The 57,671-nt window shown below is 66.8% G+C and carries 42 protein-coding genes (2 of these 42 running past the window's edge); 10 read left to right on the top strand and 32 right to left on the bottom strand.

Annotated features, from left to right (window positions below; genetic code table 11):
* From ON32_RS03520 to ON32_RS03500, 5 genes are all read right to left on the bottom strand, one after another.
* Positions 1-2,215, bottom strand: partial view of a non-ribosomal peptide synthetase gene (locus tag ON32_RS03520; protein ID WP_040788632.1) — the start only. 2,321 nt of this gene lie to the left of the window's left edge; the window shows 2,215 of its 4,536 coding nt (coding positions 1-2,215); its start codon is at positions 2,213-2,215; its stop codon lies off the left edge, out of view.
* Positions 2,216-2,227: 12 nt separating this feature from the next.
* The gene (gene nbtC / locus ON32_RS03515; RefSeq protein ID WP_083873961.1) at positions 2,228-5,323 is read right to left on the bottom strand and encodes a nocobactin polyketide synthase NbtC; all 3,096 of its coding nucleotides are present in this window, start codon (positions 5,321-5,323) and stop codon (positions 2,228-2,230) included.
* On the bottom strand, positions 5,316-6,647 hold the full coding sequence (locus ON32_RS03510) for a beta-ketoacyl [acyl carrier protein] synthase domain-containing protein (protein ID WP_040788631.1): 1,332 nt from the start codon (positions 6,645-6,647) through the stop codon (positions 5,316-5,318). Before ON32_RS03510 ends, nbtC begins: the two co-directional genes overlap by 8 nt.
* A 39-nt stretch (positions 6,648-6,686) precedes the next feature.
* Positions 6,687-7,442 (bottom strand): thioesterase II family protein, encoded by a 756-nt coding sequence (locus ON32_RS03505; protein ID WP_040788630.1) that lies wholly within the window; start codon positions 7,440-7,442, stop codon positions 6,687-6,689.
* A 283-nt stretch (positions 7,443-7,725) separates the two neighbouring features.
* The gene (locus ON32_RS03500) at positions 7,726-9,018 is read right to left on the bottom strand and encodes a SidA/IucD/PvdA family monooxygenase (protein ID WP_040788629.1); all 1,293 of its coding nucleotides are present in this window, start codon (positions 9,016-9,018) and stop codon (positions 7,726-7,728) included.
* 144 nt (positions 9,019-9,162) lie between these two features.
* Here ON32_RS03500 and ON32_RS03495 point away from each other — a divergent pair, with 144 nt between their 5' ends.
* Together ON32_RS03495 and ON32_RS03490 are read left to right on the top strand one after the other, a co-directional pair.
* The gene (locus ON32_RS03495; RefSeq protein WP_083874006.1) at positions 9,163-9,633 is read left to right on the top strand and encodes an MTB12 C-terminal domain-containing protein; all 471 of its coding nucleotides are present in this window, start codon (positions 9,163-9,165) and stop codon (positions 9,631-9,633) included.
* Between the two features lie 107 nt (positions 9,634-9,740).
* Complete coding sequence (locus ON32_RS03490; RefSeq protein WP_040788628.1) at positions 9,741-10,448, top strand: siderophore-interacting protein; 708 nt, start codon at positions 9,741-9,743, stop codon at positions 10,446-10,448.
* A 127-nt stretch (positions 10,449-10,575) separates the two neighbouring features.
* Here ON32_RS03490 and ON32_RS03485 read toward each other — a convergent pair whose 3' ends face one another.
* From ON32_RS03485 to ON32_RS03475, 3 genes are all read right to left on the bottom strand, one after another.
* Positions 10,576-12,312 carry an ABC transporter ATP-binding protein gene (locus ON32_RS03485; RefSeq protein WP_040788627.1) on the bottom strand — a complete coding sequence of 579 codons (1,737 nt, stop codon included), beginning with the start codon at positions 12,310-12,312 and terminating at the stop codon, positions 10,576-10,578.
* Positions 12,309-14,162, bottom strand: a complete 1,854-nt coding sequence (locus ON32_RS03480; RefSeq protein WP_040788625.1) for an ABC transporter ATP-binding protein — start codon at positions 14,160-14,162, stop codon at positions 12,309-12,311. The genes ON32_RS03485 and ON32_RS03480 overlap by 4 nt, the downstream gene beginning before the upstream one ends.
* 143 nt (positions 14,163-14,305) lie before the next feature.
* A complete protein-coding gene (locus tag ON32_RS03475) occupies positions 14,306-15,361 on the bottom strand; it encodes an AMP-binding protein (RefSeq protein ID WP_040788624.1) in 1,056 nt (351 codons plus the stop codon).
* Between the two features lie 258 nt (positions 15,362-15,619).
* Here ON32_RS03475 and ON32_RS03470 point away from each other — a divergent pair, with 258 nt between their 5' ends.
* Positions 15,620-16,609: an RluA family pseudouridine synthase gene (locus ON32_RS03470; protein ID WP_083873959.1), complete on the top strand. Its 990-nt coding sequence runs from the start codon at positions 15,620-15,622 to the stop codon at positions 16,607-16,609.
* 13 nt (positions 16,610-16,622) lie between these two features.
* Here ON32_RS03470 and ON32_RS26820 read toward each other — a convergent pair whose 3' ends face one another.
* A complete protein-coding gene (locus ON32_RS26820; protein ID WP_051132809.1) occupies positions 16,623-16,979 on the bottom strand; it encodes a hypothetical protein in 357 nt (118 codons plus the stop codon).
* Positions 16,976-17,122, bottom strand: coding sequence for a hypothetical protein (locus ON32_RS28670; RefSeq protein WP_157224058.1), 147 nt, complete (start codon positions 17,120-17,122; stop codon positions 16,976-16,978). Before ON32_RS28670 ends, ON32_RS26820 begins: the two co-directional genes overlap by 4 nt.
* A 400-nt stretch (positions 17,123-17,522) precedes the next feature.
* Between ON32_RS28670 and ON32_RS03460 the strand changes: the two genes are divergently transcribed.
* A complete protein-coding gene (locus ON32_RS03460; protein ID WP_040788623.1) occupies positions 17,523-17,723 on the top strand; it encodes a hypothetical protein in 201 nt (66 codons plus the stop codon).
* A gap of 88 nt (positions 17,724-17,811) precedes the next feature.
* Here ON32_RS03460 and ON32_RS03455 read toward each other — a convergent pair whose 3' ends face one another.
* Complete coding sequence (locus ON32_RS03455) at positions 17,812-18,261, bottom strand: NUDIX domain-containing protein (protein ID WP_040788837.1); 450 nt, start codon at positions 18,259-18,261, stop codon at positions 17,812-17,814.
* A 249-nt stretch (positions 18,262-18,510) separates the two neighbouring features.
* The gene (locus ON32_RS03450) at positions 18,511-18,903 is read right to left on the bottom strand and encodes a hypothetical protein (protein WP_157224057.1); all 393 of its coding nucleotides are present in this window, start codon (positions 18,901-18,903) and stop codon (positions 18,511-18,513) included.
* 693 nt (positions 18,904-19,596) lie between these two features.
* Between ON32_RS03450 and ON32_RS28665 the strand changes: the two genes are divergently transcribed.
* Positions 19,597-20,103, top strand: a complete 507-nt coding sequence (locus ON32_RS28665) for an XRE family transcriptional regulator (RefSeq protein WP_157224056.1) — start codon at positions 19,597-19,599, stop codon at positions 20,101-20,103.
* Entirely contained in the window at positions 19,988-20,590 is a 603-nt protein-coding gene (locus tag ON32_RS03435) for an NUDIX hydrolase (RefSeq protein ID WP_306307646.1), read from the top strand. Before ON32_RS28665 ends, ON32_RS03435 begins: the two co-directional genes overlap by 116 nt.
* Before the next feature lie 150 nt (positions 20,591-20,740).
* On the opposite strand, the gene ON32_RS27535 is transcribed toward ON32_RS03435, so the two are convergent.
* From ON32_RS27535 to rpsJ, 12 genes are all read right to left on the bottom strand, one after another.
* Positions 20,741-21,016 carry an HD domain-containing protein gene (locus ON32_RS27535; protein WP_083873957.1) on the bottom strand — a complete coding sequence of 92 codons (276 nt, stop codon included), beginning with the start codon at positions 21,014-21,016 and terminating at the stop codon, positions 20,741-20,743.
* Positions 21,017-21,137: 121 nt separating this feature from the next.
* Entirely contained in the window at positions 21,138-21,413 is a 276-nt protein-coding gene (gene rpsQ, locus ON32_RS03430; RefSeq protein ID WP_040788617.1) for a 30S ribosomal protein S17, read from the bottom strand.
* On the bottom strand, positions 21,410-21,649 hold the full coding sequence (gene rpmC, locus ON32_RS03425; protein ID WP_039822435.1) for a 50S ribosomal protein L29: 240 nt from the start codon (positions 21,647-21,649) through the stop codon (positions 21,410-21,412). Before rpmC ends, rpsQ begins: the two co-directional genes overlap by 4 nt.
* Positions 21,649-22,065, bottom strand: coding sequence for a 50S ribosomal protein L16 (rplP, locus tag ON32_RS03420; RefSeq protein ID WP_040788616.1), 417 nt, complete (start codon positions 22,063-22,065; stop codon positions 21,649-21,651). Before rplP ends, rpmC begins: the two co-directional genes overlap by 1 nt.
* 3 nt (positions 22,066-22,068) lie before the next feature.
* Positions 22,069-22,866 (bottom strand): 30S ribosomal protein S3, encoded by a 798-nt coding sequence (gene rpsC / locus ON32_RS03415; RefSeq protein WP_040788615.1) that lies wholly within the window; start codon positions 22,864-22,866, stop codon positions 22,069-22,071.
* Positions 22,867-23,268, bottom strand: a complete 402-nt coding sequence (gene rplV, locus ON32_RS03410; protein ID WP_040788613.1) for a 50S ribosomal protein L22 — start codon at positions 23,266-23,268, stop codon at positions 22,867-22,869. It lies immediately after the preceding gene.
* Entirely contained in the window at positions 23,265-23,546 is a 282-nt protein-coding gene (rpsS, locus tag ON32_RS03405; RefSeq protein ID WP_040788612.1) for a 30S ribosomal protein S19, read from the bottom strand. Before rpsS ends, rplV begins: the two co-directional genes overlap by 4 nt.
* A gap of 14 nt (positions 23,547-23,560) precedes the next feature.
* Positions 23,561-24,397 carry a 50S ribosomal protein L2 gene (rplB, locus tag ON32_RS03400; RefSeq protein ID WP_040788610.1) on the bottom strand — a complete coding sequence of 279 codons (837 nt, stop codon included), beginning with the start codon at positions 24,395-24,397 and terminating at the stop codon, positions 23,561-23,563.
* A 33-nt stretch (positions 24,398-24,430) separates the two neighbouring features.
* Entirely contained in the window at positions 24,431-24,736 is a 306-nt protein-coding gene (gene rplW, locus ON32_RS03395; RefSeq protein ID WP_011207266.1) for a 50S ribosomal protein L23, read from the bottom strand.
* Positions 24,733-25,440 carry a 50S ribosomal protein L4 gene (gene rplD / locus ON32_RS03390; protein WP_040788609.1) on the bottom strand — a complete coding sequence of 236 codons (708 nt, stop codon included), beginning with the start codon at positions 25,438-25,440 and terminating at the stop codon, positions 24,733-24,735. Before rplD ends, rplW begins: the two co-directional genes overlap by 4 nt.
* The gene (gene rplC, locus ON32_RS03385; RefSeq protein ID WP_040788607.1) at positions 25,437-26,102 is read right to left on the bottom strand and encodes a 50S ribosomal protein L3; all 666 of its coding nucleotides are present in this window, start codon (positions 26,100-26,102) and stop codon (positions 25,437-25,439) included. The genes rplD and rplC overlap by 4 nt, the downstream gene beginning before the upstream one ends.
* 14 nt (positions 26,103-26,116) lie before the next feature.
* Positions 26,117-26,422 carry a 30S ribosomal protein S10 gene (rpsJ, locus tag ON32_RS03380; protein WP_040788606.1) on the bottom strand — a complete coding sequence of 102 codons (306 nt, stop codon included), beginning with the start codon at positions 26,420-26,422 and terminating at the stop codon, positions 26,117-26,119.
* A 474-nt stretch (positions 26,423-26,896) separates the two neighbouring features.
* Here rpsJ and ON32_RS03375 point away from each other — a divergent pair, with 474 nt between their 5' ends.
* Together ON32_RS03375 and ON32_RS03370 are read left to right on the top strand one after the other, a co-directional pair.
* Positions 26,897-27,403: a hotdog fold domain-containing protein gene (locus ON32_RS03375; RefSeq protein ID WP_051132807.1), complete on the top strand. Its 507-nt coding sequence runs from the start codon at positions 26,897-26,899 to the stop codon at positions 27,401-27,403.
* Between the two features lie 96 nt (positions 27,404-27,499).
* Entirely contained in the window at positions 27,500-28,729 is a 1,230-nt protein-coding gene (locus ON32_RS03370) for a lycopene cyclase family protein (protein ID WP_051132806.1), read from the top strand.
* A gap of 61 nt (positions 28,730-28,790) precedes the next feature.
* Here ON32_RS03370 and ON32_RS03365 read toward each other — a convergent pair whose 3' ends face one another.
* The 3 genes from ON32_RS03365 to ON32_RS03355 are packed head-to-tail and all read right to left on the bottom strand — an operon-like array spanning position 28,791 to position 31,626.
* A complete protein-coding gene (locus tag ON32_RS03365; RefSeq protein WP_245550793.1) occupies positions 28,791-29,597 on the bottom strand; it encodes an ABC transporter permease in 807 nt (268 codons plus the stop codon).
* A 59-nt stretch (positions 29,598-29,656) separates the two neighbouring features.
* Entirely contained in the window at positions 29,657-30,472 is an 816-nt protein-coding gene (locus ON32_RS03360) for an ABC transporter permease (protein ID WP_040788605.1), read from the bottom strand.
* Positions 30,469-31,626 carry an ATP-binding cassette domain-containing protein gene (locus ON32_RS03355; RefSeq protein WP_245550778.1) on the bottom strand — a complete coding sequence of 386 codons (1,158 nt, stop codon included), beginning with the start codon at positions 31,624-31,626 and terminating at the stop codon, positions 30,469-30,471. The genes ON32_RS03360 and ON32_RS03355 overlap by 4 nt, the downstream gene beginning before the upstream one ends.
* Before the next feature lie 275 nt (positions 31,627-31,901).
* On the opposite strand from ON32_RS03355, the gene ON32_RS03350 reads away from it, so the two are divergent.
* The gene (locus ON32_RS03350; protein ID WP_083873955.1) at positions 31,902-33,428 is read left to right on the top strand and encodes an aldehyde dehydrogenase family protein; all 1,527 of its coding nucleotides are present in this window, start codon (positions 31,902-31,904) and stop codon (positions 33,426-33,428) included.
* An 18-nt stretch (positions 33,429-33,446) separates the two neighbouring features.
* Here the strand turns inward: ON32_RS03350 and ON32_RS03345 are convergent, their stop codons facing one another.
* Positions 33,447-34,673, bottom strand: coding sequence for a TetR/AcrR family transcriptional regulator (locus ON32_RS03345; protein WP_040788603.1), 1,227 nt, complete (start codon positions 34,671-34,673; stop codon positions 33,447-33,449).
* Between the two features lie 134 nt (positions 34,674-34,807).
* On the opposite strand from ON32_RS03345, the gene ON32_RS03340 reads away from it, so the two are divergent.
* A complete protein-coding gene (locus ON32_RS03340) occupies positions 34,808-35,620 on the top strand; it encodes an enoyl-CoA hydratase-related protein (protein WP_051132805.1) in 813 nt (270 codons plus the stop codon).
* A gap of 126 nt (positions 35,621-35,746) precedes the next feature.
* On the opposite strand, the gene ON32_RS03335 is transcribed toward ON32_RS03340, so the two are convergent.
* From ON32_RS03335 to ON32_RS29510, 4 genes are all read right to left on the bottom strand, one after another.
* Complete coding sequence (locus ON32_RS03335; RefSeq protein ID WP_040788602.1) at positions 35,747-36,772, bottom strand: alpha/beta hydrolase; 1,026 nt, start codon at positions 36,770-36,772, stop codon at positions 35,747-35,749.
* A gap of 248 nt (positions 36,773-37,020) precedes the next feature.
* Entirely contained in the window at positions 37,021-43,557 is a 6,537-nt protein-coding gene (locus tag ON32_RS03330; protein ID WP_040788600.1) for an AMP-binding protein, read from the bottom strand.
* A 184-nt stretch (positions 43,558-43,741) separates the two neighbouring features.
* A complete protein-coding gene (locus ON32_RS03325) occupies positions 43,742-56,245 on the bottom strand; it encodes a non-ribosomal peptide synthetase (protein ID WP_083873953.1) in 12,504 nt (4,167 codons plus the stop codon).
* A gap of 282 nt (positions 56,246-56,527) precedes the next feature.
* On the bottom strand, positions 56,528-57,671 hold the final stretch of the coding sequence (locus ON32_RS29510; RefSeq protein ID WP_157224055.1) for a non-ribosomal peptide synthetase. It continues 8,327 nt past the right edge of the window; the window shows 1,144 of its 9,471 coding nt (coding positions 8,328-9,471); its start codon lies off the right edge, out of view; the stop codon is at positions 56,528-56,530.

The raw sequence follows: 57,671 nt of genomic DNA, 5'->3' as shown, positions 1-57,671 counted from the left end.
CACACAGCCGCCGCCACAGCGCCGGACCGATGGCCTCACCACCGAGCGCCAGCACGGCCAACGGCGACCCCTGTTCATCGACCAGCCCCGCGGCGGCGAGCTGGGTGAACATCGAGGGTGTGGTGTCGATCATGTCCAGGCCGTGCCGAACGATGCCGTCCACCAATCGATGCGCGTCACGCATCTCCTCTTCGTCGAAGAGGTGGATCGTATGTCCGTCGAGCAGACCGACCATGGGCTGCCAGGAGGCATCGAAACCCAGCGACCATGCGTGAGCGATCCGCAGCCGGCGACCCAACCGGGCCACCGCGGGCCGATACACCCGCTCTCGATGGTCGGCGAAATAGCCGGTCAGCGCGGTGTGGGTGCCCATGACACCCTTGGGTTCACCGGTGGATCCGGAGGTGAAGATCAGGTACGCGCACCCGTCCGGCGCGACGGGTACGGGCTCGGCGAGCGACCCGTTCCCACTCACCTCGTTCAGCGCGAGCCGGGGCGGTGGATCGGCGAGGTCGTCGAGTCCGGGGGTGTGCGCGGTCTCGGCCACCAGCAACCGAGGGCGGGCTCGGCGAACGATCGACTCGATCCGCGCGACGGGCATCGCGGGATCGATCGGAACATAGGCGGCACCCGCCCACAGCACAGCGAACAATGCCACGATCGACCGAGCCGAACGGGGTAGGGCCAGTGCGACAACGTCTTCGGGTCCGATACCGTGCGCCGCGAACACCGCGGCCAGCCGTTGCACCTCGTCGGCGAATTCCCGATAGGTGTAGCGCTCGTTCTCGGTGGTGAGCGCGACGGCATCGGGCGTCGCGGCGACCTGCGCGGCGAGCAGTTCGGGCACCGTGACACCGCGTGCATCGTCGGGGGTGGGTTCCGGAGGGACCGGATGTTCTCCGGGTAACAGGATGTTCAGGTCATCGCTCGACCGACCATCCGAATCGGGCAGCTGCCGCAGGATATCGACCAACCGTGTCCCGATATCCGCTCCGGACAGTTCGCCCAGTGCCGACTGCACCGCCTCGATCGTCACGATCAGATCCCCCTCGAACAGGAAGGAGGTGACGGCGAGCGGGTAATGGGTGAGGCTCTGGGAGAAAACGGGTCGGAAACCGGTTCCGTCGGCGGCGGTCGTGGGACGCAGAACATCGTTCATCGGCGCGTTCTCGAACACCGACAGGGTGTCGAACAATGCTCCGGTGCCCGCGGCGCGTTGGATCGCCGACAGACTCGCGTATCCCACCTCACGCATGGCGGCGCATTCCCGCTGCCAACGCAACAGACCGTCGATCCCCGCGGAGACGGTGTCGAGATCGATCCGGACGGGAACGGTGTTGATGAACAACCCCATCATGGTCTCCACACCGGACAGCTCGTCCGGTCGACCCGAAACCGTGGTGCCGAATACGATATCGCGCCGGTCGGTGATCCGGCCGAGCAACAGCGCCCAGGCATACTGGACCACGGTGTTCATCGTCAATCCGTGCCCGCGGGCCCAGGCGATGAGGCGAGCGGTGTCCTCTCGTCCCACGGCATGGTTGAAAACTTGCGGAACCACCGTGTTCACCGTCTCATCGGACGATTCGGCGACCACGAGCGGTTCGACGCCCTCGAGGTAACGCGTCCATTGCCGCAGATCGGCGTCGGTGTCCCGGGCGCCCAACCAGCCGATGTAATCCCGGTACGGTCGCGGGCTCGGCAGGACATCGATGGCCGCGTCCGCGTCGTAGAGGGCGAACAGTTCGTGGAAGAACACCCCGAGCGACCACCCGTCCAGGACGATGTGGTGCGCGGTGACGATGAGCCGGTGCGTCGCATCGGGCAGTCCGACCAAGGCGATCCGCAGCAACGGTCCCCGTTCCAGGTCGAACGAGGCGCGGGCCTCGGCGGTGACGATGCCGTCGAGTTCGTCGAACTCGGCCGAGCGCTGCGTCCACGGCAGCTGCGCGAACGTGGGGACGATCTGCACCGGTTTGGGCAGGTCCCGATCCCAGAAACTGGCCCGCAGGTTCGCGTGCCGGACCAGGATCGCCTCCGCGCTGCGGCGCAGTCGCGGCGCGTCGACCGGCCCGGTCACCTCCAACACGAATTGCAGGGAGTACAGATCGCCGCTGCCCGCGAGCCGCGCCAGGGTGAAAAAGCCCTCCTGTAATGGGCTGAGGGCGAGTACATCCTCGATATCGGGCGGGGGAGCCTGCGTATGTTCGGGCATGGTGCGGCCTCCTCAGGCTTGGTGGTTCGTCATGAGCCGCACGACGTCGTCGAGCGAAGCGCCGCTCAAGATCTCGGCCACCGGCACCTCACGGTCCAGCTCGGCCTTGACCCGGGTCCGGAGCTCGAGCGCCAGCAGCGAATCGAAACCGAGCGCCACCAAGGGCACCGAGCCGTCGAACTCGGTGGCGTCATCGGTGAGCATCACGCGGTCGATCTCGCGCCGTAGGATCTGCGCGAGATCGGCACCGGTATCCGCGCCGGTCGCGGCGCGGGTGGGCTCGGGTGTCCCGGCGGGCGCCGCCGCCTCCGGACGGTCCAGTGCCGGCGCGAAAACGGTGCCCAACCCGACCGCGGTCACCGTCTCCCGCAACCGCGGCCAATCGCACGAGAGCACCAGGTGGTTTTCCCGTCCACCGGCGAGGGCGGTGGAGATCGCCGCCGCCGGTGGCAGCGGTAACAGACCGGCGCCGGTGATACGCGCGTGCGCCGCCGGATCCGCATCGTCCGGCAGCTCCCACAGCCCCCACTGCACGGCGACACAATCATGGCCGGCGGCCCGCAGGCGCACCGCCAAGGCGTCGATCATGCGGTTCGCCCCCGCGTACAACTCCTGTCCGCGTCCCCCCAGCGTCGCCGCGAACGACGAGCACAGCATGATCACCGCGTCCGGGGCCAGTGGCAGCTCGCGCATCACCGCGGCGATACCGAGCACCTTCGATGCCGCCGCATCCCGGGCGGCCTGCGGGTTCAGTTCCGACCACACATAGTCGACCGCGGCGTGCACCACGATGTCCACGCCGTCCGGGCCGTCCGGGCCGTCCGGGCCGTCCGGGCCATAGCGGGCGGCCAGGGCGCCGACCGCCGCGTCATCGGTGATATCGCAGGCGAGGATCTCGATATCCGTATCGCCCAGGGCCCGAATGGCATCCAACCGATCGGCGACCCGCGCCGTCCGGCCCGTCCGGTTCACGAGGGTGACCCGCCGCGCCCCCGCGCGAACGAAGTATTCACAGAAATGCAGGCCGACCTGCCCGGTGCCCCCGAGAATCACCACCTCGTCCCGGTGGGGTCGAGGCGTCGCCGGCATTCGGGGAGCGAGACGCTTGGCATGCCATTTCCCCTCACGCACTGCCAACTCCGGTTCCGCCGCGGCCACGTGCACGGCCTCGAGAACGAGATCGGCCACCCGCTGCGGCTCCCACTCGCCCGCCTCGGCGGGCAGGTCCAGATGACGGAACGCGACACCGAAATGGTCGAGCGCGACCGAGCGAAACACCGCACTCGCCCCCGCGTGTCCCAGCGCCGGCAGATCTGTCGGCAGCACGGCCTCGGCGCCGGTGGTCACCAACCAACACTCGGCGCGGCCTGCCGGACCGGTCGGAAGCCTGCGCACCGTCTCGGCGAATTCGGCGAATTCGGTGACCGCCTCGGTATCGTCCGCACTCGGTGTCGTGGGCAACAGCACGACGAAGGTATCGGCCTGCGCCACTGCCTCCGGTGAATCCTCGAGCACCATGGCACCGTAACGGCGCGCCCGTGTCCGCAATGCCGCGTCCAGGTCGGCATCGATATCGCCGATCGGCAGCACGGTGCGTGGTTCGGCAAGGGTGCGTCCCGCCAACGGCGACCACTGTTCGGCGAGCAGAACGGGCTCCACCGCGCCGGCGACCGTCGGGGCCGGTTCGTCACGTGTATCGCGAGCGGGTCCGCTCTGCTCGTGCCCGAGGGGGTAGCCGGCCCACAATCGACGCGAATTCATCACAGTGGGTGGGAAATCCCGCAATATCGAGGCGGGCGGACCGTCCGTATCGGGCGTTCGAAGAGCGTCCCAGGAAAAATTCAGGTCCAACACCGCGAGTTCGGCGACGGCGCGGGTGAATTCCGACAGATTCGCCGCTTCACGCCGCGCCGTGCCCGCAATGTGGAATCCCCCGACGCCGGACTCCGTTTCGGCAAGGGTCTGCTGTATCGCCAATTGCAGGGTCGGGTGCTCGGAGATCTCGATGAACGTGTCCACCGTCTCCGCGGCGGCCATGACAGCCCGGTCGAAACGAACCCGGTTGCGCAGATTCCAGTACCAGTACCGGCTGTGGGGGCAGTCGGCCGGTACCCGTGCCCCGAGGGTGGCACCGAAACAGGGCAGCACTCCGGCGGTGAGACGGTCCGTCGTCAGCTCGACCTCGAGAATTTTTTCCAGCTCGGCTCGTATCTCCACGATGGCGGAGGTGTGAGCCGGATAGGACATACGGATCCGCTTGGCGAAACGCCCCTGTTCCGCGGCGGCGACCACCAGATCATCGATCGTCTCCGCCTCGCCGGAGACGGCCAGCAGGCGCGGCGAATTGATCACCGCCACCTCGGCCCAGCCCGAGTGACGGGCCAGCAGGGCCTCCCCTTCCTCACGGTCGGTGCCCAGCACCGCGACCGCATAACCACGGGAGGTGAACCGCTCCAACAATTCCGCGCGTCGGGCCGCGATGGTCGCCGCATCCCGCGCGATGGCCATTCCCGCGGTGACACAGGCCGCCAGTTCACCTTGACTGTGTCCGATCGTCGCCGCCGGACGGACACCGACGGCCTGCCACATGGCGGCCAAACCCAACATGTGGAACATACGTGCGGGGTGCAGGTCGAGCAGCGTCGGCTCGTGACCTTCCCGATCGCCGAGCAGATAGTGCACCGGGCCGCGATTGCCGTAACGCTCCTCGTGCAATGCGGCGTATTCGTCGACCACCGAACGGTATTCGGGCGAGTGGCGGTAGTACACGGCGCCCATTCCCGCCTGCTGGCTGCCCTGACCGGGAAATACGAATCCGATCGTGCGTGCGCTCGCCGGACGCCGGGAACGCACCACATCCGGATGTTCCTCGCCGTCGGCGATCGACCGCAGAGCCGCCGACAGTTCGTGGTCCTCGGCCATGATCAGTGCCCGGTGCGGACGCGCGATCCGGGTGCGAAACAGTGTGCGCGACAGGTCCTGCGGGGTGGTGTCCGGGTGCTCCCGCAGATATGTGAGGATCGCCCTGGCCTCGGCCCGCAGGCCCTCCGCGCTGTCGGAAGACAGCAAAACGGGAACGGAGCCGTCGGGCAAGCGGTGGTCAGACATCGAATTCCTCCTGATCGGCGGGGATCTCGACAATCGCGTGTACATTCGTGCCCGCGATGCCGAACGCCGAGACGACGCCGCGCCGAACCCCGTTCACCGGCTCCCACGGGGCGTATTTCGTGGACAGGCGCAGACTTGTCGCCGACCAGTCGACAGCTGTCGTCGGGTTGTCCGCCCAGAGGCTGGGCACCGTGTATCCGTGGGTGCCGCACAGCACCACCTTGATCAGGCCGAGAACACCCGCGGCGGCCTGAGTGTGCCCGGTATTGGATTTCACCGAGCCCAGTACCGCGCCGCCGTCGGCACGATCCGGTGCGCCGTACACCGCGATCAGCGCGGCGAGCTCCAACGGATCCCCCACCGCCGTGCCCGTTCCGTGCCCTTCGATCACCCCCACCGAGTCGGCGGATACCCCGGCGACGGCCAAGGTTTCCTCGAGCAGTCGCTGCTGGGCCGCGGCGCTGGGCACGGCCAATGGCGCGCCCTTGCCGTTGTGGTTCACCCGGGACCCGAGCAACCGCGCGTGGATCCGGTGGCCCAACCGGCGGGCCCGGGATTCACGTTCGAGCACGACCACACCGGCACCTTCACCCCACAGTGTTCCGGTGCTGTCGGCGGAATAGGGACGGCAGTGGCCGTCGGTGGACAGCGCGTTGTTCTTGGAGAACTCGACGAACATCCCCGGTGTGCCCATGACGCAGACACCGCCGGCCACCGCCCATTCGCATTCGTCCGCTCGAATCGCCGCCGCGGCCTGATGCACCGCCGTCAACGAGGAGGCGCATGAGGTGTCCACACTGATCGATGGCCCTCGCAGGCCCAGCGCATGCGAGACACGTCCGGCCACGGCACTCAGTGCCGAACCGGTCATCCGATATCCGCTGTATTCACTGACCTGCGCCATCAGCGGTCCGTATTCCAGTACCGAGACGCCCATCCAGCATCCGGCACCGTCGCCGTCGAGTGCGGCGGGATTGAGTCCGGCGTCCTCTACGGCCCGCCAGGCCGATCGCATCGCGACCCGCTGTTGCGGATCCATGGCCACGGCCTCGCGCGGGCTGATACCGAAGAATCCGGGGTCGAAATACGCTGCCGTGCCGAGAAACCCACCCGCATCGCGAACCGGCGACCAACCGGCATTGTGATGGAGGGTGAACAATTGGTCCAACGGCCAATCACGATCTCGCGGAAACGGCCCGATCAATTCCCGAGATTCCGCGAGTGCGGACCAGAATTCGGCAGGGGTTTCTATTCCGCCCGGCGCCTCCACCGCCATTCCGACGATAACGATCGGGTCGTCGTTTCCCGAATGTTTCTCTGCCATGGTGCACCTAACGGGGAGATAAAACGCTCGACGGCCGCGCTAATTCGCAAAAATCGCTGCGGCGGAGAGCAATTCGGCGACATCGTCGATATGGTTGTTCAGATAGAAATGCCCGCCCTCGAAGAGGGTTACGGTGGCCCCCTGCTCGCTGTGGGCACCCCAAGCGCGTAGCTGTTGGATCGTGACGAATTCGTCGTCGGCGCCACCCAGAACCCGGATCGGAGCCCGAACCCGCACATCGGGGCCGCACTCGTAGCGGTCGTACGCCCGGTAGTCCGCCTTCAACACCGGCAGGGCCAACCGCATGATCTCCCGGTTGGCCAGGACATCGGCATCGGTACCGTGCAGCGCGGTCAGCCGATCGAGCAGGTCGTCGTCATCGGTAGGATTGGGCGGTTCATCGACGACCAGGGCCGGAGCCACCGCGCTGGAGGCCACCAGCAGCCCCACCTCGACACCGGATGCTTCGGCCATCCGCGCGAATTCGAATGCGGCAATGGCCCCCACACTGTGACCGAAGACGGTGATCGGGACTCCTCGCGACCACGAGGATTCGGCGAATTCCGCGAAGGCTCCGGCGGCGAGTTCGGACATTTCGGTGGCCGGAGGCTCGGCAATACGATCCTGCCGGCCCGGATACTGCACCACGGCTACATCGAAATCAGCGCTGAGCCTTTTCGAAAAGGAACGGTAACCGGAAGCGCCGGAGCCTGCGTGCGGAAAGAGTATGAATGGCAGACGCGCTCCCGTTGTCGGTTTGTGGAAATTTCGAAGCCAACCGAGCGCATTCGGCATATCACATCTCCTACATCACCGCGCCGGACCGAAACAACCAATCCCAGCGCGTCGGTCCGCGCCAACCTCGTCGGCCGGCGCAAACCGCACCGCTCCGGAGAGATTAGCATAGGGTAACCTTACTATTACAGCCTGTGGGCGGGGATGAACTGTGACGAACCCGACCGCCGTACCGCGTCGGCCCATACGAGACCGGGCCCACACCTTTGCAACCGAGTGCACAATCTCTGCCACACGGACCATCGGCCCCACCACGTCACCGGCACCCGTGCTCCGGCGGGCCCTATCCGAATGCGGAAACCCCGATTTCCAGGCCGCGCACACCCGCCCGGACCGGCATCGGATCCGGATGCAGCACCCGATCGGAGAGCTCACCCAGACAACTGAGATTCGGAAAGCCCGGCCCCTGCGCCACACCGGCCAGATTGGGCAGGAACAGCTTCTGATCCATTCCGGATACCGCCAGGTCGTAGCCGATGGCGGTCTCGATCCGCGATTGCGTCAACCGACCGCCGACCGCCAGTTCCAATAGATCGGCGGCCTCCTGATCGAACAGGTCGAGGAACCACAGCGGCTGCCCGCCCGTGGCATCGACCACCAGATCGAACGTGTGAACCTGATCGCCGCGCATCTCGTTGCGCAATGTGAGGGCCACGCCGTCTCTATGATCGGCCACCCGCACCACGCGCCCCTGGAGATGATGAACGCGACTGTCGCCCAACAGGCTTTCCTGCACCCGCACCGAGAAGACCCCCCGATCGGTGCGTCGAATCACTTCACGACGCTCGTCGAGGGTGAGCCCGGCCCATTTGATGGGGTCACTGAACAGCGAGTTCTCGAAATAGCTTTCCCCGCGGGTATAGATCGTCGCCATAGGCGAGATCACCGAGATGGACAGCATTCCATGGTGCAGCAGTTCGTCGAGCGCCGATCCCGCCGTCTCACCCCCACCGATCACCGCCACCCGCGAGGACACGGGCAGCTCACGCCGACAGGCCAGATCCCAGAACCGGGCGATACTCAGAACACGGCTGTGCCTGGACATCGCTTTGTCGCTGCGACCGGGGCCGGTGATCATCAGTCCATCCACCGCGATTCGGGTGGTGCCCCCCGCGGCATCGGCCACGGTGACCAGCCAGCCGTCGCCATCGGTCGACACCTGCCGCACGGTGCCCAACACCAGATCCAGGTCGATCTTGCGCGCGGCCCACTGGAGATATTTGGCCCAGACATGGTGGGGCGGATTGGGCCGACCGCGGTCGACCCACTCGGCGTAGGTGCCCTGATCGATCAGGAAGGACGCCCAACCGAAAGCCGCCATCGCCTCATTGATCGCCTGGTTGCGACCGCGGGCCAGAGAGGAGCGATAGGGAAACCCCAGATCCTTTTCCGGGCTGGTACCGAGCCGGTGCTGCCCGTCGGTCCAGCCACCACTGGACAGCCAATTGCCGCCCACCGCGTCCTTCTCGACCACTATCACTCGCGGCGCGGCCAATCCCAGTCCCCGCAACACATGCGCCTTGACAGCCACGGCGAGGGCTTTCGGCCCCGCACCTACAACAAGAAGTGTTTCCACCGCTACTCACTCTCCAGCCGTCCGGGGTCGGGGCTACGGGTGGCCGAGACCAACTCCACCCCCATATTTGCATAGCCTTACCTTATATTGCATCCCGGGACCGCATTCGGCGTCGCCCGTGGCATACAGAGGATGGGAAACACCATGACCGACATCAAAAGCTCGCTACCGGTCCGGATCACCGCGGCAGTGATCGCATGTTCGGCGGCCGCATTCGGAACCACGCTGGTCGCCGCACCGTCGACCGCCGCCCCGATCGTGTCTCCATTGCACACCCAGGCACCCGCGGCCGGAGAACTGACCGCCAAGTTGGCCGTGGCCGTCGACCGCGGCGCGCCGGCGGCGGCACGTGCCGCCGAATTGGAATCGGGCGCAGCCGGTTTGCCCACAATGGACAAGATCGCCGACCTCCTCGCCGCCGCCCCCGGACTGAAGTATCAGGTGGTGAACCCGGTGGTCTCCGGCGACCGCATCGACGCTCAACTTCTCGTCACCACCCCGGGCTATCCCGATTTCACCTACAACGTCGCCTGGCGACAGATCGACGGCACCTGGAAACTGACCCGGGACTCGGAATGCGCCATAGCCAGTGAACTTCTCCTGACCTGCGGATAATCCGGCGATTCGCGTTCGGCCGTCGACCGCGCTGGACCGGCGGCCGAACACCCACCGACCACACGACGACCGAGACAACCAAGTGTTGTTAGGCTAACCTTATCGCCATGGGTAAGGGATTGAACGGCCTACTCGTCAAGGCATGGGGCGGCAACGACTACCGAATAACAGTCACCTCCAGCGAATACATCACCGACAAATTCTTGCGGTTGGGTTTCGCTGCGGGTGGACTGCTCGCCGATCACCCCGTACACCCCACCCAGTGGGTTCGCTGCTGGATACCGCTCGACGACGGATCCAAACTGCACCAGCGCGGCTACACACTGGTCGATCCGGACCCCGAACGCGACCACTTCTTCATCGACTTCGCCATTCACCACGGCCCCGCGGCGAACTGGGCCCAGCGGGCACAAGTGGGAGACGAACTCGAGGTCACCGTACTCGGCTCGGATTTCCAACTACCCACCACGAAGCCCAGCGAGTACATCATCTTCGGTGACACCGCCTCGATTCCGGCGATCAACTCGCTACTGGACACGATCGGGGACGCCCCCGCCCGACTCTGGCTGGAGTGGCAGTACGAATCGGACCGGCAAATTCCCCTGCGCACCAAACCCCATCACGAGGTCACCTGGCTGCAACGCATCGATGACGGCCGACTGATGCGGGAAGCCGCCCAGGAACTCACCTGCCCGCCCGACGCCTTCGCGTGGATCGCCTGCGACGGGCAGACCACCCGCTCGGTGGCCAAGAGCTTCAAGCAGATCCACGGTCTGCCCAAGAGCTCCATGAAATACCAGGCCTACTGGAAATAGTCCCGAGCACACTCTTGTCGACGGCACCGAAATCTCCGCTCGTACCGGGACGGCGGCGGATCGACGAATCCGCCACCGTCCCCACGGCGCGCTACCCGAGCACACTGCCGCGATACGACGATCGCATTCAGGCGGGGACGTGTTCCAATCGCCAACCACCGGCCCGGGAGCGTTCGTTCCAGAAATCGGCGTAACGGCCGCCGAGTTCGAGCAGTTCGGCATGCGTACCCTGCTCGACGACCCGTCCTCCATCGAGGAAGAGAATCTGATCGGCGTGCGCAATGGTGGCCAATCGATGCGCCACCACGATCACCGTCTTGTCCCGCGTCAGCTCCCGCACCCCCCGGACAACCACCTCCTCGCTGTGCGGGTCGAGAGCACTGGTCGCCTCGTCGAGCAGAACGATCGGCGCGTCCTTGAGCAATGCCCGCGCAATGGACACTCGCTGCCGCTCCCCACCCGACAGCGTCGCACCGCCCTCTCCGACCGCGGTGTCGTAACCATCGGACAGCCGCTGCACGATCTCGTCGACTCCGACGGCCTCGCCCGCTCGCCGGACCTCCTCGTCGGACGCCGAGGGCCGGCCCACCCGAATGTTCTCCGCGATCGAACGGTTGAACAGATAGACGTTCTGGAAAACCAGCGACAACTGACCGAGCAGGGTGCGCGACGGCTGCTGCCGCACATCGTGTCCCCCGACCCGGACCGACCCGGAGCCGACATCGTAGAAACGTGCCGCCAGCCGCAGCACCGTGGTCTTACCGGCACCGCTCGGCCCGACCAGCGCGGTCGTCGTCCCGGGCGGCACCCGGAAACTCAGCCCCGACAGCACTGGCTTACCGGGCCGGTACTCGAAGGACACATCCTCGAAGACCACCTCGGGCGGCCCCGGCCGCACCTCGGTAACGCTTTCGGGCAGCACCGGTTCGGCGAGTAGGGCGGTGACCCGATCCACGGCCGACCCGGCCGAACGCAATGCGGTCCCGAGCTGGGCGGCCTGGTTCAACGGTTCGACGAAACGCGAGGCCACCGCGATCAAGGCAATCGCCGCGACCACCGAGATATCCCCACCGGTCGCCCGACCGACCGCGATATAGGTGAGCACCAAGAACACCGCTTGCACGACGACGGCGAATGCGATCAGACCGGGCACCGCGGAGAACACCCCACCGACCAGTGCGGACTTCTGCCGCTCCAATGCGGTGTCGAGGGCGCGATTGGCGGAGCCCACCGCTCCGAAGGAACGTAATACCGGCTGGACCTGCGCGAATTCCACCACCCGGGCATCGACCTCGGTGGCGGCTTCGTGCATACGGGCATCCGCACGCAGATAGGAACGCTCGCCCAGGCGGTTCACCAGCAGCAGCATCAGAGCGGCGATCAACATCGTCGCCGAAATCCGCCAGTCGACGAACAACATGCCCACGGCGACACCCAAGGGCACCAGCACACTGGTCAACACCTTGGGGACGAGATAGGCCACCGCGCCCTGGATCTCACGCACATTCTCCACTGCTGTCCGCGAAAGCGGTGCGGCGGAACGGGTTTCGAACCATCCCAGGGGTAGCTCATTGAGATGATCACCCAGTCGTGTCTGCAATCCGCCCTGCATACCGACGGCGATACGCAGTCCGATGGTGGTCTGTAGATAGGTGAACACACCCATCGCGGCAACGGCGACCACCAGGGCCGCGATCCAACCCCATACCGCGGTGAGCTCGTCCTCGAACAAGGCCTCGAGCACGGGCACCAACAGTACGTAGGCCGCTGCCTGGCACAGTGCCTGCGCGAGAATCACGGCGAAGAACCGCGGAGTCAGGCGCGTGTACTCGGGAGGGACGAGTCCGAACAGTTTGCGAATCAACGATTCTCCTCCGCATCGACCAGAGAGACGACGTTCAACGCGGCCTCATTGGTCTCCCACAGTTTCTGATAGACGCCGCCCGCCGCACGCAGGGCTGCATGGGTTCCCCGCTCCACCAGTTCACCGTTGTTCAGCACCAGGATCTGGTCGACTTCGGTGATGGTGTGCAACCGGTGCGCGATGACGAGCACGGTTCGTTCCGCCACCAACGCGGCGAGGGCATCCTGCACGGCGGACTCGGATTCCGGGTCCGCGAAGGCGGTGGCCTCGTCCAGGACCAGGATCGGGGTATCGGCCAGTAGCGCGCGGGCAATGGACAACCGTTGCGCCTCACCGCCGGACAACACCGCGTCCACCCCGATCTCGGACTCGTAGCCGCGGGGCAGGGCCATGATCCGTTCATGGATCTGCGCGGCGCGCGTCGCCCGTTCCAGGGCGGCCGTATCCGCGTCGGGGCGGGCCAGCAGCAAATTGTCTCGGATACTGCCGCGTATCAACCGCACATCCTGGAACACGAAACCCACCGTGCGGTAGAGCTCGTCACCGGGGAAGTCTCGGATATCGCGTCCGCCGATGGTGATCCGTCCGGCGCCGACGTCGTAGAACCTGGGCAATAGCTTGGCCAGGGTGGATTTACCCGAACCGCTGGGACCCACGAGCGCGGTGATGGAACGCGGTGGAAGTTCCAGGTTGATGTCCCGGAGCACCTGGTGCCCGTCCCGATAGGAGAATCCGACGGACTCGAATCGCACGGTGCCGGCCGATACCGACTCGTCGACCGGCTCATCGGTGGACGTGCCCGGCTGTAGTTCCGGGGTCCGGCGTAGGTCGTACAGCCGCTGTGCCGCCGCGCCGGCCGCACGGATGGTCTGGCCGCTGTAGCCCAGGCCTAGCAGGGAACTCCCCAACCCCAGACCGACGAGGACGAAGGGCAACAGATCGACCGGCTCCCACCAGTGCGCGCCGACACCGGCAGCGCCGACGACGACTATCACCGCCATGACGAATACGGGACTCACGACGACATCGGAGATCGCTTGCAGGCGAATGAGCGGTTTCTTCCACCGTTCGAGGCTGCGTGTCTGGCCTTCGACCGCCTCCTGGAAGGCCTGATGCGCCTTACCTGCCTGTCCGAACGCACGAACGACCTGGATCCCGTCGGCGAATTCGATGATCGTCTCCTGCACCCGCCGCTCCCAGCGGTTGTAGACGGCCAAACGGTCGCGACTGTCCTGATCCATCATGCGGCTCATGGCAATGCCGTAGCCGAGCAGCGGTAGCAGCAGCACCAGTGTGAGCCGCCAGTCGACGGTGAACAGGTACACGAGTGTGACCAGAGGAACCATGATCGCGCCGACGAGTTCCAGCCGGGCATGGGCGATCAGGAAATGCAGCGATTCGACATCGTCCTGCAGATATTTCTTCACCTCGCCCGAGGTGCGGTCGCCGAACCAGCCCATCGGCACCTTGGTGAGTTTCTCGGCCAACAGCCGACGCACCGTCAGCTGGTAGCGCGCGTCGGTCAGATGCGACCAGGCCATTGCGATCGCCTGTAGCGCGACCCGCCCGAGGAAGACGAGCACCGCTGCCGTCACCAGGGTCCGCACGCGTTCGGTATCCATCGGCTCGTCGAGCAACTCTCGACACGCCTCGACAATGAGCACGAAAGGAACGACGGCGCAGATCGAGGCGAACGCCATAACGACCGAGGCCAGATTCATCGCCGTGCGTACCGGTGCCAGAATCTCGCGTCGCGCCCGCGCCTCGTCCTGCTTGCGCTGTTTCAGCACTGCCCGCGATGGCCGGTTTCCCGTTTCCGCCGCGGGCAGCGGAGCGACTTCCACCGCCATATGTCCTCGCTAAGTTGTGCTTTCGTTACCGGATGGGCCCGGTGAACCGGATCGGGTCCAATCTTCACACACAACAGAGCGGAAAGAAAGGTTAGCCTAAGTTATCTTTGCTCGTTCGAAGCCCGCCCCCAGACCCCTCGACTTCACGACTCGACGATCAGCCGCCCCTCCGAGGTCCACCACGCCCGGTGCCCGCTGCGGAACAACCGACCACCGGGCTCGAACGGATCGTCCAAGAACCGATGCCGATCACCGCCGTCGGCGAAACCCTCGGCCAGAGCACACCCACCCACATAGATCTGTCCGGCCACCCCCGGCGGCACCGGCCGCAGCTCGGGATCGAGAATCAGTGCCTTCGCACCGGGCACCGGCCTGGTCCACCCGGTGGCCGCAACGGCTCCACGGGTAACCGGACCGAGGTAGGCGGGCACGTGCAAAGCAAAGGTGGCCACCGCCTCCGGCGTCAATGTCCGCAGAGCCGCGGAAAGTTCCGCCCCACCGCGAATTCCGACAAGGTCCCAGCGTGCCACCGTGGGCAGACGCCCACTTCCCGCCGTCACGAGACGAATGGGCGTCTCGACCTCGGCCACCACCTGGGTCACCGCATACCGCTCGACGAGCCCGGCCAGCGCCAGGGGGTCTCGTCGCTGCGTCTCGGTCGGCACGATCACCGTGGCCCCCGCCGACCACGCGGCTATCAGGTCCACCGAATTCTGCGCCTCACCCCACGGGAGGGCGAGCAACCGCACATCGGCGGGCCGCAACGCGGGATCAATACGACACGGCCGACGATCGGCGGCCACACAGCGACGATCCGCCACCGCCACCGCCAGCGCGTCGAGGCCGAGCAACAGACCGCGATCACCGAAGCGGCCGCCACCTGCGCGCACCGCGGCGACGAATTCGGCGAGAAGCCCTACCAGCGCGTCCCCACAGGGGCCGATATCCGAGACCGGGGACCGTCGCCGATGGTCTTTCGCCCCGAACAGCTCGCCGTAGGTGAGCACCTCGTCCCCGACCCGCGCGGCAATCCGCGATCCGGGCACCGCGTGACCATGCCGGATCACCGTGGCCAGGGCGGGCACATCACACGGTTCGACACCGATGGACCACTCACCCAACACCCGTTCCCGATCCCGGGGTAACAGCTTGGGCTCGGCAATACGGCCGACGCTCCTGATATCGTCCACGACGGTCATCGGTCACCTCCTCGAACGGGTGGCGGGCCCGGTACCGACCTGGGAGGTTCGCTCACCACCGTTCCCGCTCTCCTCGTCCGACCGGCACCTTTCTCGCCGAGACCCACGGCGGCACCACGCCGGACACAGTCACGCTTCTGAGTGTAGGCTTACCTTACCCCCAAGGAAAAGAAATCATCCAACCCGACGCTGTTTCCCTTGTCACGACGACGCACCCGGAGTCGGCCGATCCACGAGACCGCCCCTAGAGTCGTTGCGATGAGAAGAAGGCAGCAGCCCCCGCTGCCCAAGCGGCACGGGCTGGACCCGGCACGGCTCCGTCTGCCCGAGGACGGTGACTGGGCCACCATCCGTGACCATCTGGTGCACCGACTCCCCCGGGTCTCCCCGGAGCGCATCGATGAGCTGCTCCGCGAGGGCGGAATCGTCGACCTGAACGGCCCTATCGCCCCCGACGCGCCCTATGTGCCGGGTGGCGCGATCTGGTTTCATCGCGACCTGCCCGAGGAAACACCCGTACCCTTCGACATCCCGATCGTGTACCGGGACGAGACCATCCTGGTCGCCGACAAACCACATTTCCTGGCCACCATCCCCCGTGGCCGGCACATCCTGCAGACCGCCCTCGTCCGACTGCGCCGCGAACTCGATCTACCCGATCTGGTTCCCGCCCACCGACTCGATCGGGCCACCGCCGGACTCGTCCTGTTCGTCGTCGACCCGGCACGACGCGGCGCCTACCAGACCATGTTCCATCGCCGTACCGTGCGCAAGGAGTACCAGGCCATCGCTCCGCACGATCCGAGCCTGGAACTACCGGTCACCGTACACAGCCGAATCATCAAGGAAAAGCACGTATACGCCGCTCAGGAGGTCCCGGGCGAACCCAACGCGCACACCCGGATCGAGCTACTCCAACACCGCGACGGCCTGGCACGCTACCGCCTCCACCCACTAACCGGCCGCACCCACCAACTCCGTCTGCACATGAACTCGTTGGGTATCCCGATCCTCGGCGACGATCTCTATCCGGTGCTCACCGACAAACCGATCGACGATTTCACCCGCCCGCTCCAACTGCTGGCCTCGGCCCTCGAATTCACCGATCCGGTCACCGGCACGCTCCGGCGCTTCGAGACCACTCGCACACTCCAGGCATGGGAGTCCTACCAGGACTGGGTCGGTCCGGCCGCACCCCGGCCGGACCGACACCGCGAGATCGATACGACAGACCACGACCAGCGCTGACCGCACTACCCCCTCACGGCCCGCTCTCCGGCGGCTCGTCACCGGAGAAAGCTCCTTCCAGGGGTAATGGCGGCCCGTACGTCTCCTCCGCGCTCACGATCACCTGAGTCCGGGCCGCCACCCGATCCAGGTCGTCACCCAGGTGACCGATATGCGGCACGAACACCGCTTCGGCCCGTTGGCGTTCGATCACCCCCAGCAGCTTCTCGATCGGCTCCTGGGTCGCGGCGGAGAACGCGATGGTCTTGCAGAGGTTGAAGCCGAGCCGTTTCGCCAGGCCACGCATCTGCGTTTCATCCCATTTCTGATGGACCCCGGAGATATCGGTGCGTAGATACCCGATGGCCGGCGGTCGCTCCGGCCATATCACCGCGCACCACCGATCGCCGCGGCGAAGAGAGTATCGACGCCGACCCCGATGATCCGCTCGTCTTCGGTCCGTAGCCCGTAATACGGTAGGCGGTAATACGGCGGGCCGAACTCTGCGTAACCATTGTCCCGATCCGTTCGCATGTCTTACCCCTCCTGCACGGATGTTCTATAGATCAGGATCGGTCCGATCGAGTGGCAGCGGAACTGCCGTGGTAGTACGTTATGCCGCCCTTTCACCGACCTTTCGCTCGGCGCATGTCCCCGTTAGCGCGAAAAGCGAAGGCCGACCGGATGAATTCCACCGGCTCACCGACCATAACCGATGATTCCGATACACCGGGCGAACACCCCGAAACCGAATGACGAGGCGAACGGGCAGCTCACACGTCACGTGACAATAGTTGCCAACAGTGGGAACAGGCAATCCGAAAATCGATTTTTGAAACAGTACTGTTTACGCCACCTCGGGTTTGGGCCCAACTCGGGGAACGAGTCGCCGAAGCCCTCGGCGACCGCTCCGCGATGAAACAAGGATTCGCCCATGAAGAAGTTCGCTGTGTACGGAATCGGCTGCGTCGCCACCGCAACCCTGATGCTGAGCGGCGCCGGCGTCGCCTCCGCCACCGACACCCCCGTCCCGAGCACCGGCTCGGCGTCGGGATCCTCCTCGCAGACCGTGCTCCAGCTGGTGAAAATCCTCTCGACCGGCAGCTTCGCGGGAGGCGGCGTGATCGGCCGATAGACCGGACGATCACAATCCAGAACCCACACGGTTCGAAAAGGCCCGTCTCCGCAGCCCGGAGACGGGCCGTCCGCTTTTCGCCATCCCCTCACGGTGCGGGTTCACCATGCTCGAGATAGCGAACACTGTTCTCGACATACGCGGTATGACCTTGCCGAATACGCCGAGCAAGCCGCGGAATCACCATCCCGTCGAGCCGTTCCACCGAAACCCATTCCCAGCGGTCCAGTTCCGACCGCTGCAATACGATCTCCCGTTCATCGCCGAGCTCCCCGCAGTCGAACAGGTACAAAACCTTGTCCCCCTCATTCGGATGCGGTGCCCAATCGTGCACCAGCAAACGCCGAGGCGGGCGATCCACACCGAGTTCCTCCCGAATCTCACGCCGACAGGCGGCAGCCGGCGCCTCACCGGGCTCGACATATCCACCCGGAACATCCCAGCCGTGACCGTACGTTTTGTGGACGAGCAGCACACGGTCACACCGCACGAACAATGCTCCCGCCGCCATGCGCGCCCGGGCGAAACCTTCCGTCATCTCTCCACTCTCGCCGCGACCACACCTTTCCGCCCACACCATGATGCTCGGACCCGCACATCTCTTCGATACGGCCCCGAAACCGATGCGGTCATTCCGAGTCCGAACAATTCGCGCACCCCAACCCTCCTGCCGGTTCGAAACAACCCCCGATTGCTACGTCAAAGCCGACATAAGGAAACGAATACGTCAGCAGATCAATGGGTTTCCAATGGGTTTCGGATCAAACGAAAGAACCGGATGCCTTCGTCAAGACGTCCACCGGCCACCCTCGACCGGGCGACCGAAGACCAAGTCGCCCAGCATGATCGCGATCGGAGACCATCGAGCGTAGGTCTCACCGTTCTGTTCTATTACATCGGCCTGCGCGACCACCCGCGTCAACTGCCCATCCAAATGGCCGACAGTCGGTACGAAAACCGCCTCGGCGCCGTACATCCTGATCCGTTCCGCCAGAAGCATCAACCGATGGACCTGGGCGGCATCAACCCGAATGAAGTCGCACAACTCGTATCCGAACCGGACAGACAACCGCTTCATCCTGTGCTCATCCAGCACCCGAGCGTCACCGCTGAGATCGGTTCGCAAGTAGGCGACGGCAAGTACTCGACCGGCCGCAGCTCGATAGGAAGATGCGGTCATATGCGTGAACCTCCGGCACGGGCGGCGCGCCATCGGGCGATAACGCCATCCACCTCGTCCTGTGGGCGGTACGAACGGTCGGTATCGAGATTGCGAAGAGCCGTGGCGATATGCTCGAAAGTGGCACGATCACGGCATTCGCTTTCCCGCCAAAGTCGATGTGCGGTCGCCGACGTCCGGGTTTTGATGGGCGTTCTGACCGGCAAGGCCGGTGCCTCGCCATCACACGGCATCATGGTGTCCGCGTCGGCTGCGGGCAGACCAGGAGAAATCTCTGTCATCGGAGACCTCGATAGGAGTTGTGGTCGAGTGTCGAGTTCCACGCCGGGCCGATCAGGTTTCCGAGCCCGAGCGGGAACCGAAGTTCTGCTACCTCGAGCGCATCAAGGATCTCGTGACGTATAGGGACGCCGTAATCGCCAATGTGGGACTTATAGGGACATTTTCGAGCAGTATGAAGGCATGCCGAATGAACGCCTCCGGACTGCAATGGCTGCCGCAAACCTCACGAAGTACGCCCTTGCAGATCGATTGGAAGTCAACGTGAAGACCGTGGAACGGTGGATAACCCAGGGCTGATGCCCTCATCCAAGGCTTCGGCTCGCAGCCGCTCACGCATTGGGTCGTGACGAAACCTATCTGTGGCCTGAACTTTTGGCCGGCAGTCGCGCTTCCGCGGCATCCCTGTCCGAAATGGTGCAGATCTGGCCGACTCGCCTCGAAGTGCCACATGATGTATGGCGCGCGCTCATGCGACAGGTCACAAATCGTATCGACGTTCTCGTCTACGCAGGCGGTTTCCTGGTGGAATCACTCGACTTCGTAGATGTCGTTCGTACCAAGGCAGCAGCCGGCGTCGTGATTCGAATCCTTCTGGGTGAATCGGATTCACCCGAGGTGATTGCTCGTTCTCGCGAAGAGGGCCTACCCTCGCTGCCTCAGCGCTGTCGGTCGACGCTTGAATACCTTTGGGAAACAACTTCTTCCCCCATGGTCGATATCCGTACCCATCGCACTCCGCTGTACAACAGCATCTACCGCTTCGACGACTCGATGCTCGTCAACACGCACAGCTATGGCACCTATGCAGCGAGGTCACCGGTCCAACATTTACAGCGGGTACCCGGCGGCCACCTGTTCGGCTACTACACGGAGTCATTCGAAGCCGTCTGGGCCACGGGTCGCCCGGCACTACTCTGAGTTCATGGGTCGCCGAATCGACTACCACCAAGATCCCAACGCGCCGACCGCCAATAGTGTGCGACCGAGCGCCGCCGCCTTCATCCACCGTGATGGCACGGTCCTACTGATATGTCGATCCGATAATGGAAATTGGTCCATGCCCGGTGGTGCACACGATCCGGGTGAATCGTTGACTCGAACCGCTGTCCGCGAGACCCGGGAAGAGGCCGGCATCGATATTGGTGTCACCGGGCTGGTCGGAACCTTCACCGACCCCACCCACGTCATCCACTACACGAGCAACGACGAGGTTCGGCAGGAGTTCACGGTGGTCTATCGAGCCGAGCCGATCGGCGGCACCCCGACGCCCAGCGACGAAAGCACACAAGTCGAGTGGGTTCCGGTCAACCGTATTCCCGAGCTACGGATGGACCCCAGTCAACGGAAGCGGATCGATTGGGCGCTCACCCACGATGAGCCCTATATCGATTCGGACCCACGCTGAACAGCCCCACGTAACCAGGGCTCCGCTCGCTTCATAGCGGTGTGAACGACACTTCCGGCCCCGTATCGGCTCAGAATTTCCGATAGGCGTTCGTCCACGGTGAATGCTTCTCCATGTAGACCGGTGGAAAGATCCGCCCACCACATGAAATCATCGGCAATGTCCAAGGCGGGAACACGCTTTCAGCGTAAACGGCTTGAAAATACTTCTGTCGAACCCGCGCACCTTTGCCTCGACCTCGGACGCGGTGTGAAACGCGACAATATGACACCCCACGGGCGAGTACCCGAGCGAACGCAGCAGCCGCGCCCCGTCGATCGGATGAAATCCGGTATCCGGATAGCCGTAGCCGACATCATGCAGGTACGCCGCCGTTACCGCATCCCTACGCAAGGGCGACGGCAGACGGTGCGCGATACTCTCCATCCGCCGGCACACCCATTACCGAGACAATCAACCCGCGACAACCGTATACGCCGAAGGCCCGCCCCCGACGAAACGGGAAGCGGGCCTTCGATATACGACTGTCAGTCGAAGTGGAGTAGGCCTACTTGGCCTTCTCCAGGATCTCCACCAGCCGCCACCGCTTGGTGGCCGACAGCGGGCGGGTCTCCATCAGCTGCACGCGGTCGCCCACACCGGCGATCTCGTTCTCGTCGTGCGCCTTCACCTTCGAGGTGGTGCGGATGATCTTGCCGTAGAGCGGGTGCTTCACCCGATCCTCCAGCTCCACCACGATGGTCTTGTTCATCTTGTCCGAGACCACGTAGCCGATCCGAACCTTACGGCGGCCCCGCTCCTCGGTCACCTTCTCCTCGCTCATGCCGCATCTCCCTTGTCAGCGGGTCCGGTGGCCAAACCGAGCTCACGCTCACGCATGACCGTGTAGATACGCGCGATTTCGTGACGCACCACACGCAGCCGGCGGTTGTTGGTCAACTGACCCGTCGCCATCTGGAAGCGCAGGTTGAACAGCTCTTCCTTCGATTCACGCAGGCGGGAGACGAGCTCCTCCTCGGTCAGCTCGCGGAGCTCTGCGGCCGGTGTTCCGGTAGCCATCAGAACTGCTCCTCCCTTGTCACGATCCGGCACTTCATCGGGAGCTTGTGCATCGCGCGGCGCAGCGCCTCGCGAGCGATCTCCTCGTTCGGGTAACTCATCTCGAACATCACCCGACCCGGCTTCACGTTCGCGACCCACCATTCCGGCGAACCCTTACCGGAACCCATACGGGTCTCGGCGGGCTTCTTGGTGAGCGGACGGTCCGGGTAGATGTTGATCCAGATCTTGCCGCCACGCTTGATGTGGCGGGTCATCGCGATACGCGCCGACTCGATCTGCCGGTTGGTGACATACGACGGTTCCAGCGCCTGGATACCGTATTCACCGAACGCCACCGAGGTGCCGCCCTTGGAGATACCGGTGCGCTTGGGGTGATGCTGCTTGCGGTGCTTGACCTTGCGCGGCATCAGCATGGGTCAGCCCTCCTGCTTTTCTGCCGGGGCGTCGGCCACCGCGGTGGCGGCGCGCCCGGCCTCGGTGCTGGTCGCGGTGGTGCCGGAGGAGCCGGAACGACGCGGGCGGCTCGGCCGCTCCCGACGCGGACGCTCGCCGGCCGGAGCGCTCGTGGCGGCCTGCTCACGGCGGCCACCCACGATATCGCCCTTGTAGATCCACACCTTCACACCGATGCGACCGAAGGTGGTCTTGGCCTCGTACAGGCCGTAATCGATATCGGCACGCAGCGTGTGCAGCGGCACCCGGCCTTCACGGTAGAACTCCGAGCGCGACATTTCGGCACCGCCCAGACGGCCCGAGCACTGCACGCGGATGCCCTTGACGTTCGGCGAACGCATGGCCGACTGGATGGCCTTGCGCATGGCGCGACGGAACGCCACACGGTTGGACAGCTGCTCGGCCACACCCTGGGCGACCAGCTGGGCATCGGTTTCGGGGTTCTTGACCTCGAGGATGTTCAGCTGCACCTGCTTGCTGGTGAGCTTCTCCAGCTCGGCCCGGATGCGGTCGGCCTCGGCGCCGCGGCGGCCGATGACGATGCCCGGACGCGCGGTGTGGATGTCGACGCGAACCCGGTCGCGAGTGCGTTCGATCTCCACCTTGGAGATGCCGGCACGCTCCATACCGGTGCTCAGCAGCCGGCGGATGGCGACGTCTTCCTTGACGTAGTCCGCATACTGCTTATCGGCGTACCAACGGGACTTCCATTCGGTGGTGATACCGAGACGGAAGCCGTGGGGGTTGATCTTCTGTCCCATTTACTTCGCCCCTCCCTTCCGGCGGCCACGAGTGCCACCTGCGGTGGGGACGCTCTCGACCTCGATCGTGATGTGGCTGGTGCGCTTGCGGATACGGAACGCCCGACCCTGGGCACGCGGCTGGAACCGCTTCATGGTCGCGCCCTCGTCGACGTAGGCCGTCGAGATGACCAGGGTGTCCGGGTTCAGGCCGAGGTTGTTCTCGGCGTTCGCCGCGGCGCTGGCAACAACCTTGGCGACGGGCTCGCTGGCGGCCTGCGGAGCGAACTTCAGCAGGGCCAGGGCCTCATCGACCCGCTTGCCGCGGACCATGTCCACAACGCGGCGAGCCTTCATCGGAGTCACGCGGACGAACCTGGCGGTCGCGCGTGCGGTCGGGTTCTGAGTCTCGGTCGTCGTCATCGCCGCTTGCTCTTCCGATCTTCCTTGACGTGGCTCTTGAACGTCCTGGTCGGCGCGAACTCACCGAGCTTGTGGCCGACCATGGCCTCCGAGACGAACACCGGCACATGCTTGCGGCCGTCGTGGACGGCGAAGGTGTGGCCGATGAAATCGGGGATGATGGTCGAGCGACGCGACCAGGTCTTGATGACCTGCTTGGTGCCCTTCTCGTTCTGCGCGTCCACCTTCGCGAGGAGGTGGTCGTCGACGAACGGGCCCTTCTTGAGGCTGCGTGGCATTTCTTACCTCCTCCTTAGCGCTTCTTGCCGGTACGACGGCGGCGGACGATGAGCTTGTCGCTCGGACGGTTGGGCTTACGGGTGCGGCCTTCCGGCTGACCCCACGGCGAGACCGGGTGGCGACCACCGGAAGTCTTGCCCTCACCACCACCGTGCGGGTGGTCGACGGGGTTCATGACCACACCACGAACAGTGGGACGGCGACCCTTCCAGCGCATACGGCCGGCCTTACCCCAGTTGATGTTCGACTGTTCGGCATTGCCGACCTCGCCGACGGTGGCGCGGCAGCGCACGTCGACGCGGCGCATTTCGCCGGAGGGCATACGCAGTGTGGCGTAGGGGCCTTCCTTACCCATCAGCTGGATGCTGGCGCCGGCCGAGCGGGCCAGTTTGGCGCCGCCGCCGGGACGCAGCTCCACCGCGTGGATGGTGGTACCGGTCGGGATGTTGCGCAGCGGCAGGTTGTTGCCGGGCTTGATGTCGGCGGTCGGCCCCGACTCGATGACGGTGCCCTGTGTCACGCCCTTGGGGGCGATGATGTAGCGCTTTTCGCCGTCCCTGTAGTGCAGCAGCGCGATGTTCGCGGTGCGGTTCGGGTCGTACTCGATGTGCGCGACCTTGGCGGGCACGCCGTCCTTGTCCAGCCGACGGAAGTCGATCAGCCGGTAGGCGCGCTTGTGGCCGCCACCGCGGTGCCGGGTGGTGATCCGGCCGTGCGCGTTGCGGCCGCCCGTGCTGTGCAGCGGACGGATCAGCGACTTCTCCGGGGTGGACCGGGTGATCTCGGCGAAGTCCGAGACGGACGAGCCACGGCGGCCCGGGGTTGTCGGCTTGTGCTTACGGATTGCCATGAGTTCTTCTCTGCTTTCTGGAATCCCCGTCGCTTACGCGACCGGGCCTCCGAAGATCTCGATGGGCTTGCTGTCGGCCGAGATGGTCACGAGCGCGCGCTTGGTGTTCTTGCGCTTGCCGTAACCGAAGCGGGTCCGCTTGCGCTTGCCCTGACGGTTGGCGGTGTTGACGCTGGTGACCTTCACCCCGAAGACCTTCTCGACCGCAATCTTGATCTGGGTCTTGTTGGAGTCCGGGTGCACCAGGAAGGTGTAGGTGCCTTCCTCGATCAGGCCGTAGGATTTCTCCGAGATGACCGGCGCCAGCAGAATGTCGCGCGGATCGGCGATGGTGGTCACTTGCTCTCCTCCTGTGCGGCCGCTGCGTCCTGCGCAGACTCCTCGGGACCGTGGACGAAGGCGTTCAGTGCCTCGACGCTGAAGACGACCTCGTCGCTGTCCAGCACGTCATAGGTGTTCAGCTGGTCCGGCGCGAGGATGTGCACGAACTCCAGGTTGCGCGCGCTCTTCCACGCGGTGACGTCTTCCCGGCCGACCACGAGCAGGAACTTCTTGCGATCCGACAGCTCGGACAGGAAGGTCTTGGCGGTCTTGGTGGACGGGGTCTGGCCCGCAACCAGCTCGCTGATCACGTGGATGCGCTCGTTGCGCGCCCGGTCCGACAGCGCGCCGCACAGCGCGGCCCGGATCATCTTCTTCGGGGTGCGCTGGCTGTAGTCGCGCGGCTTCGGGCCGTGCACGGTGCCACCACCGGTGAACTGCGGGGCGCGGGTCGAACCCTGACGGGCGCGGCCGGTGCCCTTCTGGCGGTACGGCTTCTTACCACCACCGCGGACCTCGCCGCGGGTCTTGGTGGAGTGCGTGCCCTGGCGAGCGGCGGCCCGCTGGGCCACGACCACCTGGTGCATCAGCGCGATGTTCGCGGTCACGTCGAAGATCTCCGCGGGGAGTTCGACGGTGCCGTTGGTCTTGCCACCGATCTCCTTGACCGGCAACGTGAGGTTCGCGGACTTCTTCTCCGTGCTTACTGCGGAGCTGGTCATGCGTGCGCACCACCCTTCACGGCGCTCTTGACGATCACGAGGCCGCCCTTACGACCCGGGATCGCACCCTTGATCAGCAGCAGGCCGTTCTCGGCGTCCACCTTGTGGACCGACAGATTCTGCGTGGTGACGCGGTCGTTACCCATCCGGCCGGCCATCCGCATGCCCTTGAACACGCGGCCGGGGGTGGCGCAACCACCGATGGAGCCCGGACGACGGTGCACGGCCTGCGCACCGTGGCTGGCGCCCTGGCCACGGAAACCGTGGCGCTTCATGGTGCCCGCGTAGCCCTTGCCCTTGCTGATGCCGGTGACGTCGACGTAGCTGCCCTCTTCGAACACGTCGGCGGACAGTTCCTGGCCGACCTCGAAGTTGGAGGCATCCGCGACGCGGATCTCCGCGACATGCCGCCGCGGGGTGACACCGGCCTTGGCGAACTGACCGGCGACCGGCTTGTTCACCTTGCGGGGGTCGATGGCGCCGTAGGCGAGCTGCACGGCGCTGTAGCCGTCCCGCTCGGCGGTGCGGATCTGAGTGACCACGTTGGGACCGGCCTTGACGACGGTCACCGGAACGACGCGGTTCTTCTCGTCGAACACCTGGGTCATGCCGAGCTTGGTGCCCAGGATGCCGGCCGCGGGCCGGTTCTTGTTGTCAGTCATATCTCGAGTCCCCGTCACTGAATGTTGACGTCGACGCTGGCCGGCAGGTCGATGCGCATGAGCGCGTCGACCGTCTTCGGCGTCGGGTCGAGGATGTCGATCAGCCGCTTGTGCGTACGCATCTCGAAGTGCTCGCGCGAGTCCTTGTACTTGTGCGGCGAACGGATGACGCAGTACACGTTCTTCTCGGTCGGCAACGGCACCGGCCCGACCACCTCGGCGCCCGTGCGGGTCACCGTCTCGACGATCTTGCGCGCAGACGCGTCGATCGCCTCGTGGTCATAGGCCTTGAGCCTGATGCGGATCTTCTGTCCCGCCACGCTAAGTGTCCTTTTCTCCGCTTTCGTTCGTGGTCCGGATGCCGGCCAGGCGCCCGTACCACCCTCCTTTGCACAGCCCGAACACACGATGACGTCTCAGTGGAGACCACGACCGGGGTCTCGCCCGATCCGCGCCGCTGTTCATCTGTCATGGTTCTCCGGTCCACGCGGTCGGGCGTGTCGCCCGTCCGATCATTCCTCGGCCCCGGATGAAATCCTGCTCGGGCTGTCGGAACCGTTGTCCCGGACGCACCCACACCGAAATCGGTGAGGTACTGGATGGCTACTGCTCGCCTCGCCCGGTTCGTGGCTCCAGGTCGACCGACGATGGCCGGTCGCGGACACGCCCCGCTGCAAGGCAACCCGAACAGTATGCACGACCCCGGTGAACCCATTCAAATCGGGGGTCCCGCGAGCCGTCCACCGACACCACAGTGGATATACCCTTATCTTACTCATGAGTAAGATAAGGGTATGGCGAACGAGACCGCGACCTATCGCAGTTGGCGCAAACTGCCGGACAACCGGTGGGGACATGCCCTGTTCTCACTGGGGATGGTCGCTCGAGTGCCCTATTTCGCCACGGTCCTACCGACCGTGGTGCGCCTGGAGCCCGGCCTGTGCGAAGTCACCGCACCGAAGTGGTTCGGCGTCCTCAATCACCTCGGCACCTTCCACGCCATTGCCGCGTGCAATCTCGCCGAGGTTGCCATGGGAATGCTCAGCGAGGCGACGGTGCCGACCACCCACCGCTGGATTCCCAAGGCGATGAAGGTCGAGTACCTGAGCAAGGCGGAGACCGGGTTGCGGGCCGTCGCCCGGCTGGACGAGATCCCCGACTACACCGCCATCACCGAGGGACGGGACGTGGTGGTGCCGGTCTCGATATACGACACCGCCGGCCGTGAGGTCGTGCGCGCCGAGATCACCACCTGGGTCACGGCCGTGCGCGCCGGCTCCGACGAAGCCGAACCCGCCTGATCCCGGAACCCACGCATCGTCGCGGGTGTCCGTGACGCATGGCACCGAACAGTGGGGGCGGTTGCCCCCGGGAAGTGGTGCGGCTTGAATGCCAGCATGGCTGTGGGCGCGGTTCGAGAATTCGATGTGTGTGTGGTGGGGCTGGGCCCCACCGGCCGGGCGCTGGCACACCGCGCCACGGTGGCCGGGCTTCGGGTCGCCGCGATCGATCCACGGCCGGACCGCTTGTGGCCGCCGACCTTTTCCTGCTGGGTCGACGAACTACCCGACTGGCTGCCCGCCGATGTCATCGCGAGCCGGATCGAAGCCCCCGTCGTCCACACCACCAGGGAACATCGAATCGAACGCCCATACTGTGTGCTGTCCAAGCCGAAACTGCGGGACGCACTGCCGATCGACGACGCCACGGTGTATGCCGGACGGGCAACCCGGGTCGAGGCACATACGGTCGAACTGGCCGACAGCACCACCGTGCGCGCGACCACCGTGGTCGACACCCGCGGTCTTCCCACGACCGGCGACCGCCGCGCCGCCAGCGCCCACGGCATCTTCGTGGACGCCGAGACCGCCGCGCCGATGATCACCGACGGCGAAGGTCTGCTGCTGGACTGGCGCCCGGAGAACGGCGCGGGTCCGGACGAGCCGCCGTCGTTCCTGTACGCGGTACCGCTGGGCGACGGCACGGTGATCTTCGAAGAAACCAGCCTCGGCCTACGCGGCGGCATGCCCCAGCACGAACTGCGCAGGCGGACGCTGAATCGCCTTGCCGCCCATGGCATCCGACTCACCGGCACGGAACCGAGCGAGGCTGCGCACTATCCCCTGGACCAGCCACCGCCGCGCCGCGGCACCGGGCGAGTGGTCCCCTTCGGTTCCCGCGGCGGCATGATGCACCCCTGCACCGGTTACAGCGTCGCCGACTCCTTCGCGTTGACCGATACCGCGGTCGACGCCATCCGACGCGGCACGGACCCGATTGCCGCGCTCTGGCCCTGGCGGGCCCGACTGGTCTACTGGATGCGGATGCGCGGCCTGTGGGGCCTGGGACGGTTGACGACGGCCCAGTCCATCGCCATGTTCGACTCGTTCTTCTCCGCCTCGCCACGCGGACAGCGCGCCCTGTTGTCGGCACACGACGACTACACCGCGCTCGGCGCCGTGCTGTTCAACACGGTCGCCCACACCTGGCCGTTTCACTGGCGCTACGACCTCGTCGGCTGGACCAATCGCAACCGCTGGGTCGGCCACGAGTTTCCCGCCCCGCATTCCGCCGGGACGACCGAGGGCGGCGACTCGGTCGAAATCGGCGGTCGCGAGCACGAATGAGAACGATGCGGCAAGATCCGGTCTCCCATCCGCACGGCATATCCCCGGGGCGCGCCGGGAATCAGCCGCTGGTTTCGGCGGCCCGGCGGTAACCGCGCACGGCCGGATAGCCGAAAACCGCGATGACCCCCACGACCCACAGCACGGTATCGATCAGCGGTTCGGCGACCGGACCGCCGTAGGACAGCCCCTTCATGGCCTCGATGGCGCAGCTCATCGGCTGGTTCGCCACCGCGGACTGCAACCAGGTGGGATAGGCCATGACGGGTACGAAACCGGAGTTGAAGAACATCAGCAGCGTTGTGACGATACTGATGGCGTTCACCAACAGCACACCCTCGGTCAGGGTGGCCAGCGCGGTGATGAAAACCGCGAACCCCATTCCGAACAACACCGGAATACCGATCAACGCCACGGCGGCGAGTGGCCCCTGATCGAAACGGAATCCGATGCAGTAGCCGACCGCGATCACGAACAGCGTGGTGATCAGCACCCGAATGGCCTCGGCCAGCAACCGACCGGTCAGCCCGGCGGCCCGGTGCACCGGCATGGTCCAGAATCGCCCGAGCAGCCCGGTGGTCTTCTCCGTCTTGAAGCCCAGGGCGGAGATCATCGCCCCGGTCATCGCCGCCACGAGGGTGATCATCGGGACGGTGCCGTAGACACTGGGTCTGCCGGTGACGGCGGTGATCGAGTCCCCCAGGACCACGCGGAACATCAACAGCGTCAGCGCCGGGTACACGAGGGCCTGGATGGTCGTCGTCGGATCCCGCATCCAGACCATCAACAGCCGCTTGCACTGGATCAGGCTGTGCGTCGCCCAGGCCCGCAGCGAGGATTCCGACCGGCCCTCGACCTTCGGCAGCATCGTGGCCGACCGCACCAACTCGTCCGCCGCTTCATCAACAGTGCTCAAACCCACCTCGCTCATGCCCGCCTCACACTCGCCCATACCGCGAAGGGGGTGAATACCACGGCCAATCCGACCAACCAGGTCAGCGGCACCCACAACACCTGCCAGGTCACTCCGTCGGCGGCCATATCGCGCAGCGCGAAGGAGAACTGCGAGATCGGCTGATTGCGGACGAAGGGCCGAATCCACTCCGGGAACCCGGTCTCGGGAACGAAACCGCACGACATCATGCCGAAGATCAGGGTCGGCAGGGTCAGCGCTTGACTCAACGACTCCGGACTCTTGGTCAACGAGCCGAGCCCGTCCGCGCCGATCGCCAGGATCGTGCCGACGGCCAAGGCGAAAACACAGAACAACACGGCCTGACCCCATCCGGCCGAGAACCGGAACCCGATGACATGGCCGAAGATCACCGCCGCGGTCAACGACACGACCGAGCGGACCATACCGGCGGCCAGGCGCGCGGTGAACGGAACCAGCGATCCGATGGGCATGGTCTGCAGCCGGGTGCTGAACCCGGTCAACGCCTCGAACGCCGCCAACTGCGCATTGGACATCATGGTGAAGGCCATGGTCTGCAGCACGATGATCGGCATGACGTACTGGGCGTAATCAATGCCCTGGACCTTCATCACGAAGCGCAGCGGCAGGTAGAACCCGACGGTGAACACCAACGGGGTGATCACCGCGACGACCAACTCGCCCTTGGTGGCCATGGTCCGGACGATGCGGGCGGTCAGCGCCCGCCACTGCGCCCATGAGGAGACCCGCGTCCGCGGCAGTTCCGTGAACAACCCCGGACCGGTGGTTCCGGTATCCGCGACGGTCACGCCGAATCACCCGACCGGCTGCCGGAATGACCGGTTATGGACAGGAACACATCGTCGAGCGAGGGCCGGCGCAAGGCGATATCGGCCAGATCCACCCCGGCCGTGTCCAGACGGCGCAGCGCCTCGGTCAGGGTCGCGGCACCGTCGGGGGCGGGGATGGACAGCCGGTCGGAGCCGGCGAGTTCGGCGCTCACCGCGGCGGGCACCAGATCCCCGAGCGCGGTGGCGGCCCGCTCCAGCGCGGAGGGGTCGAGGGGCACGACCTCGCAGTAGCTGCCGCCGGTCTTCTCCTTGAGTTCGTCGGCGGTTCCCTCGGCGATCACCGTGCCCTTGTCGATGACGATGATGTTGTCGCTGAGCACATCGGCTTCTTCGAGGTACTGGGTGGTGAGCAATACGGTGATGCCCTGTTCTTTCAGGGCGGTCACCAGATCCCAGACACCCTGCCGGCTGCGCGGGTCCAAACCAGTGGTCGGTTCGTCGAGAAACACCACCTCGGGTCGCACCACCAACCCGCAGGCGATATCGACCCGCCGCCGCATACCACCGGAATAGTGACGCACCGCACGACGTCCCGCGCCGACGAGATCGAACTCCTCCAGCAGGTCATCGGCGCGCTGCCGCGCCGCCTTCTTGCTCAAACCCATCAGCCGACCGAACAGCTCCAGGTTCTCCCGACCGGACAGATTTTCGTCCAGGGCGGCGTATTGCCCGGTCATCATGATCGACCGGCGCACCCCGGCCGGATCGGCACGCACATCGTGGCCCGCGACCACAGCGGTCCCCGCGTCGGGGCGCAGCAGGGTGGACAGGATCTTCACCGTGGTGGTCTTTCCCGCACCATTCGGACCCAGGATGCCGAGGACAGTGCCGCGCGCCGCGGTGAAACTGACTCCTTGGAGCGCGTGCACCGCGCCGAACGACTTGCGCACGTCCTCGACCCGCACGGCGACTTCGGCCGATTCGGAGCCGCGGTCCGCGCCGACGGGCTCGGTGTCCGCCGACGGGGGTGGCGCGGCGGCCCGGCGCGACGCGGGGGCGGGCGCGTCGGTGACGACCGCAGACCCCGCGGATGTCTCCTGGGTCGGTTCGGAGTGGTCCACCGACCGACCCGTGTCGTCGGCGGGTGGTTCGGCTTCGTTCGAACTCGGCATCAACTCTCCACTATCGGCCGGATGAGGCGACGGGTCGCCGGAGTGCTCGGATCGGCGCCCCGGTAGGTGATCCTCGACGCCGAGCGCGATGTTACCGACCGTGCTCAACGCGTCCGCCGCGCCGACCTTTACCCTGGCAATCCGAGCTTCAACTGTGTTTCTGATCACATTTCGGACTGTCGGTACGATTCGCAGCTGGTCGCTGTGCACAGAGGCAGCATCCGGGCAGTATCCGCGCCTTGTCGGCCCCCTACCCCGGCCATAATCTGAGCCTCATGGCCGATACCGCACAGCCAGAGGTGGCGGTGCGTTCGGGAGGATCCGGCCGACCGAGCGTGCTCATGTCCCACGACCCCCGCACCGGGGAAACCATCGGCAGCTACGCCATTCAGCAGGCCGACGATATCGATCGTGCCGTCCACGCGGCGCGCGTGGCCGAGAAATGGTGGGCCGCAATGAGTTTCGGCACGCGCAAACGGTGGTTGCTGGACTGGAAGCGGATAATCGCCCGGCGCGCGGGCGAATTGGTCGATCTGCTGCGCGAGGAGACCGGCAAACCCGAGGTGGACGCCGCGATCGAGGTGATGCTCGCGGTGGAGAACCTGGATTGGGCCGCCCGCAACGCCGGTCGCGCGCTCGGCCGGCGTTCTCTGGCGCCGAACTGGCTCACCCGCAATCAGCACGCCTCGGTGGGATACCTGCCCCTCGGCGTGGTGGGGGTGCTCGGCCCCTGGCACAACCCGGTGTTCACCCCGATGGGTTCCATCGCGTACGCGATGGCCGCGGGCAATGCGGTGGTGTTCAAACCCCACGAACTGACCACCGGTACCGGCGTGTGGTTGGCGCGGACCTGGCGGGAACTGGCACCGGAGCAGCCGGTGCTGCAAGCGATCACCGGGGACGAGTCGACCACGGCCGCACTGTGCGAGACCGGCGTGGACAAAATCGCCTATGCCGGCCCGGAAGCCGGTGGCCGCGAGGTGATCGCCCGATGCGCCCGCTCGATGACCCCCGTGGTGGTCGAACACAGCGGTAAGGGCGCCATGATCGTGCACGTCGACGCGAAGCTGGAAGAGGCCGCCGAGGCCGCCGTCTTCGGCGCCATGGCCAACGCCGGTCAGAACGCGACCGGCATCCAGCGCGCATATGTCGCCGCATCGGTGTACGACCAGTTCCTCGAGATGGTCGCCGAACGGGCCCGGGTGCTCCGGCCCGGCGCGGCACAGCGCTCCTCCTACGGCCCGATGATCCTGGAGGCGCAGGCCGAGGTGGTACGCCGCCAGGTGCGCGATGCGTTGGCCCGCGGCGGACGGGCCGTGGTCGGCGGATTGGACTCGATCCGGGACCCTTATATCGAGCCGATCGTGCTGGCCGAGGTGCCCGAGGATTCGCTGGCGGTGACCGGTGAGGGGATCGGACCGGTATTGATCGTCAACCGGGTGGCCGACCTCGACGATGCGGTGGAGCGGGTGAACAAAGCAGGTCGCGGTATCGCGGTATCGGTGTTCACCCGCGATATGGCCGAGGTGGAGAGCTTCGCCGAACGGCTGCGGGTGGGCGTGGTGACGGTCAATTCCGCCACCACCTATGCCGGGATCCCGGCGCTGCCGTTCGGCGGGGTGGGCGAGTACGGGCAGGGACACAGCCACGGCGAACTGGGGCTGCGCGAGTTCAGCCGAACCCTGTCCATCGCCCGCAAACGACCCGGCGGACCGCTGTATCTATCCACCTTCGACCGCAAACCGCGGCAGCTACGGCTGACCCGCGCGGTATTCCGCCTCCGGCACGGTATCTGGGGCTGAGCGCCGGCGCCCGGCCGGTCACCGGCCCAACAGCACCGCCATCATGAGCGCGTGCAGCCGGGCCATCTGTTCGGGGCGGGCGTCGAACCTGATCAACCGGCCCACGTCGATGACCTGCCCGATGGCCGAATGCACCCGGAAGCGGGCCTCGGTCGGGTCGGTGTCGAGCAGATTCGCCCACTCCAATACGTTCTGCCGTTGGATAGTGCGCAATTTGTGCTGCTCGGTCTGGGGCAGGTTGGAGAATTCGGCGTAGTAGACCGGCATGATCTCCGGCATGGCGAAGCTGAGCCGGACATAACGCTCGGCGATCCGGTGGGCGGCGTCGGCGCGGCTCGTCGCCTCGGCCAGGGCCTCGGAGATGGCGATGGCGAGCCGGTCACCGGTGCGATGGAAGGCAGCGGCGAGCAGATCGGATTTACTGCTGAAGTAGCGGTAGACACTCGAGGCGTTGATCCCGACGGCGGCGCCGATCTCCTCGATACTGGCCTCGTGGTAGCCCCGACGACCGAAGATCCGGATGGCCTCGGTGAGCAGCTGCTCCCGCTTCGATGTCACCGGTAGGCCGCGCTGTCGGGGGACCGGGTCGGTATCGAGCGGGGCGGGCGGAAGTTCGGTGCGCACGATCGCCCAGGACATATCCCGCAGCAACGACAGCAACCGGGAGCCGGCCAAGGAGGTGCGATGGGCGGAGATACTGCCGATCACGCTCAGCACCCCGGCCGCGAGCAGGGCGATATCGGCGGGGGATGCCTCGGGCCGCAGTTGGGCCACCGGCTCCCCGAAGGTGGCGTTGATATCGTCGTAGAGGGCCTTGACCCGGGCCCGGTCGGCCCGCTCCAGATACCGCCCCTCCCACCGGTACAGGCCCGCTTCCCGCCGGACCTCGATGGTGTGCTCGGCGACTGCGGTGATGAGCTTGTCGAGCCGCTCCTCCGGGTCCAGATCGGGTCGATCCGCGTCCCGGGCCGCGGCCAGCAGATGCCGCGCCCCCTCTTCGGCGGCAGCCACCAGCAGGGCGTACTTGTTCGCGAAGTGGCGGTACAACGCCGGTCCGGAGATTCCCACCTCGGCCGCGATCTCGTCCACCCCGACGGGGTAGTAGCCACGCTCGCTGAAGGCCCGAGCGGCCGCTCGTACGATCTGTACCTTGCGGTCCTTGGGCCGGCGACGCGCGGACTGACCATTGCGACGGTCCGCCGAGCGGTCGCGCACCAGGTCGATCCCGCTGCGTTCGGCGACCATGCACCTCTCCGTTCTGTCGACGACACTGTCGGTTGACAGCGCCCGACCAGTCAACCTAAGTTAACCACAATTCGCAAATGTTAACGATAATTCACGGCCGGGCTAAAGCCGACCCGCATCCTCAGGGAGCACACATGGTCAACACCGATTCCTCCTCAACCCAGTCGGCCGCGGGCTTCACCGTAGTGCGCGACGGTCGGGTGCTGCGGGTGACGATCACCAAACCCGCCCGTAAGAACGCCATAGATTACGACACCCTGGTCGCGCTGGGCGATACATTCCTTGCCGTCGCTGAAGACACCGCCGTTCGGGTCATCGTATTGACCGGCGCGGGCGGCGACTTCTCCACCGGCGCGGACCTGGCCGCCGGCGCCGCCGAAGGTGCCCGCGGTATCACCCCGGACATGGTGATGGACGCGGCGAATCGTCTGGTGCGAGCCATTGTCGACTGCCCTGTTCCGGTTGTCGCCCGCCTGCGCGGCGCGGTCGCCGGGGTCGGTGTGGGTATCGCGCTGGCCGCCGACCTGGTCTACGCCGAAGCCGATTCCTACCTGCTGCTGGCCTTCATCAATATCGGTCTGATGCCCGACGGCGGCGCGGCCGCGTTGGTGGCCGCGGCCGCCGGTCGCCCGCTGGCCGCGCGGCTGGCGCTGCTGGGTGAACGCCTGCCCGCCCCTGCCGCCCACGAGGCCGGTCTGTTCACCGCCGTACTGCCCAACGTCGACGAACTCGACGCCGCCGTGGAAGCCGCCGTCGACAAGATCGCCCACGGCCCCCGCCGCGCCCTGGAACTGACCAAGAAGGCGCTCAACCGCGCCACCCTGACCGCCCTGGACACCGCCTTGGCCGATGAGAAGACCGGACAGGTCGAACTGCTCCGGTCGCCCGACTTCTTCGAAGGCGCCGCCGCCATGCTCGGCAAGCGCAAAGCGGTCTTCGCCGAATAGACACCCCGCCCCCACAGACACCCGAAACGGCCGCCTCCGGTTCTCACCGGAGGCGGCCGTTTCACGTCCATCCGAAAACTTCCGGGCCGTAACCCCGCATCTGCGAGGCCGGCGCCGGCGCTACGACTACAACCCCAGACCGTGGGCCAGGATCGGCCACGACTCGCGGAACTCGTCGCGCCAGTAACCCCAGGAGTGGGTGCCGTTCTCGCGGAACTTGAAGGTGGCAGGAATACCCAGCTCGTCGAGCCGCCGCTGCAGATTGTGCGTGCAGTAGTTGGTGCCCGCCTCGATCACACCACCGACCAGGAGCTGGTTGGCCAGACCGGAGGCGCCGGGCAGGGTGTACGGGCCGTTGAGGGTGTCGTACCGGCCGGGCAGGCCGTTGCCGGTGGAGATGTAGAGATCCAGCCCGCGCAGCCCCTCGGCATTGACGTACGGGTCGTTCTTCACCCATTCCTCGGAGCCCTGCGGCCCCCACATGTTCATGGTGTCACCACCGCCCCAGACCTCCACGGTCAGTTTGACGAACTCCGAACCGACCGGGTCACTGGTCTGGGCGCAGCCGCTGTAGGCGGCGACGGCCTTGTAGAGACCTGGTTTGGCGATGGGCAACGCCAGCACGGTGGTGCCCGAGGTGGACAGTCCGGCGATGGCGTTCACACCGTTGGTGCCGAGCGCACCGTCGACGAGCGGGGGCAGTTCCTCGGTGAAGAAGGTCTTCCACTTGTTGCGGCCCAGCGCCGGATCGTCCTTGATCCAGTCGGTGTAGTAGCTCCAACTGCCACCGATGGGCTGGACGACATTGACGTTCTTGTCCGCGAGGAATGCCAGCGTATCGGTTTTGGCCTGCCAGGACGCGTCGTCCTCACCGCCGCCCGCGCCGTTGAGCAGATAGAGCGTGGGGCGCGGCACCGAGGCGTCGGCCGGGCGCTGCACATCGACGATGATGTCCTCGTCCATGGCCGCGGAGTACACATACAGCCGAATATTGCGATCGTCGCGGTATGTGGCCTTCACGATGCGTGACCCGTCGGGAGCGGTCGGGTCGGCGAGCAAGTGCTGGGACTCGATGATCGGGTCGGCCGCCGACGCCGTGGAAGCGCCGAGGCCGGAGACCAGTCCCATGAGTACCGCCGTTGCCGCGATCATCGCCGCGGCGCGCCTTTCGCCACGCCGGGTGAGTCGACGTATCAATTTCGCACCTTCGCTTCGTATCGAATATCCGTTCGGTCACCGCGCTCGGCACGGGATCCCGGGATTCGGTCGGGCACGGTCCACGCGCCCTCACTTTTCACGATCATGTAGTCGGCGCGACAGCGCATACCGTTACTCCGACGTTGCCCAATAATGCCCGATGCCACGAATCGGTCCCGAACGACCCGCCGGGTACCGACCGGTCACCACCCACGCCGCCGGGACTCGGCCGGGGTGCGGTGCGGCAGCTGGAGGACCATGGTCCGGTGGTCGTCGGCCGGTTGGTCGTGGGACTCACCGCCGGTGTCCGGGTCGGCTTCCGGTTGCGCCGGTCGCAATCCGTGTTCGGCGAGGCCACCCAGTGCCCAAACCCAATGCTCGGCAAAAGTTTTCACTTCTTCGGCGGCAAAGACCTCGGTTGCGTAGTCGAAGCGGGTGAGCAAACCGTTGTCGGTGACATCGACGGTCAGTGTGAGCAACAGACCGTCCGGTGGAGCATCGGTGTGCACCTCGGCCGGCCGCAGATCCCGATAGCGCAATGCGAAACGTCCCGGATCACCAGTGATCGGTTCCACATCCGCGTTCGGATTCGAGTAGCGGAGCAGGGCGTAGCCGATACCGGAGGCAGGCACCGAGCGATGCAGCTCCTTGATCTGGGTGATCGCCGCCCCGGCGGCCGGGCCGCCGATCAGCAGCTCGTCGGTGTCGATACCGTTCAGGCGTAGCGGCAGCGGGAACTCGGTGTGGAAACCGCCGACCACCGCGCCGACATCGGGGCGGGTGGCCGTTCGGCCGTCGGCCTCGAGCCGGACCACCGAGCCGAGCATCCGCGGCACGGCTTCCTGCGCGGCGGTGCGCAATGCCACGGCCACCGCCGTGAGCAACACCTCCGGCACCGTGGCCCCATAGAGCTCGGCGACACCCGCGACCGCCGCCGCGCCCTCGGTGGTGATGGTGAGCGAGACCCGACGGCGTGGCCGTAGATCCGTGGCCCCGAGCGGCAAAGTGGGTGCCGCGGTGGCCAGCAACCGACGCCACCACCGCGCCTCCTCGGCGATATGCGGCGAAAAAGCCCGATCGGCCAGATCCCGCAGCAATCCCACCACCCCGGTCTCGGTGGCGGCGGATACGGGAAGCCGGCCGGGATCCCAGGCGGCGGCGAGCCGGTCGACGATGATGCGCCAGGAATGATCGTCGACAACGAGCCCGTTGGCGACAACGACCAGCCGAGTCGCCTCGGATGTCCCGGAGGCCACGAAACGGATATTGCGGCCCACCGTCGGGTCCAGTTCGGCCGCAGCCGCACGCACCACCTCGTCGATGGGCACCGCACCTCCCCCGGGACCGGGCAGCGACCGGGAGAACGGGCTGTCATCCGTCACCTCGGGCAGAATGCGCAGCGCGCCGGTATCGGGGTCCATGTGCGCCCGCAGCATGGGGTGCTGTTCCAGAATTTCCCGGGCCGCCGTCTCGACGTGGACCAATGGGCACTCCCGGGGAATGTCCAGCGTGATGGCTCGGACCTCGATACCGGGGGTCGCGCCGCCGAGCAGCCGCAGCGCGGTGGGGGTGGCGGGCAGATCGACCGCGGTGATCCCGCCGGGTTCCGCCGACGCGTGCCGAGCGGCCGCGTGCCGCGACAGTGTCTCCTGCGCACCCGTCGAGGTATCCCGTGTCATCGCCCCACGACCGGACCGCGCTGCCTCGGTTCCGGTGATCGGCGCATAACGGGCCGTCGCCTCGTAATCGACCGGCGCATAACGGGCGGTCTTCTCGTAGTCGGCCGGAACGTAACGAGCGGCGGTCTCGTGCTCGGCCGGACGAGATTCGACCGGCGCGGGCCCGGCGGCCTCATCACCGGCACCTCCATACCGAGCGGCCGTACGACCGGCAACGTCGTGGCCGACCACCTCGTCATCGATACCCTCGCGTCCGATCGCACGCCCGGCAATGTCGTGGCCGGTCACCCCGTTACCGATACCCGCATGCCCGACAGCGTCGCTGCCGCCCACCTCGTTACCGGCGCTCTCCCGACCGGCGACATCGCTGTCGACCACCTCGTTGCCGACACTCACATGCCGGGCGGTATGGCCGGCAGTCCTGTATCCGGCCACTTCGTCACCGGCACCCGCATACCCGGCGGCATGCTCGGCAGCTTCATGGCCGGTTCCCTCACCACCAACGCCCCCGTACCGGGCTGCCGTACGACCGGCGGTCTCGTGATCGGGAACCGCGTGCCCGGAGCTTTCGAACCCGGCCGCATACCCAACGCCCTCATGATCGGGAATCGGGTGACCGATGCTCTCGTGGTCGGCCGCGTACCCGGCTGCCGTGGAACCGAGGCCGTCGTACCCGGTGGCCTCATACGCAGTGGCTGCGGGCCCGGCTGCCGCATGACCGACAGGTGCGTGGTATCCGGTCGGCTCGTATCCCGCGCCGGACTCGTATCGCGCGGCCAGTTCCGGACGGACCGAGGTCTCGAGCCGGACTTCTTCTTCCTGATGGGTGATCCGGCGGCCGATGTATTCCAGTGCACCGCCCCGCCAACGCACCACGTCGCCGGTGCGATGCAGTCGCTCCCCCACCGCATACGGATCGGCGACGAAACGGGCCGCGGTGGCACGGGCCCGATCGTGATAGCCGCGTGCCAGTTGCACACCGCCCAGGTACAGCTCGCCGACCACGCCTTCGGGGACCGGCCGCAGCCGATCGTCCAGGACCAGCGCCCGCATACCGCGAATCGGACCGCCGATGGTCAGCGGACCCCCGGGAACCAGCGGGTCTCCGGCGGTGGCCATGATCGTGGTCTCGGCCGGACCGTAACCGTTGTGCAGCGCACGTCCGGGCACCTTCGCCCAGTGGGCGGCCAGTTCGGCCGGGACCGGCTCCCCACCGGTGATGACCACACGCAGCCCGGCCACCGCCTCGGAGTCCAGGGAGGCCAGCACCGAGGGGGTGAGGTAGGCGTGTGTGATGTGCTCACCGCTGATCAGTTCGGCCAGTTCGGCACCGCCGGTGGACTCCGCGGGGGCGACCACCAGGGTGCCCGCCGCCCCCACCGCCAACAACAGCTCCAGCAGCGCGGCCTCGGATGAGGGCGATGCGAACGCCAGCGCCCGGGTTGCAGTGTCGAGCCCGTATCGATCCACCAGTTCGGCGCGCAGATTGGCCAGACCGCTGTGGGGCACCACCACGCCCTCGACCGCTCCGGGCGAACGGAACGGGTACACCACGTATCCGGCGGTGGCGGGGTGGATGGGGGCATGGCGGTCGCTATCGGTGATCGGCGCGGCGGACCGGCGCGTCACGTCCATGATCAGGGCGCGATCGTCCAGGGTGATCCACCCGCCGGGGAGGAGGGGCAGATCGGTGAGAACGACGCTCAGCGTGATACCGAGCGCGGCGCGGGAGTCGGCGAGCATATGTCCGACCCGCTCCGGCGGATAGGTCGGGTCGACCGATACCAGCATTGCTCCGGTCTTCACGACCGCCCACACGGCCAGCACCGACTCGAGGGAGCGACGCAATGCCACCGCCACCGGCACCCCCGGCCCGGCACCGCGATCGATGAGCACTCGGGCCAACTGAGTAGAGGCCGTATCGAGTTCGAAGTAGGTGAAGGAGCGGCCGCCCGCGACCACCGCGACACCATCCGGGTTCGCGGCCACCGCATCGGCCAGTAGGTCCGGCAGGACCCGCGCCGGGGCCGCCGGGCCGCCGGCGCGGTGGGTCAGTTCGGCGTATTCGGCCTCGTCGAGCAGCTCCAGATAACCGACCTCACGATCGGCGTCGCGCACCACCGCCGCCAGCAGCCGCTGGAATCGACGGCCGAACCGCTGCACGGTCGCCTCGTCGAACAGGTCGTGCGCACCGGTCAGCTCGGCCGCCAACTCCGGTTCGGCGCCGGCGGTCTCCCGCACCACCAGTCGCAGGTCGTAGGTGGTCGGCCCGAACTCGGGCGCCGAGGCCGTGAACGGCACACCCGGCAGTTCCAAACCGGTGACGGTCGGATCCTCGTAGGACAGCGCCACCTGGCACAGCGGATGCCGGCCCGCCGCCGGCTCCGGGTCCAACTCGGCCGCCAACCGCTCGAACGGGATATCGGCGCGGGCGAAGGCCCGTTGCGCGTTCTCCCGATGCGCCGCCAGCACCTCGACGAAGGTCGAACGCGGCTGTACCCGGGTACGCAGCACCACGGTATTGGCGAACGGCCCGATCACCTGCTCGAGTTCGGCGTCACCGCGCCGGGCGACCTGGGTGCCGATGACGATATCGCCGGCGCCGGAGATTCGGGCCAAAAACACCGCCAGCGCCGTGTGCAGCACCGTGAACAAGGTGACACCGTGGGCGCGCGCCAGTTCGGCCAGCCCGGCCCGGGTGGAGGCATCGATCACGAAATCGGCCGCCACCCCCGCGAACGACGGTGTCGTCGGCCGTGGGCGGTCGACCGGCAGGTTCAGCTCATGTGGCAGGTCGGCGAGTTCGGCCGCCCAATAGGCCAATTGCGCACCGGCCGGCGACTCGGGGTCGTACTCGTCGCCGAGTAGTTCTCGCTGCCGAATCGTGTATTCGATGTACTGGGGCCGCAGCGGCGGCCAGGTGGGCACGGCCCGGTTGCGGCGGGCCAGGAAGGCCTGTGCCAGATCCCGCAGGAACGGCCGGATCGATGCCCGGTCGGCGCAGATACGGTGCAGTACCACCGCCAGGGCGTGGTCGGTGGACCCGAGTTCGGCCAGGGCGAACCGGACCGGCACCTGCGCGGTGATGTCGAATTCGACGGCCGCGAGTCTGCGCAGCCAGTCGACCAACGCATCCTCGGCCACCGGTTCGGGCACCAGCTCGCACGCCACCCGATCCGGCGGCAGCACCTGCTGGTATCCGATACCGTCCACTTCCGGGTACACCGTGCGCAGCGACTCCTGCCGCTCCACCACATCACCGAGGGCCGAGCACAAGGCGGAGAGGTTCAACGTCCCCGGTAGGCGGACGACGAACGCGAGGTTTTCCCGCACCCCGTCCGGTTCGGACCGGTTCGACCACCACAGCCATTCCTGCGCCCCCGACAGCGGGGCCCGCTCCGCCCGGACCGGCACCAACTCGGACCGGTCGTCGGCCGGGATGAGTGAATCCAATCGAGCGGCCAGCTCGGTGACCACCGGCAATTCGAAGATCAACTGGGCGGACACCGTGATCCCGAGCAGTTCCCCGAGCCGCGCCGCCACCCGATTCGCGGTGTGGAAGTTACCGCCCACCTCGAAGAAATCGGTTTCGGCGGTCACCGGCTGCGCGGGAGCGAGAACCTCCGAATAGGCCATGGCCACGGCCGTGCGGGTATCGGTCGGCTCCAGGAATTCCGACTGCGGCGCGACGGGTTCGGCCGCGACGGACGAAACAGCGGGCTCGGGGGCGGGCTCGACCGCCGCGGGACGGGCGGGCTCGGCCGGGACATCCGCCGCCGGAACCGGGTCGATGTAGTCGGTGCGACCCAGATGTTCCAGTCCACCGTGGTCGGTCCAACGCACCAGGTCGCCCGTACGGTACAGCCGACCACCATCGCCGAACGGGTCCGCCACGAAACGGGAGGCGGTGTGCGCCGGTCGGCCGTAGTAGCCGCGCGCCACCTGTGGCCCGGTGATGTACAGCTCCCCCACCTCGCCGACCGGTACCCGAGCCAACCGCTCGTCGAGCACATACGCGGTCACTCCCCGGATCGGCGGACCGATCGTCACCGGTTCCTCCGGAACCAGGGGGGCGCTGATATTGGTCATGACGGTGGTTTCGGGGGCGCCGTAACCGTGGTAGAGCTCCCCCATCCCCTCGGGGATCGGCCGAACCCAGCGGCGCACCAGATCCGCCGATACCTCACCACCGGTCACCACGACCTGCAATTCGTCCAGGCCCGTCAGGTCGATCGCATCCAGGACCAGCGGCGGGAGCACGGCATGCGTCACACCTTCGCGGCGCAGCAGCGCGGTCAGTTCACCGCCGGTGGAGATGGTCGGCGCGGCCACGACCATATTCGCGGCGCCTCCGACTGCCAACAGCAGCTCCAATACCGCGGCGTCGAACGACGGCGACGCGAAATGCAATGTATTGGAATCGTCGGTCACCCGGTACCGCTCCCGCTGCTCGGCGCACAGGCCCGCCAAACCGGCCTGGGTCACCACCACACCATTCGGGTTGCCGCGCGCATCGGCGGTATAACTGAGGTAGGCCGGATGCTGAGCCCGCAACGGACGCACCCGATCGGCGTAGGTCACCGGATCGGGTGAGTAGTTGTCGAGGAGCCGCTCGGCTTCAGGGGTGTCCAGGCGCAGCCACTGCACCCGACCCGGCAGCGCGTCGGCGACGGCGACAACGGTCAGCCCGAACACCACATCGGCGTCGGCGATAACCTCGTTGATCCAGTCGACCGGATCGGCCGGGTCGAACGGGACGAAACCGGCGCCGGTCTTGGCCACCGCCCAGATGGCCACCACCGACTCCACCGATCGGGGAATACCGATCGCCACCCGGTCCTCCGGGCCGATACCTCGGGCGATGAGCGCCCGAGCCAACCGATTGGACCATGTGTCGAGCTCGGCATAGGTGAGCCGGTCCAGCGTTTCGGCGGCGTCGGCGAAGGTGAGCGCGATTCCATCGGGATTCATCTCGACCGCCGAGGAGATCAACTGCGGCAGGGTGGTGACCCGAGGTCCGCGCGGAGCCCGCGTCGGCCGGGACCGGAGCGAGCGCGTCATACCCGCATCGCTCCCCGGATCTGGTCGCCCCGCTGCTCGACTACCGAATCCATGTCCCTGCCTCGCCTAACGTCGTTACTCCGCCGGGCGCAGCGTACCCCCCCTACCGCCACGTCCGCGCTGCTTATCATCGCATCGGCCCGGGACGCGCGGGGCGTTGCCCGCCGACTCGAGCCGAGTCCACTCAGGTTCGGTCCGGCGCACCGTCCACCTCGGCGAGCCACTCGGCCAGCTTCGGACCGATTACGGCGAGCGCCTCGGGTGTGGTCATCTCCTCGTGCCGATGCGGCAGCGGATGGTCGACCACCGTCCCGTCCACGTAGCGTTCCCACGTGCCCGCCGCCATTGGGTGTTCTTCGGCGCTGAAGAAGTGCACTGTGCCACGGAACACTCCCGGCCGGTACTCGTTGATCAACCGGGTGGACCGCATCGCACTACGGTACATACACCGCAATCGCTCCAGATCGAGCGCCGCCATATCGGACGGGATCATCGACCGCAGGATCGACAGCGCCTCGTCGCCGAGATCATGGATGTCCTCACCGGCGAATTCCGTACCGGCGAATTCGTCCCCGATCGTGATACCGATCTCGGCGAGCGCATCGCGCACCGCGGACCGGAAATCGGTGTCGTCGATATCGGCGAGACTGTCCAGCATCACCAGCAACGAGACCTCTTCGCCCGCGTCCTGGAGTTCCGTGGCGATCGCGTGCGCGATGACGCCACCCAACGACCAACCGAGCAGGCGGTACGGACCGTGCGGTTGCACCGATCGGATCTCGGTGACATAGCGTCGCGCCATATCGATGAGCGCGTCGGGCAGATAGTCCTCGCTCAATGCGGGCGACTGCAGACCGTAGATCGGGTATTCGGCCGGAAGATAGCGCGCCACACCGGCATAGCTCCAGGCCATACCGAACATGGGGTGCACGCAGAACAGCGGAGCTGCCGGAGCGAGGCCCTCCGGCACCCGGGTCCGCAATGGCAGCAATACCGCCAAGGCCCTGTCGGCATCCGCGTCGTCGCGGCCGTCGAGGATGCGGGCCGCCAGTTCGGCCGGGGTGGAATCGGTGAAGAACCACTGCACCCGTACCTGTGCCCCGATGCGGGCGCGCAGCCTGTTCACCACACGGGTGGCGAGCAGGGAATTGCCACCGAGTTCGAAGAAATCGGTGTCCAAACCCACCCGCTCGACACCCAATACCTCGGCGAACACCTCGGTGATCGCGTATTCCAACGGCGTGTTCGGAGCCCGATAGGGCCGCTCGGTCGGTTCGGGCACCGGCAATGCCCGACGATCGAGTTTGCCACTGGCATTGAGCGGGAAGGCATCCAGGGCCACGATGGCGGAGGGAACCATATAGACGGGTAGGGCACCCCGCAGGTGCTCCGACAGTCGCCGCTCGTCGATACCGGCGACCGGATCGACGGGCACCACATAGGCGACCAACCGATCCCCGAGATCGCCACGCACCAGCGAGACCGCGGCGTGCCGCACCGAATCATGGTCCACCAGCACGGTTTCGATCTCGCCCAACTCGATGCGCTGGCCACGCAACTTCACCTGGAAATCGCTGCGCCCCAAGTATTCCAGAGCACCGTCACGCCATCGGACGATATCCCCGGTTCGATACAGACGGGCACCGTCGGTATGGGCGACGAACCGTTCCGCGGTGAGGGCGGGCGCGTACTGGTAGCCGCGCGCCAATTGCACACCCGCCACATACAATTCACCCGCCACGCCCGGCGGTACCGGACGCAACTGCCGATCCAGCACATACACCCGGGTATTGGCGACCGGACGCCCGATCGGCACCGCCGAACCGGTGCCACGCTGTGCGGCCGGCTGCGCCGTGACCACCGTCGCCTCGGCGGGACCGTACCAGTTGATCAACTCGACCCCCGGCAATGTGGCGGCGAAGATATCGGCCGTCTGCGCGGACAGCGCCTCACCGGCGGCGAAAACCCTTCGCAGCGAAGGATATCCGTCCGATCCGAAATCGTCGCCCGACGCCTCGTGACCGGCGGCGGCCGGGTCGAGGAATGCGTCGAGCATGGACGGTACGAAATGCACGGTGGTGACCGAGTATTCGCGGATCACCCGGGACAGATACGCCGGGTCACGGTGGCCGTCGGGTTCGGCGATCACGATGGAAGCGCCGGTCTGCAACGGCCAGAACAACTCCCAGGTGGAGATGTCGAATGTCGTCGGGGTCTTGTGCAGCACCACATCCGATCCGTCGTGTGGATAGGTGCGCTGCGCCCACCGGAATTGATTGACCATCTGGCGATGCGTGATCGCCACACCCTTCGGACGTCCTGTCGATCCCGAGGTGTAGATGACATAGGCAGTGTTGTCCGGCCGCACCGGGTCGTCCGGCCGCACCGGGTTGTCCGGCCGCACCGGGTCGTCCTCCCACACCCCGTCATCGGGCCGTCCCGATATACCCGCAACCGGGTCCACCGGCAGGTCCAGGGTGTCCACCGCCAGCACCGGGACCCCCGTCTCGGTGTGGAATCCGGTGTCGGTCGTGGTCAGCACACACAACGGTGCGGCGCCCGTCAGCACATACTCGCTGCGTTCGGCCGGGTGGTCCGGGTCGATGGGCACATACGCCCCACCGGCCCGCAGCACCGCGTACACCGTCACCACCAGCTCGACACCGCGCCGCATGGCCACCGCGACCAGGGTTTCCGCCCTCACACCCCGGCGACGCAGTTCGGCCGCCAGCGTCCGGGAACGGCGATCCAGTTCACCGTAGGTGAGTACGGTCTCGCCGTAACGCACCGCCACGGCCTCGGGGGTGCGCGCCACCTGCGCGTCGAACAGGACCGGCAGGGTTGCCTCGTCGAGCAGCTCCGGCACCGTGGTGTCGTTGTGGGCGGCCAGCTCGGCGCGTTCGGTGTCGAAGAGCACGTCGATCTCGGCGACCCGGGCCCGTGGGGTCTCGACGAACCTGGTGATGAGCATTTCCAATCGCCGCACCAGCGCCTCGGCCTGTTCATCGTCGAAGATATCGCGCAGGTACTGCAACGACACCTGCAGCCGGTCGCCGAGCACGACCATGACGGTCAGCGGGTAGTGGGTGCCGGTCACCGAGGCCACACCGTTGACGTTCATACCGCCCACCGAACCGGCGCGGGCGAGTCCTTCGGTGTCGATCGGGAAGGATTCGAACACCACCAACGAATCGAACAGATTCTCCACACCGATGGCGTGCTGGATATCGGCCAGGCCGAGCCAGTGGTGGTCCAGCAGTTCGGTCTGCTGGGTCTGCAATCGGGTCAGGACCTCGTCGAGGGTGTCACGGGCACCGAGCCGAACCCGTACCGGAAGGGTATTGACGAACAACCCCACCATCGACTCCACCCCCGGCAGCTCCGGCGGTCGGCCGGACACCGTGGCACCGAACACCACATCGTCACGATCCAGGCTGCGGCCGAGCAGCAGACCCCACGCCGCCTGCACCACCGTGTTCACGGTGACCCCGTGGCGGGCGGCCGTTCCGGCCAATGCCGCCGTGGCCTCGGGCGAGAGCGCGAAACCGGTTTCCCCGGTGCCGGCGGTGATCCTTCGGCCCGGGTCCACGGGCGCCACCAGGGTCGGTTCGGTCACCCCGTCCAGCGCGGCCCGCCACGCGGCCGGTGCCGTCCCGTTGTCATGGGCGACCAACCACGACAGGTAGGTGCGGTACGCCGGCGGCTCGGGCAGCTCCACCGCGGCCCCGTCGAGCGCATACAGCGTCAACAGGTCCCGCATGAGCAGCGGTATCGACCAACCGTCGACGAGAATGTGGTGGGTGGTGACCAGCAATCGGTAGTGGGATCCACCGTCCGCGGCAACGGTGTGCACCAGCGCGAACCGCAGCAGTGGAGCTGTTCGCATATCGAAGTGATCCGCCAGATCCTGCGCCCGCAGCCGTTCCAACTCCGCGGCCACCGCATCCGGGGAGATCGCATCCGGGGAGACATCGGACAGATCGATCCGACGCCACGGCACCTGCACCCCGTCCTGCACGATCTGCACCGGGTTACCCGCACCATCCTCGGCGAAGCAGACCCGCAGGTTCTCGTACCGGTCCAACACCCCCTGCGCGGCGGCCCGCAAGCGCTCCGGATCCACGTCCCCACCCAGATCCAGCATGTACTGGATGGTGTAGGCATCCATCGTGGTATCGGCCAACAAGGCGTGGAACAGCATGCCCTGCTGCAGCGGTGTCACCGGCCACACCTGCGACAGTTCCGGATATTCGCGCCGGAAACGCTCCATATCCGCTTCCGAGAGGTGGATCAGCGGCGTGTCGGACAACTCCTGCGCCACATCGACGGAGCGGGCGCGCCGAGCGATACCCGCCACCGTGCGTGCCTCGAACACATCGCGCGCGGAGAATGCGATCCCACGGGCCCGGGCCCGCGACACCACCTGGATCGAAACAATGCTGTCGCCGCCCAGTTCGAAGAAGTCGTCGTCCGCGCCGACCCGTTCCAGGCCCAGCACCTCGGCGTATACCTGCGCAATGGTCTCCTCCGTTTGCCCTGCGGGCGCACGGTATTCGCGCGGGGCGAATTCGGGATCGGGCAATGCCCTGCGATCGAGTTTGCCGTTGACGTTCAGCGGCAACGCATCCAACACCACGAAAGCGGACGGCACCATATAGGACGGCAGTGCCTTCTCCAGCGCCGAACGGACCCGCCCGATATCCAGGTCGGTTCCGTCCACCCGTGCATCGGCACCGGTATCCCGCGCGGACACCGGCACCAGATAGCCGACGAGACGATTGCCCGTACGCGAATCGGTATGCGCCACCACGGCGGTCTGCGCGATCTCGGGCAGGGCGAGTATCGCGGCCTCGATATCGCCGAGTTCGATACGGAACCCGCGGATCTTGACCTGGAAATCGGTGCGACCGCGGTAGTCCAGTTCCCCGTCGGCGGTCCAGGCGACCAGGTCGCCGGTGCGGTACAGCCGCTCCCCGGTACCGAACGGGTCGGCGACGAAACGTTCGGCGGTGAGATCGGGGCGGGCGAAATAGCCACGGGCCAATTGCGCACCGGCCAGATACAACTCGCCCGGCACTCCTACCGGGACCGGACGCAGTCGCGCGTCCAGAACGTAGACGCGGCTGTTCCACTCGGGTCGACCGATCGGCACCGTATTCGTATCGTTGCCGGTGACACGGTGACTGGTGATCGATACCGCGGCCTCGGTCGGACCGTACAGGTTGAACAGTTGCGCACCCGCCCCGTTCTCGGGGTCACTGCCGGGATCGACGGCGCGGAACCGCTGGGCCAGCGAACCCGGCAGTGCCTCGCCGATGGCCAATACCCGACGCAACGAGGTGGCGAGGCGCCCACCGGAGGCGGTGAGCACCGCGTCCAGCATCGACGGCACCGTATGCAGGGTGGTGACCGATTCCCGGGCGATGAGTTCGCCGAGGTACTCGGGGTCGCGGTGCCCCTCGGGGGTCGCGATCACCAATCGACCGCCGCAGACCACGGCCGACCAGAACTCCCACACCGACAGGTCGAAGGTCGCGGGGGTTTTCAACAGCACCGCGTCGTCGGGACCGAGATCGAATTCGGCCGTCTTCCACAGCAATTGGTTGACCACGGCGGCGTGCGGTACCGCAACCCCCTTGGGCCGTCCGGTGGAACCGGAGGTGAAGATCACATAGGCCGTGTGGTCGGTCCGCAGCACCGCGCCGCGTTCGGCGATACCGATGGGGGTGTCGTCGAACTGCGCGATCTCCTCGGAGTCCACCCGCAGCACGGGCGCCAGGTGGGTGTCGAAGCCGGTGGCGGCGTCGGTGAGAATGCACAGCGGTCGTGCCGTGTCGAGGATGTAACCGGTACGTTCGGCGGGCTGATCGGGGTCGATGGGGACATAGGCACCGCCCGCCCTGGTCACCGCGTACATGGCGACGACCAGGTTCACCGACCGCCGAATGGCCAATGCGACCGGCACCTCGGGTCGCACCCCCGCGGCGAGCAGTCGCCGGGCCAACCGATTGACCCGCCGGTCGAGTTCGGCGTAGTCGAGTTCGACCCGACCGCCCTCGGGCAGATCCGCGACCAGAGCCGGCGCGTAGGGGTGCGTGGCAACCGTGTGGTCGAGCAGGGACACCAGGGTGGTGCCGCGTGGCACCGTGGGGAAGGCGGTGTCGTTCCAGTCCGCGAGCACGGTACGCCGTTCGGCGGAATCGAGAATGTCGATATCGCCCACCGGGACGGAGCCATCGGCCGCGACGGCCGCGAGTATGCGGGTCAGCCGAGCGATGAACCCACCAACGGTGTCGGCGTCGAACAGATCCGTGGCATAGGTGATGAACCCACCGATACCGGTCGGCGCACCCGATTCGTCGTAGTTGTCGCCCACGATCAGGTGCAGATCGAACTGGGACACCTCCAGTTCCGCGTCTACCCCGCTCACCGACAGACCGGGCAGTTCCAGGGCGGTACGGGCCACGTTCTGGAACGACAGACCCACCTGGAACAGCGGATGGTGGGCGGTGGACCGCGGCGGGTTCAGCACCTCCACCAACCGCTCGAACGGGATATCGGCGTGCGCGAACGCCGCCAGATCGGTTTCCCGCTGACGGGCCAGCAATCGGTCGAAGGGCTCGTTGCCGTCGATCCGGGAACGGAACACCACCGTATTGACGAACATGCCGATCAGGTCGTCGAGTTCGCGTTCCCCGCGTCCGGCGACCGGGGTGCCGATGGCGATATCGTTCGCGCCGGACAACCGCGCCAACAGCACGGCGAATGCCGTGTGCACCACCATGAACAGGGTGGCGTTGTGGGCGCGTGCCACCTCCAGCAGCGCGGCATGGGTCTGCGCATCGATCACGACCGGCACCCGGCCACCCGCCATGGACGCGACGGCGGGCCGCGGCCGGTCGGTGGGCAGTTCCAGCACGTCCGGCAGATCGGCCAACTCCGCACGCCAGTAGGCGATCTGGCGGGCGGCAACCGAATCGGGGTCGCGTTCGTCGCCGAGTACGGCGCGCTGCCACAGCGCGTAGTCGGCGTATTGCACCGGCAGCGGCTCCCAGCCGGGCTCCGCTCCCGTCAACCGCGCCCCGTAGGCCACCATCACATCCCGCACCAGCGGTCCCATCGACGAGGCGTCACCGGCGATGTGGTGGACCACCACCGCCAACACGTATTCGGGAGCGGAACCGGCGGGTACATCGGTTATCTCGAGCAACCGCACCCGCACCGGCACCTGCTCGGTCACGTCGAACGACATCGCCGCCAAGGCGTACACCTCGCCGGCCACTTCGTCGGTGCGCACCCGCCGCGGCGCGGTATCGAGCCGGGCCTGTCCCACGGGCAGCACGACCTGCACCGGGCCGTCCGGTGTTTCCGGGTACACGGTGCGCAACACCTCGTGCCGCGCGAGCACATCCTCGAGCGCCGCACCCAATGCCGCGATATCGAGCTCACCCGAAAGCCGCAGCGCGAACGGCAGGTTGTAGGCGGCCGAGCCGGCGGCCGCGGCCGCGTCGTCGCCCTGATCGAACTGGTTCAAGAACCACATGCGTCGCTGGGCCAGCGACAACGGCAACTGCTCCGGACGCGGAATGCTGCCCAGCGGGATCCGCCGATCGGCGTGGGTTTCCGATTCGACGGCCGCCGCCAACGCGCCCACGGTGGGGGCCTCGAACAGTGTCCGCACCGGAATCCGCGCGCCGACGGCGGTGCCCAGTCGGGCCACGGCCCGGGTCGCGACGAGCGAATTACCGCCGAGGGCGAAGAAATCGTCGTCCACGCCGATACGGGATACGCCGAGCACTTCCGCGAAGACCTCGGCGACGATCTCCTCCACCGGGGTGGTGGGCGCCCGGAATTCCCGAGCGGTGAACGTGGGGGCGGGCAACGCCTTGCGGTCCAGTTTCCCGCTGGGGTTGAGCGGGAACGCGTCCAGCGTGACGATGGCCGCCGGAATCATGTACGGCGGAAGGGTTTTCCCGATCGCGGTGAGCAGTTCGTCCTGGTCGACGGTATGGCCGGGGGCGGGAACCACATAGGCCACCAGCTGATCGCCCAGCGAGGAGGCGGATACCAGCGCGACCGCCTGGCTCACCTCGGACTGCGCCAACAGCGCGGTCTCGATCTCCCCCAATTCGATGCGCTGACCGCGGAACTTCACCTGGAAGTCGGTGCGGCCCAGATAATCGAGCACCACGGTTCCGGTCTCACCGTCGGGTCGCCACACCACCAGGTCGCCGGTGCGGTACATCCGCTCACCCGAACCGAACGGATCGGCGACGAATCGGTCGGCGGTCAGATCCGGGCGGCGCACATAACCGCGGGCCAACTGATCTCCGGCCAGATACAGCTCACCCGGTACCCCGACCGGCACCGGACGCAACCGCGCGTCCAGGACGTACACCCGGGTGTTCCACTGCGGCAGACCGATCGGCACCGACCGCTGCTGCGACCCGGCCGGCCAGTAGGTGACCGAGACCGCGGCCTCGGTGGGGCCGTAGAGGTTGTGGATTCTCGCCTCGGACACCGCGCGCACGGCGGCGACGGTCTCCGGCGGCAGCGCCTCACCGATCACGAATACATCGCGCAGGGTGGGGATGCTGCCGGGCGCGGTATGAGCGGCGAAAACGGTCAGCATGGACGGGACGAAATCGGTGACCGTCACTCGGTGGGTGGCGATCATCTCGGCGATATAGCCGGGATCGCGATGCCCGTCGGGGGTGGCCAACACCAGTTTGGCGCCGGCCCGCAACGGCATGAAGTAGCCCCACAGCGACACGTCGAAGGTGGTCGCGGTCTTCTGCAGGTACACGTCGAGCTCGTCGAGCGGGTACTCGGCGAGCATCCATTCGATCTGGTTGTGGATGGCGGCATGCGAGACCGCCACCCCCTTGGGGCGACCGGTCGAACCGGACGTGAAGATCACATAGGCGGGATGCTCCGGCCGCAACGGACGCAACAGTTCATCGGGGCGAACGGGATCGGCGGGGATGCCGTCCGTGGCGAGGGCATCGATCGGCAGGATGGGGGTGCCCGCCGGCAGCGACTCCGCGTCGGCGGCGGTGGTGAGCACGCACACCGGTTCGGCGGTGTCGAGGATATGGGTGATGCGCTCGATCGGATGGTCCGGATCCAGCGGCACATACGCACCACCGGCCGCGATGATCGCGTACATACCGATCACCAGCTCCGGGGAACGCCGCAATGCCAAACCGACCAGCGACTCGGCGCCCACCCCACGCTCGATCAGCACCCGGGCCAACCGGTTGACGCGCTCGTCGAACTCCCGGTACGTCAGCTCGGTGCCCTCGTACACCACGGCCAGTGCGTCGGGCAGTCGGGCGGCGGTCCGGCGGTAACCGTCGAGCAGCAGTCCCGGCGCCACCGGATGGTCGGTGGCATTGCGATCCAACAGGATTCGTTCCCGCTCGGCGGGGTCGAGCAGATCGATGTCGCCGACGACCTCGGTGGGGGAGGCGATGACGGTATCCAATATCCGGATCAGCCGCTGCCCGAATTCTGCCACCGTGGCCTCGTCGAACAGATCGGTGGCGTAGGTGAACGAGGCGCTCAGTCCCGCCGGCGCGCCGTCGGCGAAGTTGCGCGGAACGATATTCAGCTGGAGATCGAATTTGGCGATGGCGGCGTCGAAGTCGAGCGGGGACGCCGACAGACCGGGCAGCTCCAACTGCGGCATATCCAGGTTCTGGAAGAACAGCGCCACCTGGAACAGCGGGTGATGTGCCTGCGAGCGCACCGGATCCAATACTTCCACCAGCCGCTCGAACGGCAGCTCCGCGTGGGCGAATGCCGCCAGGTCCGTTTCCTTCACCCGGCCCAGCAGATCGAGGAACGGTTCGGCGGGGTCGATGGGGGTGCGCAGCACGAGGGTGTTGACGAACATGCCGACCAGGTCGTCCAGTTCGCGTTCCCCGCGTCCGGCGATCGGGATACCGACGGTGACGTCGTCGGTGGCGGCCAATCGCGCCAGCAGCACCGCGAAGGCCGCGTGCACCACCATGAACTCCGAGACCCCGGTCCGATGCGCCAGCTCGGCGATACCGCGGTGCAATCGTTCGTCGATATCGAAACCGTGTATCCGTCCGGCGCCGCTCGACACCCCGGGCCGGGGCCGGTCGGCGGGCAGATCGATCCGATCCGGGAGACCCGCCAACTGCTGCCGCCAGAATTCCAGCTGTTTCGCGGCAACCGACCCCGGATCGTTCTCGTCGCCGAGCAATTCCCGCTGCCACAGTGTGTAATCGGCGTACTGCACCGGCAGCGGATCCCAGGACGGGGCCTGTCCGGCGTGCCGGGCCAGGTAGGCGGTCAGCAGATCCCGCAGGAACGGGGTGATGGAGGCGCCGTCGGCGGCGATATGGTGCACCACCATGGCGACGATGTGCTCATCGGGGCCGAGCTCGGCCAACCCGATCCGCAGCGGCACCTGATCGGCGACATCGAAACCGGTCAGCGCCAGGGCCGCCAACCATTCGGGCAACGCGCTCTCGGTGATCGGCTCGGAAACCACATCGGGCATCGCCTCGTCGGGCGCCAGGATCTTCTGATAGCCGATACCGTCCACCGCCGGGTACACGGTCCGCAGGGTCTCGTGACGGGTGATCACATCCCCGACCGCGGCCCGCAGGGCCGCCACGTCCAGTTCGCCGGACAGCCGGACCGCGAACGGAATATTGTTCACCGCCGACGCGGGGTCGAACTGATTGAGGAACCACATGCGCTGCTGGGCCAGCGACAGCGGAATCCGTTCCGGACGTTCCATTGCCGTCAGGGCCCGACGTTCGCCCGTGCCGGTGAGTTGTTCCAGTCGGGCCGCCAGACCGGCGACGGTGGGGGCCTCGAAGACGAGTCGTGCCGGGACGCGGGTGGCGACGATTTCACCGAGACGGGCGGCGGCGCGGGTGGCGATCAGGGAGTTGCCGCCGAGGGTGAAGAAGTCGTCGTCGGCGCCGACCGGGTCGGTGGGCGAGAGCAGATCGGTGAAAACCTCGGCGACCGCTTCCTGCAGCCGGCCCTGCGGCGCCCGATAGGCGGTGGTTTGCAGGGTCGGGGCAGGGAGGGCGGCGCGGTCGAGTTTGCCGACCGGGGTCAACGGGATGGTGTCGAGCACGGTGATGGTGGTGGGCACCATATGGCGGGGCAGCCGCTGTTCGGTGTGCTCGATCAGTGCCGCGGTGTCGACGGTGTGGCCGGGAGCGGGGTGGACGTAGGCGGCGAGGATGGTGGCCCCGGTGTCGAGAGTGTGGCCGATGGTGACGGCGAAATCCACGCTGTCGTGGGCGGCCAGCACCGCGTCGATCTCACCGAGTTCGATACGGAAACCACGGACCTTGACCTGGAAGTCGTTGCGTCCCACATATTCGAGAGCGCCGTCATCGGTCCAACGCACCAGGTCACCGGTGCGATACAGCCGCGACCCGTCGCCGGTGAACGGATTGGCGACGAACCGTTGGGCGGTCAGCCCGGGCCGGTCGTGATAGCCGCGGGCCAGTTGCGCGCCGGTCAGATACAGCTCCCCCACCACCCGGCTGGGCACCGGCACCAACCGTTCGTCGAGCACATACGCGGTGATCCCGCGGATGGGGGCGCCGATGGTCACCATGCGATCCGGCACCAGCGGATCGCTGATATTGGTCATGATGGTGGTCTCGGTGGGCCCGTATCCGTTGTAGAACTCCCGGGTTCCACCGGAGATCGGCTGCACTACGCGACGCACCAATTCCGGTGGGCAGGCCTCACCACCGGCGACCACCACCCGCAACTCGTCGAGCCCGGTCGGGTCCAGTGACGCCAATGCCGCCGGGGTGATGAACGCATGCGTGACCCGCTCGCGCCGCAACAGCGCGACCAGCTCGTCACCGCCGTAGACCAGCGGTGAGGCCACCACCAGGGTGCCCGCCCCACCGATCGCCAACAGCAACTCCAATACCGAGGCGTCGAACGACGGGGAGGCGAAATGCAGGGCCCGGGTCGTGGTGTCGAGCCGATACCGTTCCTTCTGTTCGGCGCAGAACCCGGCCAACCCGGCCTGGGTGACCACCACGCCCTTGGGTTTACCGGTGGACCCGGAGGTGTAGATGACATAGGCCGGATGCTCGGCCCGCAACGGCCGCACCCGGTCGGTGAACACCACCGGATCCGCCGAATACCCCTCCAGCAACCGTTCGGTGTCGGGGTCGTCGAGGGTGATCCAGCGCACCACGTCCGGTAGTCCGGCGGCCACCTCGGTCACCGTCAACCCCACCACCGCGTGGGAGTCGGTCACCATGTGCTCGACCCGCTCCAGCGGATAGTTCGGGTCCACCGGAACGAACCCCGCCCCGGTCTTGGCCACCGCCCAGACCGCCACCACCGACGACACCGAGCGCGGCACCCCCACCGCCACCAGATCCTCCGGGCCGATGCCCCGGTCGATCAGCAGCCGGGCCAACCGGTTCGACCGCGCATCCAACTGCGCATACGTCAATGCGCCCGACGAATCCACCGCGTCGGCGAACACCACCGCCGTCCCGTCGGGATTGGCTTCCACCGCCGTGGCCATCAATTGCGGCAGCGTCGTCACCCGCGGGCGACGCACCCGGGCGGGACGAGTGGGTCGGGATCGGGGCGAGCGCACCGCCTCCGTGCCGCTCTCCCGGTTCTGATCGCACGACTGCCCGACCCGCGAATCCATCTACCTGCCTCGTCCTACCAGTCTCACTCGTCGCGACATGCCACGGCGCTGCCGTCGCGCCCGTTCCCGTTCCTAGCATCGGTCCGGTGCACGCCGCTCGTTACCTGCCGGTACCGGCCTCGGCCCGCGGTACCCCGTCGGCTCCGAAGTATTGATTATCGCCCGACGCCGCCCGACACCACGCCGCCGAGGTAACCCCGGTCGTGGGGGCACCCCGGGACGCGGCCCGGACAACGGCCGATCCGCCCACGGTCGAACCGGTCGCGAACCGGCCCCGACGGCTCAACTCAACAGTTCGGGCAGGCTGCACACATGCGGCACCCGGGACCATCCACCGCCGGGCCGACCATCGGAGTCCAACACCAGCGCCTGCAGATCCTCCAGCGGCTCCGGGTCGATCCCACCGAGCCCGGATCGGTCGGCCCACAGGTGGGTGACCCATTCGTCGGCCAATGCCTCGGTGAGCTCGCCCGCTTCCGGCACCAGGATCATCGAGGCGCCCGCCGAACCTGCCGCCACCGCCTCGACCAGAGCCGCGAAGCTGTCCGTTCGACCGTACCGGAAGGTCCGGGACTCGTAGGTCAGCTCGGTGACCGTGCGCAGCCGGGAAACCACCGCCGCCAACTCGTCGTAGCCGATCACCTGGCCGTCGCCGGCCACGAATACGGTGTCGCCGCCGCGCAGCGCCCGGATTCGATGCGCATAGGTGACCGGACGTGGCGATTCCGCGGCGATCTCCGAGATGACCGGCATCTCGTCGAGTACCAGCCACTCCACCTCGGGCACCGCCGGCACTCCGCCCACCACGAGCCCCGCCTTGGCCACCAGACCGGCACCGGCGGCGGCCTCCAGGGCATCCACCGGCACCACGGCCGCGCCGGCCTTGAGCACCGCCCAGGTGGCGATCACAGCGGTCACCCCGCGTTCGAGCGCGACCACGACCCCGGTGCCGGGGCCGCATCCGCGACCGATGAGCACCCGCGCCAACTGCGACGAACGGGCGTCCAGATCCTGATAGGTCACCGCCTCTTCGCCCCACACCACCGCGGGGCCTTCCGGGTCCTCCTCGACGGCCGCGCCCAGGGCCTGCGCCAGCGCGGTGCCCGCGGTGGCCGTCGGCGCCACCTGCTCCACACTGCCGCTCATCCGTTCCCGCTCGGCGGCGTCGAGGATATCGATATCGCCGACCCGCACCTGCGGATGGTCGGCGACCGCGGCGAGAATACGTTCCAGCCGGCGACCGAACGCCTGCACCGTGGCCTCGTCGAACAGATCGGTGGCATAGCTCAGCACGGTGACCAGTTCGGCCGGAACACCGTGACCGTCGCGCCGCGGATCCACATTGACCTGCAGGTCGAACTTGGCGGCGATCGCGCCCTCGTCCAGCATCGTCACCCGCAGACCCGGCAGTTCCAGGGTGGCCTGT

Origin of the sequence: Nocardia paucivorans NBRC 100373, from assembly GCF_000308675.1 — a bacterium.
Taxonomy (GTDB): domain Bacteria; phylum Actinomycetota; class Actinomycetes; order Mycobacteriales; family Mycobacteriaceae; genus Nocardia; species Nocardia paucivorans.
This window is presented reverse-complemented; position numbering and strand designations above follow the sequence as displayed.

Coding starts and splice junctions, on each gene's coding strand:
- nbtC (WP_083873961.1), bottom strand. CDS start 5,323: ATGTCTGACCACCGCTTGCCCGACGGCTCCGTTCCCGTTTTGCTGTCT.
- ON32_RS03510 (WP_040788631.1), bottom strand. CDS start 6,647: ATGGCAGAGAAACATTCGGGAAACGACGACCCGATCGTTATCGTCGGA.
- ON32_RS03505 (WP_040788630.1), bottom strand. CDS start 7,442: ATGCCGAATGCGCTCGGTTGGCTTCGAAATTTCCACAAACCGACAACG.
- ON32_RS03495 (WP_083874006.1), top strand. CDS start 9,163: ATGACCGACATCAAAAGCTCGCTACCGGTCCGGATCACCGCGGCAGTG.
- ON32_RS03490 (WP_040788628.1), top strand. CDS start 9,741: ATGGGTAAGGGATTGAACGGCCTACTCGTCAAGGCATGGGGCGGCAAC.
- ON32_RS03480 (WP_040788625.1), bottom strand. CDS start 14,162: ATGGCGGTGGAAGTCGCTCCGCTGCCCGCGGCGGAAACGGGAAACCGG.
- ON32_RS03475 (WP_040788624.1), bottom strand. CDS start 15,361: ATGACCGTCGTGGACGATATCAGGAGCGTCGGCCGTATTGCCGAGCCC.
- ON32_RS03470 (WP_083873959.1), top strand. CDS start 15,620: ATGAGAAGAAGGCAGCAGCCCCCGCTGCCCAAGCGGCACGGGCTGGAC.
- ON32_RS28670 (WP_157224058.1), bottom strand. CDS start 17,122: ATGCGAACGGATCGGGACAATGGTTACGCAGAGTTCGGCCCGCCGTAT.
- ON32_RS03460 (WP_040788623.1), top strand. CDS start 17,523: ATGAAGAAGTTCGCTGTGTACGGAATCGGCTGCGTCGCCACCGCAACC.
- ON32_RS03455 (WP_040788837.1), bottom strand. CDS start 18,261: ATGACGGAAGGTTTCGCCCGGGCGCGCATGGCGGCGGGAGCATTGTTC.
- ON32_RS03450 (WP_157224057.1), bottom strand. CDS start 18,903: ATGACCGCATCTTCCTATCGAGCTGCGGCCGGTCGAGTACTTGCCGTC.
- ON32_RS28665 (WP_157224056.1), top strand. CDS start 19,597: ATGGTGCAGATCTGGCCGACTCGCCTCGAAGTGCCACATGATGTATGG.
- ON32_RS03435 (WP_306307646.1), top strand. CDS start 19,988: ATGCAGCGAGGTCACCGGTCCAACATTTACAGCGGGTACCCGGCGGCC.
- ON32_RS27535 (WP_083873957.1), bottom strand. CDS start 21,016: ATGGAGAGTATCGCGCACCGTCTGCCGTCGCCCTTGCGTAGGGATGCG.
- rpsQ (WP_040788617.1), bottom strand. CDS start 21,413: ATGAGCGAGGAGAAGGTGACCGAGGAGCGGGGCCGCCGTAAGGTTCGG.
- rpmC (WP_039822435.1), bottom strand. CDS start 21,649: ATGGCTACCGGAACACCGGCCGCAGAGCTCCGCGAGCTGACCGAGGAG.
- rplP (WP_040788616.1), bottom strand. CDS start 22,065: ATGCTGATGCCGCGCAAGGTCAAGCACCGCAAGCAGCATCACCCCAAG.
- rpsC (WP_040788615.1), bottom strand. CDS start 22,866: ATGGGACAGAAGATCAACCCCCACGGCTTCCGTCTCGGTATCACCACC.
- rplV (WP_040788613.1), bottom strand. CDS start 23,268: ATGACGACGACCGAGACTCAGAACCCGACCGCACGCGCGACCGCCAGG.
- rpsS (WP_040788612.1), bottom strand. CDS start 23,546: ATGCCACGCAGCCTCAAGAAGGGCCCGTTCGTCGACGACCACCTCCTC.
- rplB (WP_040788610.1), bottom strand. CDS start 24,397: ATGGCAATCCGTAAGCACAAGCCGACAACCCCGGGCCGCCGTGGCTCG.
- rplD (WP_040788609.1), bottom strand. CDS start 25,440: ATGACCAGCTCCGCAGTAAGCACGGAGAAGAAGTCCGCGAACCTCACG.
- rplC (WP_040788607.1), bottom strand. CDS start 26,102: ATGACTGACAACAAGAACCGGCCCGCGGCCGGCATCCTGGGCACCAAG.
- ON32_RS03375 (WP_051132807.1), top strand. CDS start 26,897: ATGGCGAACGAGACCGCGACCTATCGCAGTTGGCGCAAACTGCCGGAC.
- ON32_RS03370 (WP_051132806.1), top strand. CDS start 27,500: ATGGCTGTGGGCGCGGTTCGAGAATTCGATGTGTGTGTGGTGGGGCTG.
- ON32_RS03365 (WP_245550793.1), bottom strand. CDS start 29,597: ATGCTGCCGAAGGTCGAGGGCCGGTCGGAATCCTCGCTGCGGGCCTGG.
- ON32_RS03355 (WP_245550778.1), bottom strand. CDS start 31,626: ATGCCGAGTTCGAACGAAGCCGAACCACCCGCCGACGACACGGGTCGG.
- ON32_RS03350 (WP_083873955.1), top strand. CDS start 31,902: ATGGCCGATACCGCACAGCCAGAGGTGGCGGTGCGTTCGGGAGGATCC.
- ON32_RS03345 (WP_040788603.1), bottom strand. CDS start 34,673: ATGGTCGCCGAACGCAGCGGGATCGACCTGGTGCGCGACCGCTCGGCG.
- ON32_RS03340 (WP_051132805.1), top strand. CDS start 34,808: ATGGTCAACACCGATTCCTCCTCAACCCAGTCGGCCGCGGGCTTCACC.
- ON32_RS03335 (WP_040788602.1), bottom strand. CDS start 36,772: ATGATCGCGGCAACGGCGGTACTCATGGGACTGGTCTCCGGCCTCGGC.
- ON32_RS03330 (WP_040788600.1), bottom strand. CDS start 43,557: ATGACGCGCTCGCTCCGGTCCCGGCCGACGCGGGCTCCGCGCGGACCT.
- ON32_RS03325 (WP_083873953.1), bottom strand. CDS start 56,245: ATGGATTCGCGGGTCGGGCAGTCGTGCGATCAGAACCGGGAGAGCGGC.